The sequence below is a fragment of the Pseudomonas sp. genome, from assembly GCF_050739775.1.
Lineage (GTDB): Bacteria > Pseudomonadota > Gammaproteobacteria > Pseudomonadales > Pseudomonadaceae > Aquipseudomonas.
This window is the reverse complement of the sequence record NZ_JBOICA010000032.1, coordinates 1-50,152: the sequence shown is the minus strand read 5'-3', so window position 1 is coordinate 50,152 and position 50,152 is coordinate 1. Positions and strand designations below refer to the sequence as shown.

Annotated in this window: 78 protein-coding genes, 2 tRNA genes and 1 pseudogene (1 of these 81 cut by a window edge); 24 read left to right on the top strand and 57 right to left on the bottom strand. The window is 59.6% G+C overall.

The window, feature by feature from the left end; translation table 11 throughout:
- The 30 genes from ACRESH_RS17580 to ACRESH_RS17435 all read right to left on the bottom strand — a co-directional run.
- A protein-coding gene (locus ACRESH_RS17580) for a tape measure protein (protein WP_431743173.1) crosses the window boundary here: on the bottom strand, positions 1-300 show its start. The gene continues 3,069 nt to the left of window position 1, outside the view; only the first 300 of its 3,369 coding nucleotides appear in the window; its start codon is at positions 298-300; its stop codon lies beyond the left edge, outside the window.
- 585 nt (positions 301-885) lie between these two features.
- Positions 886-1,158 carry a phage tail assembly protein T gene (locus ACRESH_RS17575; RefSeq protein ID WP_431743172.1) on the bottom strand — a complete coding sequence of 91 codons (273 nt, stop codon included), beginning with the start codon at positions 1,156-1,158 and terminating at the stop codon, positions 886-888.
- 50 nt (positions 1,159-1,208) lie between these two features.
- Positions 1,209-1,676: a phage tail assembly chaperone gene (locus tag ACRESH_RS17570; RefSeq protein ID WP_431743171.1), complete on the bottom strand. Its 468-nt coding sequence runs from the start codon at positions 1,674-1,676 to the stop codon at positions 1,209-1,211.
- Positions 1,676-2,146, bottom strand: a complete 471-nt coding sequence (locus tag ACRESH_RS17565; RefSeq protein WP_431743170.1) for a phage tail tube protein — start codon at positions 2,144-2,146, stop codon at positions 1,676-1,678. Before ACRESH_RS17565 ends, ACRESH_RS17570 begins: the two co-directional genes overlap by 1 nt.
- 8 nt (positions 2,147-2,154) lie before the next feature.
- Positions 2,155-2,502 carry a tail completion protein gp17 gene (gene gp17 / locus ACRESH_RS17560; protein WP_431743169.1) on the bottom strand — a complete coding sequence of 116 codons (348 nt, stop codon included), beginning with the start codon at positions 2,500-2,502 and terminating at the stop codon, positions 2,155-2,157.
- Between the two features lie 5 nt (positions 2,503-2,507).
- The gene (locus tag ACRESH_RS17555; RefSeq protein WP_431743168.1) at positions 2,508-2,978 is read right to left on the bottom strand and encodes an HK97-gp10 family putative phage morphogenesis protein; all 471 of its coding nucleotides are present in this window, start codon (positions 2,976-2,978) and stop codon (positions 2,508-2,510) included.
- Positions 2,975-3,295 carry a phage head closure protein gene (locus tag ACRESH_RS17550; protein ID WP_431743183.1) on the bottom strand — a complete coding sequence of 107 codons (321 nt, stop codon included), beginning with the start codon at positions 3,293-3,295 and terminating at the stop codon, positions 2,975-2,977. Before ACRESH_RS17550 ends, ACRESH_RS17555 begins: the two co-directional genes overlap by 4 nt.
- Entirely contained in the window at positions 3,292-3,609 is a 318-nt protein-coding gene (locus ACRESH_RS17545) for a head-tail connector protein (RefSeq protein WP_431743167.1), read from the bottom strand. Before ACRESH_RS17545 ends, ACRESH_RS17550 begins: the two co-directional genes overlap by 4 nt.
- Positions 3,602-4,027, bottom strand: coding sequence for a hypothetical protein (locus tag ACRESH_RS17540; RefSeq protein ID WP_431743166.1), 426 nt, complete (start codon positions 4,025-4,027; stop codon positions 3,602-3,604). The genes ACRESH_RS17545 and ACRESH_RS17540 overlap by 8 nt, the downstream gene beginning before the upstream one ends.
- A 40-nt stretch (positions 4,028-4,067) precedes the next feature.
- Entirely contained in the window at positions 4,068-5,270 is a 1,203-nt protein-coding gene (locus ACRESH_RS17535) for a phage major capsid protein (protein ID WP_431743165.1), read from the bottom strand.
- Between the two features lie 10 nt (positions 5,271-5,280).
- Positions 5,281-5,928 (bottom strand): HK97 family phage prohead protease, encoded by a 648-nt coding sequence (locus ACRESH_RS17530; RefSeq protein WP_431743164.1) that lies wholly within the window; start codon positions 5,926-5,928, stop codon positions 5,281-5,283.
- Entirely contained in the window at positions 5,921-7,117 is a 1,197-nt protein-coding gene (locus tag ACRESH_RS17525) for a phage portal protein (RefSeq protein ID WP_431743163.1), read from the bottom strand. The genes ACRESH_RS17530 and ACRESH_RS17525 overlap by 8 nt, the downstream gene beginning before the upstream one ends.
- On the bottom strand, positions 7,117-7,326 hold the full coding sequence (locus ACRESH_RS17520; protein WP_431743162.1) for a hypothetical protein: 210 nt from the start codon (positions 7,324-7,326) through the stop codon (positions 7,117-7,119). The genes ACRESH_RS17525 and ACRESH_RS17520 overlap by 1 nt, the downstream gene beginning before the upstream one ends.
- Positions 7,323-9,002, bottom strand: a complete 1,680-nt coding sequence (locus ACRESH_RS17515; protein WP_431743161.1) for a terminase large subunit — start codon at positions 9,000-9,002, stop codon at positions 7,323-7,325. Before ACRESH_RS17515 ends, ACRESH_RS17520 begins: the two co-directional genes overlap by 4 nt.
- Before the next feature lie 5 nt (positions 9,003-9,007).
- On the bottom strand, positions 9,008-9,490 hold the full coding sequence (locus tag ACRESH_RS17510; protein WP_431743160.1) for a terminase small subunit: 483 nt from the start codon (positions 9,488-9,490) through the stop codon (positions 9,008-9,010).
- Between the two features lie 148 nt (positions 9,491-9,638).
- Entirely contained in the window at positions 9,639-9,974 is a 336-nt protein-coding gene (locus tag ACRESH_RS17505) for an HNH endonuclease signature motif containing protein (RefSeq protein WP_431743159.1), read from the bottom strand.
- Positions 9,974-10,297, bottom strand: coding sequence for a phage holin, lambda family (locus ACRESH_RS17500; protein WP_431743158.1), 324 nt, complete (start codon positions 10,295-10,297; stop codon positions 9,974-9,976). Before ACRESH_RS17500 ends, ACRESH_RS17505 begins: the two co-directional genes overlap by 1 nt.
- 31 nt (positions 10,298-10,328) lie before the next feature.
- Positions 10,329-10,844, bottom strand: coding sequence for a hypothetical protein (locus ACRESH_RS17495; RefSeq protein WP_431743157.1), 516 nt, complete (start codon positions 10,842-10,844; stop codon positions 10,329-10,331).
- Between the two features lie 166 nt (positions 10,845-11,010).
- A complete protein-coding gene (locus tag ACRESH_RS17490) occupies positions 11,011-11,379 on the bottom strand; it encodes a hypothetical protein (protein ID WP_431743156.1) in 369 nt (122 codons plus the stop codon).
- Between the two features lie 198 nt (positions 11,380-11,577).
- Positions 11,578-12,156, bottom strand: coding sequence for a hypothetical protein (locus ACRESH_RS17485; RefSeq protein ID WP_431743155.1), 579 nt, complete (start codon positions 12,154-12,156; stop codon positions 11,578-11,580).
- Between the two features lie 10 nt (positions 12,157-12,166).
- On the bottom strand, positions 12,167-12,484 hold the full coding sequence (locus ACRESH_RS17480) for a hypothetical protein (RefSeq protein WP_431743154.1): 318 nt from the start codon (positions 12,482-12,484) through the stop codon (positions 12,167-12,169).
- Between the two features lie 43 nt (positions 12,485-12,527).
- The gene (locus ACRESH_RS17475; RefSeq protein WP_431743153.1) at positions 12,528-12,749 is read right to left on the bottom strand and encodes a hypothetical protein; all 222 of its coding nucleotides are present in this window, start codon (positions 12,747-12,749) and stop codon (positions 12,528-12,530) included.
- Positions 12,750-12,751: 2 nt separating this feature from the next.
- On the bottom strand, positions 12,752-14,047 hold the full coding sequence (locus ACRESH_RS17470; protein ID WP_431743152.1) for a tyrosine-type recombinase/integrase: 1,296 nt from the start codon (positions 14,045-14,047) through the stop codon (positions 12,752-12,754).
- Positions 14,044-14,478: a VRR-NUC domain-containing protein gene (locus ACRESH_RS17465; RefSeq protein WP_431743151.1), complete on the bottom strand. Its 435-nt coding sequence runs from the start codon at positions 14,476-14,478 to the stop codon at positions 14,044-14,046. The genes ACRESH_RS17470 and ACRESH_RS17465 overlap by 4 nt, the downstream gene beginning before the upstream one ends.
- On the bottom strand, positions 14,472-14,771 hold the full coding sequence (locus tag ACRESH_RS17460) for a DUF1364 domain-containing protein (RefSeq protein ID WP_431743150.1): 300 nt from the start codon (positions 14,769-14,771) through the stop codon (positions 14,472-14,474). Before ACRESH_RS17460 ends, ACRESH_RS17465 begins: the two co-directional genes overlap by 7 nt.
- Complete coding sequence (locus tag ACRESH_RS17455) at positions 14,768-14,971, bottom strand: hypothetical protein (RefSeq protein WP_431743149.1); 204 nt, start codon at positions 14,969-14,971, stop codon at positions 14,768-14,770. Before ACRESH_RS17455 ends, ACRESH_RS17460 begins: the two co-directional genes overlap by 4 nt.
- Positions 14,968-15,636, bottom strand: coding sequence for a replication protein P (locus ACRESH_RS17450; protein WP_431743148.1), 669 nt, complete (start codon positions 15,634-15,636; stop codon positions 14,968-14,970). Before ACRESH_RS17450 ends, ACRESH_RS17455 begins: the two co-directional genes overlap by 4 nt.
- The gene (locus tag ACRESH_RS17445; RefSeq protein WP_431743147.1) at positions 15,633-16,397 is read right to left on the bottom strand and encodes a helix-turn-helix domain-containing protein; all 765 of its coding nucleotides are present in this window, start codon (positions 16,395-16,397) and stop codon (positions 15,633-15,635) included. The genes ACRESH_RS17450 and ACRESH_RS17445 overlap by 4 nt, the downstream gene beginning before the upstream one ends.
- Before the next feature lie 11 nt (positions 16,398-16,408).
- Positions 16,409-17,074, bottom strand: a complete 666-nt coding sequence (locus ACRESH_RS17440) for a Rha family transcriptional regulator (protein WP_431743146.1) — start codon at positions 17,072-17,074, stop codon at positions 16,409-16,411.
- Positions 17,075-17,297: 223 nt separating this feature from the next.
- Positions 17,298-17,471: a Cro/CI family transcriptional regulator gene (locus ACRESH_RS17435; protein ID WP_431743145.1), complete on the bottom strand. Its 174-nt coding sequence runs from the start codon at positions 17,469-17,471 to the stop codon at positions 17,298-17,300.
- A gap of 109 nt (positions 17,472-17,580) precedes the next feature.
- On the opposite strand from ACRESH_RS17435, the gene ACRESH_RS17430 reads away from it, so the two are divergent.
- The 7 genes from ACRESH_RS17430 to ACRESH_RS17400 all read left to right on the top strand — a co-directional run bounded on the left by ACRESH_RS17430 (position 17,581) and on the right by ACRESH_RS17400 (position 21,077).
- A complete protein-coding gene (locus ACRESH_RS17430; RefSeq protein ID WP_431743144.1) occupies positions 17,581-18,237 on the top strand; it encodes a LexA family protein in 657 nt (218 codons plus the stop codon).
- Between the two features lie 168 nt (positions 18,238-18,405).
- Positions 18,406-18,657 carry a DUF1654 domain-containing protein gene (locus ACRESH_RS17425; RefSeq protein ID WP_431743143.1) on the top strand — a complete coding sequence of 84 codons (252 nt, stop codon included), beginning with the start codon at positions 18,406-18,408 and terminating at the stop codon, positions 18,655-18,657.
- Positions 18,658-18,981: 324 nt separating this feature from the next.
- Positions 18,982-19,254, top strand: a complete 273-nt coding sequence (locus ACRESH_RS17420) for a hypothetical protein (protein ID WP_431743142.1) — start codon at positions 18,982-18,984, stop codon at positions 19,252-19,254.
- Positions 19,255-19,454: 200 nt separating this feature from the next.
- A complete protein-coding gene (locus ACRESH_RS17415) occupies positions 19,455-19,838 on the top strand; it encodes a response regulator transcription factor (protein ID WP_431743141.1) in 384 nt (127 codons plus the stop codon).
- Between the two features lie 19 nt (positions 19,839-19,857).
- The gene (locus ACRESH_RS17410) at positions 19,858-20,127 is read left to right on the top strand and encodes a hypothetical protein (protein ID WP_431743140.1); all 270 of its coding nucleotides are present in this window, start codon (positions 19,858-19,860) and stop codon (positions 20,125-20,127) included.
- A complete protein-coding gene (locus tag ACRESH_RS17405; protein ID WP_431743139.1) occupies positions 20,124-20,648 on the top strand; it encodes a hypothetical protein in 525 nt (174 codons plus the stop codon). Before ACRESH_RS17410 ends, ACRESH_RS17405 begins: the two co-directional genes overlap by 4 nt.
- Positions 20,649-20,726: 78 nt before the next feature.
- On the top strand, positions 20,727-21,077 hold the full coding sequence (locus tag ACRESH_RS17400) for a hypothetical protein (RefSeq protein WP_431743138.1): 351 nt from the start codon (positions 20,727-20,729) through the stop codon (positions 21,075-21,077).
- On the opposite strand, the gene ACRESH_RS17395 is transcribed toward ACRESH_RS17400, so the two are convergent.
- Positions 21,064-21,354, bottom strand: a complete 291-nt coding sequence (locus ACRESH_RS17395; RefSeq protein WP_431743137.1) for a hypothetical protein — start codon at positions 21,352-21,354, stop codon at positions 21,064-21,066. The genes ACRESH_RS17400 and ACRESH_RS17395 overlap by 14 nt on opposite strands.
- Positions 21,355-21,452: 98 nt before the next feature.
- Between ACRESH_RS17395 and yejK the strand changes: the two genes are divergently transcribed.
- Positions 21,453-22,463 (top strand): nucleoid-associated protein YejK, encoded by a 1,011-nt coding sequence (gene yejK, locus ACRESH_RS17390; RefSeq protein ID WP_431743136.1) that lies wholly within the window; start codon positions 21,453-21,455, stop codon positions 22,461-22,463.
- Between the two features lie 4 nt (positions 22,464-22,467).
- On the opposite strand, the gene ACRESH_RS17385 is transcribed toward yejK, so the two are convergent.
- Positions 22,468-23,193: a hypothetical protein gene (locus ACRESH_RS17385; RefSeq protein WP_431743135.1), complete on the bottom strand. Its 726-nt coding sequence runs from the start codon at positions 23,191-23,193 to the stop codon at positions 22,468-22,470.
- A gap of 95 nt (positions 23,194-23,288) precedes the next feature.
- Positions 23,289-23,567, bottom strand: a complete 279-nt coding sequence (locus tag ACRESH_RS17380; protein WP_431743134.1) for a hypothetical protein — start codon at positions 23,565-23,567, stop codon at positions 23,289-23,291.
- Between the two features lie 192 nt (positions 23,568-23,759).
- Here ACRESH_RS17380 and ACRESH_RS17375 point away from each other — a divergent pair, with 192 nt between their 5' ends.
- Positions 23,760-24,059 carry a hypothetical protein gene (locus ACRESH_RS17375; RefSeq protein WP_431743133.1) on the top strand — a complete coding sequence of 100 codons (300 nt, stop codon included), beginning with the start codon at positions 23,760-23,762 and terminating at the stop codon, positions 24,057-24,059.
- 24 nt (positions 24,060-24,083) lie between these two features.
- Here the strand turns inward: ACRESH_RS17375 and ACRESH_RS17370 are convergent, their stop codons facing one another.
- Entirely contained in the window at positions 24,084-24,545 is a 462-nt protein-coding gene (locus tag ACRESH_RS17370) for a hypothetical protein (RefSeq protein ID WP_431743132.1), read from the bottom strand.
- 39 nt (positions 24,546-24,584) lie between these two features.
- On the opposite strand from ACRESH_RS17370, the gene ACRESH_RS17365 reads away from it, so the two are divergent.
- The gene (locus tag ACRESH_RS17365; protein ID WP_431743131.1) at positions 24,585-25,094 is read left to right on the top strand and encodes a hypothetical protein; all 510 of its coding nucleotides are present in this window, start codon (positions 24,585-24,587) and stop codon (positions 25,092-25,094) included.
- Positions 25,091-25,387, top strand: a complete 297-nt coding sequence (locus ACRESH_RS17360) for a hypothetical protein (RefSeq protein ID WP_431743130.1) — start codon at positions 25,091-25,093, stop codon at positions 25,385-25,387. The genes ACRESH_RS17365 and ACRESH_RS17360 overlap by 4 nt, the downstream gene beginning before the upstream one ends.
- A gap of 92 nt (positions 25,388-25,479) precedes the next feature.
- On the opposite strand, the gene ACRESH_RS17355 is transcribed toward ACRESH_RS17360, so the two are convergent.
- Entirely contained in the window at positions 25,480-25,773 is a 294-nt protein-coding gene (locus ACRESH_RS17355; protein WP_431743129.1) for a hypothetical protein, read from the bottom strand.
- A gap of 190 nt (positions 25,774-25,963) precedes the next feature.
- On the opposite strand from ACRESH_RS17355, the gene ACRESH_RS17350 reads away from it, so the two are divergent.
- Genes ACRESH_RS17350 through ACRESH_RS17320 form a run of 7 tightly spaced genes read left to right on the top strand, consistent with a single transcriptional unit; the run spans position 25,964 to position 29,069 of the window.
- Entirely contained in the window at positions 25,964-26,458 is a 495-nt protein-coding gene (locus ACRESH_RS17350; RefSeq protein WP_431743128.1) for a hypothetical protein, read from the top strand.
- On the top strand, positions 26,455-26,769 hold the full coding sequence (locus tag ACRESH_RS17345; RefSeq protein WP_431743127.1) for a hypothetical protein: 315 nt from the start codon (positions 26,455-26,457) through the stop codon (positions 26,767-26,769). Before ACRESH_RS17350 ends, ACRESH_RS17345 begins: the two co-directional genes overlap by 4 nt.
- Positions 26,766-27,092, top strand: coding sequence for a hypothetical protein (locus ACRESH_RS17340; RefSeq protein ID WP_431743126.1), 327 nt, complete (start codon positions 26,766-26,768; stop codon positions 27,090-27,092). The genes ACRESH_RS17345 and ACRESH_RS17340 overlap by 4 nt, the downstream gene beginning before the upstream one ends.
- Before the next feature lie 43 nt (positions 27,093-27,135).
- On the top strand, positions 27,136-27,327 hold the full coding sequence (locus ACRESH_RS17335) for a hypothetical protein (RefSeq protein WP_431743125.1): 192 nt from the start codon (positions 27,136-27,138) through the stop codon (positions 27,325-27,327).
- Between the two features lie 57 nt (positions 27,328-27,384).
- Complete coding sequence (locus tag ACRESH_RS17330) at positions 27,385-27,708, top strand: hypothetical protein (protein WP_431743124.1); 324 nt, start codon at positions 27,385-27,387, stop codon at positions 27,706-27,708.
- A gap of 42 nt (positions 27,709-27,750) precedes the next feature.
- A complete protein-coding gene (locus ACRESH_RS17325) occupies positions 27,751-27,963 on the top strand; it encodes a hypothetical protein (protein WP_330079499.1) in 213 nt (70 codons plus the stop codon).
- Entirely contained in the window at positions 27,963-29,069 is a 1,107-nt protein-coding gene (locus ACRESH_RS17320; RefSeq protein ID WP_431743123.1) for a phage integrase Arm DNA-binding domain-containing protein, read from the top strand. The genes ACRESH_RS17325 and ACRESH_RS17320 overlap by 1 nt, the downstream gene beginning before the upstream one ends.
- 90 nt (positions 29,070-29,159) lie before the next feature.
- Here the strand turns inward: ACRESH_RS17320 and ACRESH_RS17315 are convergent.
- From ACRESH_RS17315 to thrS, 9 genes are all read right to left on the bottom strand, one after another.
- A tRNA-Pro gene (locus ACRESH_RS17315) sits at positions 29,160-29,236 on the bottom strand.
- Positions 29,237-29,342: 106 nt separating this feature from the next.
- On the bottom strand, positions 29,343-29,699 hold the full coding sequence (locus ACRESH_RS17310; RefSeq protein ID WP_010222411.1) for a MerR family transcriptional regulator: 357 nt from the start codon (positions 29,697-29,699) through the stop codon (positions 29,343-29,345).
- Positions 29,680-29,982, bottom strand: a complete 303-nt coding sequence (ihfA, locus tag ACRESH_RS17305; protein ID WP_002553164.1) for an integration host factor subunit alpha — start codon at positions 29,980-29,982, stop codon at positions 29,680-29,682. Before ihfA ends, ACRESH_RS17310 begins: the two co-directional genes overlap by 20 nt.
- Before the next feature lie 3 nt (positions 29,983-29,985).
- Positions 29,986-32,361: a phenylalanine--tRNA ligase subunit beta gene (gene pheT, locus ACRESH_RS17300; protein ID WP_431743122.1), complete on the bottom strand. Its 2,376-nt coding sequence runs from the start codon at positions 32,359-32,361 to the stop codon at positions 29,986-29,988.
- Between the two features lie 36 nt (positions 32,362-32,397).
- The gene (gene pheS / locus ACRESH_RS17295; RefSeq protein ID WP_028941672.1) at positions 32,398-33,414 is read right to left on the bottom strand and encodes a phenylalanine--tRNA ligase subunit alpha; all 1,017 of its coding nucleotides are present in this window, start codon (positions 33,412-33,414) and stop codon (positions 32,398-32,400) included.
- A gap of 102 nt (positions 33,415-33,516) precedes the next feature.
- Complete coding sequence (gene rplT / locus ACRESH_RS17290; RefSeq protein WP_010222414.1) at positions 33,517-33,873, bottom strand: 50S ribosomal protein L20; 357 nt, start codon at positions 33,871-33,873, stop codon at positions 33,517-33,519.
- Between the two features lie 29 nt (positions 33,874-33,902).
- Positions 33,903-34,097: a 50S ribosomal protein L35 gene (rpmI, locus tag ACRESH_RS17285; RefSeq protein WP_027620572.1), complete on the bottom strand. Its 195-nt coding sequence runs from the start codon at positions 34,095-34,097 to the stop codon at positions 33,903-33,905.
- A gap of 60 nt (positions 34,098-34,157) precedes the next feature.
- Positions 34,158-34,709: a translation initiation factor IF-3 gene (gene infC, locus ACRESH_RS17280; protein ID WP_431743182.1), complete on the bottom strand. Its 552-nt coding sequence runs from the start codon at positions 34,707-34,709 to the stop codon at positions 34,158-34,160.
- A complete protein-coding gene (gene thrS, locus ACRESH_RS17275) occupies positions 34,709-36,631 on the bottom strand; it encodes a threonine--tRNA ligase (RefSeq protein ID WP_431743121.1) in 1,923 nt (640 codons plus the stop codon). The genes infC and thrS overlap by 1 nt, the downstream gene beginning before the upstream one ends.
- A 366-nt stretch (positions 36,632-36,997) precedes the next feature.
- On the opposite strand from thrS, the gene ACRESH_RS17270 reads away from it, so the two are divergent.
- Positions 36,998-37,294: a hypothetical protein gene (locus ACRESH_RS17270; protein WP_431743120.1), complete on the top strand. Its 297-nt coding sequence runs from the start codon at positions 36,998-37,000 to the stop codon at positions 37,292-37,294.
- Between the two features lie 159 nt (positions 37,295-37,453).
- Positions 37,454-37,666, top strand: a complete 213-nt coding sequence (locus tag ACRESH_RS17265; RefSeq protein ID WP_003179963.1) for a cold-shock protein — start codon at positions 37,454-37,456, stop codon at positions 37,664-37,666.
- Between the two features lie 60 nt (positions 37,667-37,726).
- Here the strand turns inward: ACRESH_RS17265 and ACRESH_RS17260 are convergent, their stop codons facing one another.
- Both ACRESH_RS17260 and ACRESH_RS17255 read right to left on the bottom strand, forming a co-directional pair.
- Positions 37,727-38,041 carry an I78 family peptidase inhibitor gene (locus tag ACRESH_RS17260; RefSeq protein WP_431743119.1) on the bottom strand — a complete coding sequence of 105 codons (315 nt, stop codon included), beginning with the start codon at positions 38,039-38,041 and terminating at the stop codon, positions 37,727-37,729.
- Between the two features lie 145 nt (positions 38,042-38,186).
- The gene (locus tag ACRESH_RS17255) at positions 38,187-38,489 is read right to left on the bottom strand and encodes a hypothetical protein (protein WP_431743118.1); all 303 of its coding nucleotides are present in this window, start codon (positions 38,487-38,489) and stop codon (positions 38,187-38,189) included.
- Positions 38,490-38,678: 189 nt separating this feature from the next.
- On the opposite strand from ACRESH_RS17255, the gene ACRESH_RS17250 reads away from it, so the two are divergent.
- Complete coding sequence (locus tag ACRESH_RS17250; RefSeq protein ID WP_431743117.1) at positions 38,679-38,885, top strand: hypothetical protein; 207 nt, start codon at positions 38,679-38,681, stop codon at positions 38,883-38,885.
- On the opposite strand, the gene ACRESH_RS17245 is transcribed toward ACRESH_RS17250, so the two are convergent.
- Genes ACRESH_RS17245 through ACRESH_RS17215 form a run of 7 tightly spaced genes read right to left on the bottom strand, consistent with a single transcriptional unit; the run spans position 38,857 to position 45,799 of the window.
- The gene (locus ACRESH_RS17245) at positions 38,857-39,882 is read right to left on the bottom strand and encodes a nucleoside hydrolase (RefSeq protein WP_431743116.1); all 1,026 of its coding nucleotides are present in this window, start codon (positions 39,880-39,882) and stop codon (positions 38,857-38,859) included. The genes ACRESH_RS17250 and ACRESH_RS17245 overlap by 29 nt on opposite strands.
- A gap of 26 nt (positions 39,883-39,908) precedes the next feature.
- A complete protein-coding gene (gene rbsD / locus ACRESH_RS17240) occupies positions 39,909-40,313 on the bottom strand; it encodes a D-ribose pyranase (protein WP_431743115.1) in 405 nt (134 codons plus the stop codon).
- Complete coding sequence (gene rbsK / locus ACRESH_RS17235; RefSeq protein WP_431743114.1) at positions 40,310-41,218, bottom strand: ribokinase; 909 nt, start codon at positions 41,216-41,218, stop codon at positions 40,310-40,312. The genes rbsD and rbsK overlap by 4 nt, the downstream gene beginning before the upstream one ends.
- A 13-nt stretch (positions 41,219-41,231) precedes the next feature.
- Positions 41,232-42,254, bottom strand: a complete 1,023-nt coding sequence (locus tag ACRESH_RS17230) for a LacI family DNA-binding transcriptional regulator (protein WP_431743113.1) — start codon at positions 42,252-42,254, stop codon at positions 41,232-41,234.
- A gap of 3 nt (positions 42,255-42,257) precedes the next feature.
- Entirely contained in the window at positions 42,258-43,250 is a 993-nt protein-coding gene (locus ACRESH_RS17225) for an ABC transporter permease (protein WP_431743112.1), read from the bottom strand.
- A complete protein-coding gene (locus tag ACRESH_RS17220; RefSeq protein ID WP_431743111.1) occupies positions 43,247-44,797 on the bottom strand; it encodes a sugar ABC transporter ATP-binding protein in 1,551 nt (516 codons plus the stop codon). Before ACRESH_RS17220 ends, ACRESH_RS17225 begins: the two co-directional genes overlap by 4 nt.
- Before the next feature lie 45 nt (positions 44,798-44,842).
- A complete protein-coding gene (locus tag ACRESH_RS17215) occupies positions 44,843-45,799 on the bottom strand; it encodes a sugar ABC transporter substrate-binding protein (protein ID WP_431743110.1) in 957 nt (318 codons plus the stop codon).
- A 334-nt stretch (positions 45,800-46,133) separates the two neighbouring features.
- Here ACRESH_RS17215 and ACRESH_RS17210 point away from each other — a divergent pair, with 334 nt between their 5' ends.
- From ACRESH_RS17210 to ACRESH_RS17200, 3 genes are all read left to right on the top strand, one after another.
- Positions 46,134-47,222, top strand: a complete 1,089-nt coding sequence (locus ACRESH_RS17210) for an asparaginase (protein ID WP_431743109.1) — start codon at positions 46,134-46,136, stop codon at positions 47,220-47,222.
- A 166-nt stretch (positions 47,223-47,388) separates the two neighbouring features.
- Complete coding sequence (locus ACRESH_RS17205) at positions 47,389-47,658, top strand: DUF1654 domain-containing protein (protein ID WP_045184252.1); 270 nt, start codon at positions 47,389-47,391, stop codon at positions 47,656-47,658.
- 6 nt (positions 47,659-47,664) lie between these two features.
- Entirely contained in the window at positions 47,665-48,357 is a 693-nt protein-coding gene (locus ACRESH_RS17200) for an endonuclease (RefSeq protein ID WP_431743108.1), read from the top strand.
- A gap of 3 nt (positions 48,358-48,360) precedes the next feature.
- On the opposite strand, the gene ACRESH_RS17195 is transcribed toward ACRESH_RS17200, so the two are convergent.
- From ACRESH_RS17195 to ACRESH_RS17180, 4 genes and pseudogenes are all read right to left on the bottom strand, one after another.
- Complete coding sequence (locus tag ACRESH_RS17195; RefSeq protein ID WP_431743107.1) at positions 48,361-48,786, bottom strand: GTP pyrophosphokinase; 426 nt, start codon at positions 48,784-48,786, stop codon at positions 48,361-48,363.
- A gap of 13 nt (positions 48,787-48,799) precedes the next feature.
- Positions 48,800-49,012, bottom strand: a pseudogene (locus ACRESH_RS17190) (GNAT family N-acetyltransferase); the annotation flags it as partial.
- A gap of 38 nt (positions 49,013-49,050) precedes the next feature.
- Positions 49,051-49,620, bottom strand: a complete 570-nt coding sequence (locus ACRESH_RS17185) for an SPOR domain-containing protein (RefSeq protein ID WP_431743106.1) — start codon at positions 49,618-49,620, stop codon at positions 49,051-49,053.
- Between the two features lie 235 nt (positions 49,621-49,855).
- Positions 49,856-49,932: transfer RNA gene (locus tag ACRESH_RS17180), tRNA-Val, on the bottom strand.
- Positions 49,933-50,152 lie beyond the last annotated feature (220 nt).

Genomic DNA, 50,152 nt, shown 5'->3' with positions numbered 1-50,152 from the left:
CAGCCGGGCATTGACCTGGTTCCAAGAGTCAGCCTGATGGATGACATTCCCTACTGCCAATGCGCCAGCCATAGCTGCTGCATAGCTTCCAACCGTGGAGGTGAGCGACTGCATCGCGGCGCCTTGGGCGCGCACGGCGGCCTCCTGCGAGCGCCATGAACTGGTCGCGTCCCGGTTGCCAGAAGTTACAGTCCGGAGATAACTCTGCCCCATGCGGCCAGCTCTGGCCATTTCGCGCTGATATGCACTTGTTTCAGCGGAAACACTGACGATCAAGGAGCGAAGTGTTTGACCCGACATGCTTTTCTCCAGGCATTAAAAAACCCGCCGGAGCGGGTTAATTTCTCTTTTCGGTGATCAGGATTCTGTCGTCCTGGTCGACATAGAATCGCCATTTATTCCGACAATCAACAAATACAACAACGCCAAATGGCGGGCTGCTCATGCGATCCGACAGACCAACATAATCGACCTGATCGCATTTCCTCTGCTTGGCGCTTTTCAAGGCAGCGGTTCGTTCAGTCGCCTTAATGCGCTCAACGCCACTTTCCCCCCCAAGCCTGGTAAGTTTTTGGATACTGCTCCTTCGAGTAGGATGAGAACACAGCTTCATCGAGCTTAACCTCGGAGTCGGACCGCTCACCAAACAAGGCATGGCTCCCCCACCACATCCCCCCGACAAACATGCATCCGAGCGCCAAAGTCCATCGCAACAGCCTTTCGGACCCTGGGGTCTTTGCAAACCCACGACAAAGCCCGATCACAAACACGACAACTACAGCCGTCGCAACCCATAGAATAAAAGTCATCCGCAACCTCCTTTTGGACGTCGCGACTCTAACACCTGCTCTAACTGCTGAAAAACTCGAGCACTCCCTGCCCAAACTACTCGCTGTCGACGCTCGCCATGAGGAATGCCTTGAACAGCTCCTCTCCTTCCTCCGGCGCCTCTCCGGCTGGGTGCCCTCTCTCCGGGCTCCATTTCGGCATCATGTCCATCGGTGTGACCTTGGCTCCCTGGGCCTGGAGTGTGGATGCGGCGATGATCGAGGCCTGGATATCACCCCGGGCATCGCTGAGCGGGGATTCCTCGTTGTAGGCCATCCACAGGAACAGCTCTTCAGCGCTCATGCGCTCCCGCAGGTCTTGCAGCGTCATGCCCAGTCGGAGGGCCAGAGTCAGCATGAACGCCAACTCCGGCTCCTCCGTCAGTCGTTTCCCGCTGCTTCCACTGGGTCCTGAGCGCCAGCGCCAGCCTCAACGCCGCTGAGCTCGAAGGCCTTGCCGACCAGGCGGTCGTGTACAGGGCTGAATGCCTTGGCCACGGTCTCCACATCTGCATCCTCGAAGATGCGAGCGTGCGACTCATCCAGCAGGGTGCGCACTAGGACGAAGGCGTACAGCGGCGAGGAATCGATATCAACCAGGCGCGCGGCCGGGGCTTCACCTTCTTCCTCTGCAGGAACTTCGCTCAGCCCAACAGCTGCGCGAGCGGCGGCCACGGCAGCAGCGGCACGGCGGCGATACTCGGCCCAGTCACCAGCGCTCAGCGCCATCACGACGACTTTTGCGCCATCCCACTCCGGCACGTCCAGCAGCTCATGCTTGAAGTTGCGAGCAGGGTCGAGCGCCATGGTGCGCAGGCTTTGTGCGCCTGCAGCCTTTGCGCGCGCCATTATGGGGCCACCGGCGGCACTTTGAAGCCGACCTTACCGGTGATGCGCACGTTGAAGGTACCGTTGACGGTACCGTTGGGTGCAGCGTCCCAGGTGAACTGGGTAACCAGGCCAAGGAACTCAGAGGACGTACCGTCCTTAAACACCGACTTGAATGCCCGCGGCTCGCCATCGTCCCGGGCGGTGCGCAGCACGGTCTGGGCTTCATCGTCAGCTTTCCAGTTGCCGGACATGCTGAAGGTGCCGTTGTCAGCCAGGCCCACGGTGTATTCCTTGGCCTCGCTGGCCAGGGTTGTCACTTCGATCTCGTCCGATTGGCCGCCCTGGAACTGGGGCTGCTTGATGGTAACCGAGAGGTCCGCGAACTCGAGGCCGACCTCGGCTGGGTCGAGGGTGGTGGTCTTGGAAACGCTGAGCTGGGTACCCTGCGTTTTGACGAACTTCGCTTTGGTTGGGTTCTGCGCGGCCATGTGGCCTCCTATGGTTGCAGGGTGTACTCCCAGCTGACGCTGAAGAGCTTGGTGTCATCTTCGAAAACGTCCGGCAGGCGATCTGCGCTGCCGGTGGTGAAGTCATCGCCGTCGGTGGTCATGACCGCGAAAGCCTCGCCGGCCAGGGTCAACGCCTGAAGGAAGCTCTCCCCCCAGGCGTCGAGCTGAATGGTGAGATCCTTGGAGCCATCCCAGCCGGCCAGGGTGAACCCTGTATCACTGCTGATGGTCTGGATCACCAGGCGGGGCTGCTCGGCATCGGCCGGGGCAACGCCGAAGTAAACGCGGCCGCCCACCAAGGGCGATAGCCTGGCGATGAGGGATTGCTCGATCATGGGGATTACCGGGTGATTGCGTTGTCGATGCCTTCAGCGAGCTTGTCGGCGGTGGCCTTCTCGATCTCGGCCAGGTTGGCATCCCAGGTGGGGCGAATGAACGGCGCGGCGGCCATCTTCGAGGTGCCGTGCTCGAGGAATCTCCAGTAGAACGGCGCCTCGTAATCGGTCGTGGTCGATTGCCCTTTCTTGCCCGGGCGTTTCCGCGCCTTACTGGTCTTTCCGGCTGGCGTCTTCACTCGCACACCGGCCGTCGCTGTGCCCGGGGTTCCCCCCTGCTTCACGCGGGTGGCTTCAATGTTCTTCTTCAGCTTCCCGGTTTTGATTGGGGCCGCCTGCCGCGCCTTGTCCCGGGCGACCCGCGCGCCAGCAATGACAGCATCCCGCACGACCTTGTTGCCTACCGACCGAGCCAGGCGCTCGAAGTCGGCCTGCAGGTCGCCCAGGCCGACGACAGTCAATGATCCGTTGCTCATTTGGGCTTCACCGTCTTGCACATGAGTTTGAGCATGTCCCGCTGGTTGGTTGCCAGCGGGGCGATGATTTCGTAGCTGATGCCGTCGTGGACCAGGTGCTGACCAGCGACCACATCCTTGCGGTACCGGATGTTGATCTCAGCGCTGACCTGAACCTGCATCTGCGAGGCTGCCTCATACATGCGGCCCGATGGAATGTTGATCTCAGCCCACAAGTGACCGAGGTCACCCCAAACCTTCGAGGGCTGGCCAAGAGCGTCCTTGCCTTCGACATAGCCGCGGAGAACGCAGGGGTGACACAAAGGACCGGCCCTCATACGTTCACCCAGCGATGCGGGGTCCATAGAGCGTTTGTCGCCATGGGAAGCTCGGCAGTGATCGTCCCGATCACCACAGATTCACGACTTGCGTACCAGTGACCGATCAGCAACAGGGCTCCCTGCCGAATGGGCTTGGTGATGACCAGGGCCTTGCCGACTGGATCTGGCAGCACACCACCTTCTTCGATCAGCTCTCGGTTGGTCCAGAGCTCGAAGGTGCTCAAGGCTGCTTCCGTGTAACCCTGAATCAGATCGTCCTCGGCATCGTGAGTTACGCGCAGATGCGCTTTCACGATGGCCAGGTCAATCATTTTTCGGCACCAGCGCCTGCAGGGCAGGCTTAGTCATCCCAGCCTCGAACGTGATGTTCTTGGCCGCGAGCCACTCCTTAAGCTTCGGCACAGTCATCTTGAGCGGGTCGGTTTCGTCTTCGGCATCCTTCTGCAACTGGATCGCCGTGTCGATCTCCTCCTGCGAGCTGCGCGAGGTGTAACCCTCCGGTGGGTAGTTCACCGCCAGGTAGCCAGCCTCCAGCCACTGGGACACAGTAGGTCCATCTTCACGCAGGCCCGGACCGCGCTGGCGGTCGAGGTACTCCGCTACGCCGAGATGCTCAACCGCCACCACCGCACAACGGTCGGACACGTCTTGCTCGCCGGCCTGAACCTCAACCACCTGATTGCCGTCCGGGGAGAATGGAAACGGCTTTTTCACGAGAATGCTCTGCATAAATCCTCCAGTGAGTGGGCGCCCGCCGGCGCCCACACAATCAGGCCGCGCTCAGGGTGAGAACCTTGATCGCCTGGGAGTCGACGAGCATGCCGCCGACGCGCTTGGTGGTGTAGAAGCCCACAAAAGGCTTGTTGGTGTAGGGGTCGCGCAGAACACGGGTGCCGATGCGGTCGACGATGGTGTAGCCGCGTTTGAAGTCGCCGAACGAGATCGCGTTGGCATCTGCAGCGACATCTGGCATGTCTTCGTTCTCGGTGATGCCGTAGCTCAGCAGCGTCGATGGTTGGCCCAGCTCCAGGCCTGGGCGCCACAGGTAGTTGCCTTCGCTGTCCTTCAGCTTGCGTACATAGGCCAGAGTCAGGTTGGTCATCATGAAACGACCATTGGCGCGATAGCCCGCCTTCAGGGAGTGGATCAGGTCGATCAGGTTGTCACCGGTGAAGCCGCCAGCGGTGCCAGAAATCAGCTTCTGGAGCTTGCCGAAGGCGCGGGTTTTGTCGCTGTCAGTGACCAGTTCGTAGGCCAGGTAACCCTTCGGCTTGTTCACGCCGTTACCGCTGGTAAACGCGCTCCCCTCCTTTTCGGAGAATTCACGCGACACTTCGCTGTTCAGCCAACCTTCGGCATCGAAGAAGATGTCGTCAAGGCTGGTCTGAGTAGCCTGCGGGTTGGCGTAGATCTCACCCATGAACGCCGAGATCTGGCCGAGAGTCGGGTTACCAGTCGCCGGACGGGCGTCGGTTTCACCTACCCAGCCGGAGCCAGCGCCGCCCAGGCTTACCAGACGCTTGTAGTCCGGCGAGCCGACGGTGATCTGGTTGCACACCTGGCGCATCGGGGAAGTGTCTTTCAGCAGCTCAATGATGCTGCGGTCCAGTTCTTCCGGCACCGCGTAGCCGCCATCGGCATCGTTACCGATCTGCAAGGCTTTCGCCTGGAGGTCGCCCAAGCCGGTATCGATGCCCTTGCGGACGAACTGCATGAACGCGGTCTTGTGCTCGCTGGCAGCCTTGGTGCCGGTGCCATCGGGACGCTTAAGGTCGGCCAGCTCCTTTTCCAGCGCCGACTTCAGCGCGTCGAGCTCGGTCAACTTCTCGTTCAGGGTTTCGACCTGGCCCGACAGCTTGCCTTTCTCGGCCTCCAGGCCATCGATGCGCTTGTCGTTTTTTTCCTTGAACTCGTCGAACTTCTTGCCCAGGGCATCGGCAACTTCTTTGATGTCTTTTTCTTCAACAGCCATGAGAGGCTCCTTACATTTTGTCCAAAAGGGATTTCAGGTGTTCCAGTGACTTGCCGGCACCCGCCTCTCGCGGTGTAACTGCGCCGTAGCCCTTGGCCATAAAGGCCTTGGCTTGGGAGCCAGAAAACCCTACCTCTCGCAGGGCTCGCTCCACTTTGCTGGGCGGCGGGGTTTCCCCGCGCTCCAGCAGAGATTTCACATCAGTGACATAAGCCGCCTCGTTCATGGCGAACGTAACCACCGACACTTCCCATAGGGTGATCTTCTTGAGCAGGTAGGCGCCCTTGACGCTGTCCCACTCCCAATCATCGAGCGTGTAGCCGATAGATAAACCGGTCACGCTGCCAGCCTTCATGTGGGCATAGGCCCGGCGAGCGAGCGGATCGTCATCGATCAGTAACTGGCCTTTTACATACAGGCCTTTCTCATCCTCCTTCATGTCGGTGTGAGGGCCGATGGGCTCGTGGGTCTTGTGCTGCCAAAGAACCGGAGGCAACTTGTTCTTGCCCCGCCACTCGATCAGCGAGTCAGTGAAAGCTCCTGGCATGACGATGTCGGAGCCGTGATCCTTGACCCCGAACACGGAGCCATACCCCTCGAACTCGCCGGCCTCGGACAGCGCCTTGAGCTCGAAGGGGACACGCATTTTCTTAAGCACTATTGCCGCCCTCCGGCTTGGTGGTCATGTTCATTGGGGTCAGGTAGATGTCGCCGCCCTCTCGAGGGTTCTCATCTTCCAGCTCGCGGCAATCATTGGGGCTCAGGATTCCCCACTGGATGCCCTTGCCGTAGGAGTTGTAGCGCCCATTTAGGTCTCCCCGCATCAGGGCGCCGGCGTTAAATTTGGCGTAGTGGGTCAGTCGGTCCTTCTCATTGAGCAGGCCAACCTGAATGCGGTGCTCAATTCGCGTGATGATCGGCACCAGTGAGTAGTTCACGAAGTTCATGCCCATCTGTTCAACGTTGTTGAGCGTCATCTTGTCCATGTTCGCAACCAGGTGCGGTGGCACACGAAAGAGGCCGCAGAGCTGCGCTTCGGTCATGCGCTTGGACTCAATGAACTGGGCGTCCTGGGCATTCAGGCTAATCGGCTTCCAGTCCAGCCCCATCTCCAAGATCATCGGCTTATAGGCGTTCGCCACACCCATGTGCTCGCCCTGGAACTCGGTCTTGAGTCGGCCAAAGGCCTCGTCAGTCAGCTGCTGCTCAGTACGCAGAACCCCGCTGGTCACCGCCCCGTTCGTGAAAAGCTTGCCGGCGTGCGCATCCATTGCCTGGCCAAGGCCAAGAGTTTGCCGCGCGTAGGCGATAGGGTTCAGGCCGTTCAAACCGTCCAACGTGAACAGCCGGACGTGCCAGATCTCTTTCTGTGTGAGCGTCTGCGGGCCTGCCTTGAAATTGACTTTGTATTCAACCGACCAATCGTCGTTGAGCTTCGGGTGGACGATGTCGGGGTTGAGCGGCAGAAGCTCAACGACATTGCCGAGAGCCTCGACCTTGTAGGCGTAGAAGTTGCCACGCAAACACAGGCAAGCAACCAGCATCTCCCAGAACTCCTGGGCGGTCATGTAACCGTTCGGCGCCATGGTCAGCAGCGGGTAGAGTCGATGGCTGGTCGCCGGCAAGCGCACTTTATCCGCCTGTTTCATCAGCCGGCACGGCAGCATGCCGATCGACTCGGCCAGCACGCGAACGCAGTTGAACACCACCAGTTGCTGCAGAGCACTGTTGGTAGTAACTCGCTGGCCGGACGTTGTTTCGTAGCCAGTGCCGAGGGCCTGCGCCAGTTTTTCTGGCGTGTCGATAATCAGTGGGTTGCTCTTTCTCCCAAGGAGTGCTCGAAGCATCAGCTGCCCCCTCGAATGATCGCGTAAGCGGCGAGCCCCATCAGGATCACCCCGCATACAGAAAGCGACACGGCTTCACCGAAGCCTACCCACAAACCGCGCGCGAGCAGCCCGAAGCCGGCCAGGCCGACCAAATCCGGCAAGCTTTCGCGCAGGCGCGCGAGGGCCGACACCTCGTCATCACGAGGCGCCTCGTTTTCAGGGGTCATAGGGTTCTGATTCCGTATTTTGAGATGTGAGCCGAGAGCGTCTGCTCGACCTGAGGATTCGTTGCCATCAGCGACACTGCGCAAAACAGCGCCATCAGCGGGTCTATCTTTGCGGAGCCGCTGGCCTGCTTGGTAATCAGGATTGAGTTGCCGCGGGGCTCAACCCGGGCGTTGCCACAGCACCAGTTCATCAATGGCTGTTCTGCGTGAACTAGGCCGCCCTCAGCAAGCTTGCGCTCGGTTGTCTTGATAGCCCCGCCGAGCCGCCAGCCTTGACTGACGCCAACCACCTTCTCTTGATCGACGCCACGCGCATTGATCGCTTCAAGAATCGCGCCGATGCCAGCAGGATCGAGCCCCACCTGGTGCAGAAGTCCTGATGCGTCCACCTCTTCGACGATGTCAGCAACCTCTTCGACGTCATCGCCAATTCGATTGACCAGCACCAGGTCGCCACTACGCGCGTAGTCATGCAGGTTTGCGGCGATATCTTTTCGGCGTTCCAGTACCGACGGGTGAGCCCATGCCCTGCACCAGGCCAACCACTCCCGGGTTTCGCGATCACGCCCCACAACGGCCAACCCCAATAAGTCATCAAGCCCGCCGCCATCGACGCCAATGGTCACCACTTCGCTACGCTCGATGATGTGCTTCAGCGTCACGAACTTGCGAGCCTGAGCTTCCCAGAACTCGGCTCCAGCCCAGCGATTCGAAAGCAGTGCCAGCCCGATCTCGACGTTAAGGAATTTCGACAGGAACCCGCGTAGCGACTCTTCGCCCGACTCCTCAGCCTTGGCCAGCTCGCGCTCAAGGTACTCCCGATCTACCGAGTACCCGAGGTTTGGGTTCACGATGTGGAAGTTCTCAGGCTTGCGGTGCTCCCCCGCTTCAATCATGGAGCGCGGAAACTCGTAGATCACCGCGAGGAACCGGGGATCAACAATCCTTCCGTCTCGCACGCCCCGGGCATACTGCAGCTTCTGCAAGAACAACCCGGCCGGAGGCTTATCGGACTGCGTCGTAAGGTAGATGATGCAGCCCTCAGGGCGAGAGGCCAGGCCGCCTGTGGCCTCGCGCAGCATGTTCTCGGCGTTGTGGTTGCTGCCAAACAGGTGGATCTCGTCCACCAAGATGAAGCTTGCTTTCTTGCCGCCCACAGTATTTGAGTCGGCCGCCACGACCTTGAGTGTCGCCCCGGTCTCGCGATGGGTGATCGTCCTGATGTGCTCTTGCACATGGAGCAAATCAGCCAGGTCCTCATCGTGCTTGACCATATCCCGTGCCGGAGCAAAGGCGTTCTGCGCAACCTCGATGGTTGGCGCCAGGATGATCAGCTCGGCTGACTGGCGCCAGTTGCGGATCAGCAGCGTCAGCATGATCGCTGCGGCGATCGTAGATTTTGAGTTCTTCTTGGGGATGACCAGAGCGAACTCTTTGATTTCACGCCGGCCGGTGTCTGGGTTGTATGACCCAAACACTGATCCTGCGAAGTCCGATACCCACGGCGCGCATGCCTCGCCAATAGTTGGACTGCCCGGGGCGTCCACAATGCGAAGCTGCTGCATTACCTCGAGGCCGGCAGCCGACTCCCCGGGGAACAATGGCGCCATCGGTATCAGTGACTTGCCGGCAACAATCCTCTCTTCCCAGTCAAGGCAAGCAGTGGACCATTCCATTCAAATCACCGTGTGTTATCGACTGCCAACCGTGGCGGCGCGCCTTGCCCGAAACGTCCCGTTGAGGCCTTCTTTGCCGCATCGGCTTTCTGCCCCTTCTTACCCTGCTCGGCGATCTTGCCGTGCACATAGGGCATGAGTGTCTTGGCTGCCTCGACCCGGAGGCGGGGTTCTGCCACGTGTTCATTCATGACCGCCAACAGGAAGTCCCTAGGGTCGTCAAACTCGGCAAGCAGAAACTCTGCATCCTCATCAGCAGCTGGCTGCGGGGAGTTAACTTTTAACTCGGGTTTAACTTCAGCCTTGGCTGCATCCCTGCGCCTCATTTGGCGACCCATCGCGGCAATCACATCGGGGTCTTTGGCAAGCTTGGAGCCCGCTTGCGATGCGGTCTTGGCGGAATAGCCGGCAGCAATCGCCGCCTCTCGGTTTGACGCGCCCGACAGCAAAGCGTCAGCAAACCGTCGCTTCTTGTCGGTTAACGCCATGTTTAACTTTTCCGTGAGAGGGGAAAAAATCTACGAATGGGAGGGGGCGAGGTTTCCGAGCGTGGAAGATCTGGAACTTTTACCCCTCCCCCTCCCTTTGAAGCACGTCACAGCCCCGATTTCGCACCATTTCAGTGCGACCCGGCGATCAGCCCCGGGGCGCCTCGGCCGAGGTCTTGGAGGCGTGGCAGCCTGTCTTGGTCAACTGCCCGTTGATCACCTCGAAGTGCACACAGAGCACCTGACAGTTCTCCTCCACGTCTTCACCGCCCATGAAGAGCGGGACCTTGTGGTCGAGCTCGAAGCCCCGCGGGTAGTCGACCACTCGACCACACGCTGCGCAGGCAGGGTCTCGCTGCCATACGGCCAGGCGACGGGCTTGTAACCGTCGGCCTGTGATTCGCCTGTCGGCCACCACTTGCACCTTGGCGATCTGGCTTGTCGCCATCTTGAGCGGCGACTTGATCGTCTTGAGCCTGGCCATCAACCTTCTACCTTCTTGCTCATGAACCGATCAGAGTATTCACGCAGCTTCTCTACACCGATGAAGCCAACCATGCAGCCAGCGAACACAGCGAGATTGGTGGGCAGCGAGAAGTACTCGAGCACAGGCATCAGGCTGGTGCCGATCAAGCCGCACAGGATCCCTTCAAGGATGACCTTGCGGCGACCACCACCACCGTAGATAACGCGGCACATCGCAACGGCAGCTGCCGTACCACCGGTGTACAGCTGGGGCTGGTGTGCAATCAACCAGGCAAACACTGCGGCCCAAAGGCCGGGATCCTTCTCGGGCATATGTGCCATCTCAATTCCTCCCGTTGCGGGGAGCTTGGTTTTATTGGCTGCCCGTAGCGGCAGCAAGCAGCAGCGCCTGGCCTTTCAGCAGCTCACAGACACCGAAGTTAATCAGCTTGTAGTCTGCCGAGGAGTGCCCGTACAACAGGCTATCCAGCTCTCGAATCTCGGCCTTGAGGGCTTGCACTCGAAGCAGCACCGCGGCGTCATACTCGGCTCGCGCCTGCTCTACGATAGGGAGCACCACATCACGCGCAATCCCAACGCCGGAACGATGCGCGTCCTTCACCATGAAAGCGACGCCATCGGTGTATGCAGCGCCATATACAACTTGGTCTTCGTAATAGAACGGCGGGAGTGAGTTGACGAGACCAACCGACACCATTGTGGACAGGGAGCGCATTTGCTCGGTGTTCAGCAGTTGCTTGGTAACTACCAGGAAAGCGCTCCCGTCGCACTTCGACAGACGACGCAGCGCTGACTCCAGCCGACTGGCATCGCCAGCCACCACCGCATCCAACACCGCTTGCTTGAAACGCTCGGCCTGCTCACTCATGTGCGCTCTCCAGAAACGAAAAAGGCCCACCGACATGGCGAGCCTTCAAATAGATCGGCCCCAACAGCACTCCCAGCTCGGAGCGATGGGTGTGGTGGAGCCGAAAACGAAAAAGCCCCGGCAAATGCCGAGGCTCTAACTAAAGCGGTACTAATGCCGCAACAATTTAGGCTTGGTTCAAGCCCCCCAAGGAAAATCCACTAATGGATTCGAGGCTACCTCGCCAGAGCATTCCACCCCCAACGTTCGGAGCAAAATCTTTGCCGAAGACGTACCTAGCGCCTTTGAGGTGAACAAACTCTTCGTGAATACTCTCCGCCGCAGGCTGCCCCCACGCCTCCAGTCCTGCGCGAACACTCTCGTTCGGACCGCCAGGCCATGCGCTGGAAAAAGAATCAGCGAAACCGTCGATGAAGGACTTTGCAGAGACCAATGTCCCCGAAATCACTCCGCCAGCGACAACAAGCGTGACTCCAAACGAGATGTCGTGCTTATTCACAATTTCATTGAGGGATTTCAGGAAAGGGTCATACATGGCTCACATCCTTTTAGGCTACCGATACTTGGCAACTACCTTGCCAGCACCGAGCCCTACGATCAATCTCGAAGCGCTTTAAATTAAGAGATTTGAAAGCAAAAAGCCCGACGCAATGGCCGGGCTTCTGTGGGTCACTCCTCAACACGCGCAGGAATGACAGGATGGGGAAATAATCGGCCATGCGGCCATATGATGTCAAGCGGCATTTCGCATCGACAACCCCTCGTAGTCCAAGATAACGCCAACTTCGGCCAAAGCCTCCCCAACCATTGCGTCTAGCGTATCTTCAATGCCCTTCTTCCAGCGACGGCGCGTGCGCTCCGGGCGCGCCTCCGGGTCCCAGCGGTTGATGTCGTAGAACTCGGCAGGCAGCACGATCATGTCAGTGGAGCGCTTGCCATCAGCCCCTTTCAGCCGGGGAACCGCCCAAGCAGTGACCGCACTAATGATGAAGAGCTTCGGTGCATGCGAGGCCACCAGCGGATGCAGCCGGCCAATAGACTGGACCTTCCTTGCGCGGTGCGTGCTGTACTTCGCCACCAGGGCGTCCCAGTGCCGCGGCTTGAGCAAACTGTGCAGCCGGGCGAATACCCAGCAATCAGCATCCATACGGGTGATGCCGCCCTCTTCTACCGACCGGCTCAATGTCGCCAGGTCATGACCATCTTCGCTGCCGGGCTGATAGAGCTTCTGCCAAGCCTGCTTACTTGTGTTATCGATCGCCTCCGCTGCGAGGGCCGAAACGACCGCCGCCAGTACGCTGCTATAAACCATGTCCTTCCCCTCAATCCAATGTTCTGTTCGAACCACCAGCCCCGCGGCGGTTGCCTTCCTGATAAATAGCCTCCGGCCCAGTGGCCCGAGGTTGCTTCAATTCGCTGATGTGTCGCTGCGCGGCCTGCAGGCGCAGACTCAATTGGGTGACCAACTCTTCCAGCGGCAGAGCCTCGCCTGTTGCAGCCACTACCCAGCCCGAGGCATTGCACTGCGCGCAGGCCAGGTCATGGAAAACGCCCTTGATGACTGCCTTGCCCTTGCAGGTCGGACACTGAACCAGCTCGATCATCTGCTTGCTGAAAGCGGGTCCATGGCTCTTTCTCATCAAGACACCACCATCTGCTGAAGTCGGTACGCCTTAAAGAGCATCAGCGCTTCTCCCTGGCCTTCAGCATCTCGTCAGCGAATCGATACGCCGCCTCAGAGTGGTCCCGGTAGTTCTCGTGCTTTTTGAACGTGCCGTCCGCTGAAGTCACTCCCCATGTCCCTTTGATAATCATCGCGTTCAAGGCATGCATAGCGATCTCGTCACGAAGACGAACGAGATCTTCGCCGGCTCCCCGGGCCGCTGCGATCATTGGCTTTGCCATTTCTAATCCTCGCTTTTTACGGATTCCGCAATTGCCTTGCAGGCCGCGCCGTTGTTGGGCTCGGCGGCAATATGCGAAATTCCGATTCCTGTCTCTGTCGAGCCGTGAATAGCGGCGAAGCCTTTGCTATCAAGCCAGGCATGCCACTTTTCCAAGGCTTCGCGCTTCAGCTGCTCGGCAGAGGTGTGAATGTAGGTCTGCACGTTGCGGGTCAGGGTGTGGTTCACCAGCATCTCGCCGATCAGATAATCCACCCCGAGGTCGGTCCAGCCAGTGCGGGCCACTTTGCGCAGGTCATGGCTGGTCCACTCGCCCTGCCCCAAGCGGGTGAACACTGCACAGGCCTGGCTCTCGGTCATGGGCCGCCCATTCTTCGACGGGAACAGGAAAGCACCCTGATAGCCTTTGCCCTGCTGCCAAGCCCGGTACCGCTCCAGCAATGCCAGAGCCTGGTGAGTCAGCGGCAGGCGATGCTCGCAGCGTGTCTTGGTGTTCTCGGCCGGGAAGAACCACTCGGCCTGGGCGCCTTGAGTCAGGTGAGCCCAGCGTGCCTGCCGGGTCTCGCCAACCCGGGTACCGTGACACAGCATCAACAGGGCCAGGGTGCAGTCCACTGGCGCGTCGTCGAACCGTGCGCGCAGCTGGTCAATCACCACCCCCATCTGAACAGCACGCAGGCGTGCAGCCTTCGGCACCACCCGGGCGGTGTTGAAGTCAGTGAACTTGAAGCCAGCGATAGGGTTGGTGGTGATAAGCCGAAGCTTGGTCGCCTGCCGGAACGCCACTACCAGTACGCCCCACATCAGGCGCACATAGGACAGTGACACGTCAGCTTGAGCCGGCCACATCAGCAGCTTGTCCAGCGTGGAACGAGAAACCTCGGCCACTGCCAGGTCATTCAAGCGAGGCTTCAGGTGGCAACTGATTGCCGAGGCAGTGGTCGCCTTGCGCTTCACCGACAGGCTACGGTCGCGTGAGTGTCGATCCGCAAACCAGTCAAGTAACTGGCCAACGGTATGGAGGGTGCCAGCGGCAGCCGATGCCTCAGGGTCTACAGCCAGCCGCTCACGGATACCCGGCAGTGCGCTGATCAGGTTCTTCACCGGCAACTCCGGGTACCCGGCGATCTTGTTCCACTTGGAGCCAGACACCAGATACCAGGTGCCGCGATCACGACGCTGACCGAACCGCAGATAGATGCCCGGAAAGCGCGCGTCGCGAAGGTCGCGAACTTTTCCCGCCGCGCCCTGGCGTTTAATTTCAGCATCCGAGAAAGTTGTGAGAAGTGTCTTGCTCATACAGCCACCTTGGTCTGTGGCAGCAGCAGGTAGGAGCGAATCGCTTCGACCGCATCGATGGAGCCGCGGCACACAATGGCCAGGTAACCCTGCCCCAGCAGCGCCTGAAGGCAAGCGTCCTGACTGGCCGACACCGGCGCGTCGAAGGGCGGCTTGGCCTTGAATTCGATGTACAGGCCGAAGTAGCCGCCACGGGCCATGGGCAGCACCAGGTCAGGAATACCCGCCTTCACGCCCTGAGCCTTGAGCTTGGCGGCAACAGCTTTCACCCGATGCCCGCCATTCGGGACGTGGTAGATCAGCTTGGCGGCGACTGGGAAGCGCAGCTGCAGCTCCTGCATCAGCGCGGCCTGCTCCTGCCCTTCCCGGTCGACCCGCTTCTTGCACTGCGGCTTAGCAGCGAACAGCTTCGGCTTAGCAGCTTTCAGCATGCGACAACCACTCCCTCGCTGATCAGTAAGGCCTGGGTGCGCATGACGCCCTCGGCATGGTACTGGCGGGCTTCTTCCCGGCTGATGGCGCTGCCACGGCTGTCGCAAGCGTCATGACAGGCGCTGCACGCCCAAGCGCCCTGCAGGTCGTTCGGCTTCATGCCGACGCCGCAGGTGCCGGACATCCGGTAGTGGGCCAGCACGGTGGTTTCAGGGTTGCCATTGCACACACCCGGGATGCGCACCTGGCATTCCCGGCCGCGCGCGGCCTTGGTCAACTTGGTCTGTCTCATGGGCGGTCGTCCTTGTGGAGGTCAACAACGGTGAAGGTGGCGGGCCACATGCGTTGGCCATGCAGATTTGCCGACTGCTCGTCGCGATACAGGCCTACGGGCGGATATGATTCGGAGGTGAGATCGAGCAGGTGACCGCGCGCGTACAGAGCCCAGTGGTAGTCGACTAGGTCTGGCTTGATCAGCTTCGGGTCGGTCATAGCCGAGCACCTCGAGCGGAGCGGAGCGCTTCAAGGGCGGCGCGGCCAACATCCAGCGAGCGCGGAGCGGCCGGGGCAGCGAGTTCGGCAACTGGCACCGGACCCAGGCTTTCGCCCTTCCAGATCTTTCGGCACTGCACCAGGTAATGCTTCTCGAAGCAGCTCATGCCGAGGTCGCGCGACATCAGCGGCAAGCTGTGGAAGCCCGCTGCAGCGGTTGCATGGTAGACGGCTGGGTGCATCCACTTCGCTGAATCGCGCATCGCTGGGTGGCAATTGCGCAGGCCTTGGGCATAGGCCTTCTCGACGCTGGGCAGGCCCAGGCCTTCCGGCGCAAAGCACCAGCTCACGAACACGCCTGGCGCCGGAACGAATGCGGACTTGCTCGCGCTCAGCACACGCATGCCATGGTCGATCTGCTCCAGACGGGTGATGCCCGAACGCATAAACTCGCCGAGCCATTCCAGCTTGGCCGCATCCATCACAGCAGGCGTCGGCCAGGACTGCCGCCAAGCACCGCAGGCACCGCGCAACCGAAGAAACAGGTCTTCGATCACCTGGCGGGTAGCCGGATCGATTGGCATTGCACCGGGCTCTGCCGGTGGCTGGTAGGACGGATCGGTCCTGCGGTTGGCTAGCAGCTGGCGAACACTGGTTGCGGTCATACTCGAACTCCCTTTTCAGTCCAGTCAACCTGGGTTTCGCCCTGCTCTGCTGCGCCTTTGGCTTTCTCGCTTTTGAGCCACTTGGCCAGCCGGAAGCACCAGCCGCCGTTGCTGTCGAGCAAGCGAGGCTTGGCGACGTAATAACCCAGAAAGCTCTTCAGCGTTTCCTCGGTAAGCGCATCCAAGGTCAGGCCGGCCAAGGTCAGTTGGGCGGTCACGGTTTTGGTCGGAGGGTTCCACTCGGCGAACATTGCGAAGCGCTGCAAGTCATCCTGCGATTCCAGCGCCTGGCGATCCTGAATCCCGATCACATCCGAAATCTCACGCGGCTGCTGCTCTTCGGTTCCTTGATGGTTCACTGACGGATTGGGTGCAGCTGCTGCACCCCGTTCTGCGTTTTCCTGCACCCCGTTCTGCTGTGAGCTGCACCCCGTGCGGTTATCTGCACCCCGCTCTTTACGAGGTGCAGCATTTGCACCCCGCTTCAGCTGGAGGTCATAAACCACCGGGCGGCGGTCACGACGCTCGATGTAGGCTGCGGCAATGGCCTGATTGCCCTCAGCAATCCAGCCCGCCTTCTCAAGCTCATCCAGCTTCAAGCGCACCGTGCGCTCAGACAGGCCGGTGTCTTCTGAAAGGGTCCCGGCGGAAGGGAATGCACCACGGCCATCGCTGCCGGCGTAGTTGGCGAGACACAGAAGTACATGGCGCGCAGCTGGGTTTTCCAATGCGGCCTTGGGAATGGCCAGGGCCCAGGTCATGGCTTGAACACTCACAGCGAACCCTCAGCATGCAGCTCAGCCAAACGACTCAGACCTTTCGGCGTCACCAGTACGTCAAACGCGGCACGGTCTAAGCCGGTTTCCGGGTCTGGTTTCAGATCAGTAACCTTGTGCTTCATCAGGCCGGTGGTGATCCGCGGCTGAAAAGCAATCCAGCGCCGGGAGCCTTTACGGCGGTAGATCCAGCGATGCTGCTCAAGCCAGTCGAACAGCTTCGAAGGCTGAAGCTGCAGGTGCTTGGCGGCATCGGTGATGCAGATCGCACCACCGGCAGCAGCCAGGCGCTTGATAGCGGCCACCTTCGGCGCCTGGTGGTCGATGACCTGCTGCAGCTGCTGATTCTGTTCGGCTTGCTCAGCAGCTAGGCGCAGGGCCTCGGCGAAGTTAGTCGGCACCTGAAGGTGAGCGACCACCCTGCCCTCCAGCTCCTGCCAGCGGTCGATGATCTTGGCGCGCAGCTGGGCGTTGTAACCGGACACCAGCACCAGGGTGTCACGCTGGCTCAGCAAGAATTCCGGATAGGCCTGGCCGTTTTGCGGGTGGGTGTAGGGGGTCTCCTCAGATTTGAGGACACCCTGTTTGACCAGGGCGCGGGCGTCCCGCAGCACGTTGTCGTGGGACTTGCCGGTCAGCTCGGCTATCTCCCGTGACGACATGACCTGACGCGTCAGATTTGGCGTATTACCAAAAACTGACGTTCTCTCCTTAGTGTTGCTAGCATCGAGTGCGGTGTGCATAATCGACCTCGTTGTGTGCAGTGAAGAAGCCGGGGTGCCTCCCGGCTTTTTTGTGTCTGCGATTTGAGTACTGGATGGATCAGCAGGTGTTTTGGTCATCTACTGGCGCAATGCCAGGAGATGGATAATTCGCTTCATCGGCCTAAGAGGGCTTGTGGTCGGCCTGAAAGCGGCCTTTGGAAAGCACCTGGATCTGGTACTGGCGCGACTGAGGGACAAACTCCCCCCACATGGTTACCGCGCTAGGCTGGATCCCCAGGGCATCCGCCAGCTTTTTCTTGCTACCGAAAAAATCGGCTACTTCACGCGTTTTCATTGCGCATCCTCGTTCGTGCGTAAGCCAATTTCAGCATGCTTAAGTTTATGCGTCAACGGAGCACGAAGACAACTGCATACTTAAATTCAGTTAACTTAATATCGGTGCCATGGAAAGACATGAGCGAATAGCCAAAGCCATTGCGGTCAGCGGCAAGAAAAAGGGGGAGATCGCGGCCGAATGTGGCGTCGCGAACTCAGCTGTTACTCAATGGATCTCAGGCGAAAGTAAAAGCCTAAGACCAGAGAACCTCTACGCCCTGGCGAAGGCGACCGGGTTCCGCGCTGAATGGCTTGCCATCGGGGAAGGGCCTGAAATCGATAGCCCCGAGCCGAGTAATGTTGCTCCGGCAATGCAACCGAAAATGTCCTATCGCTATCCAGTCATAAGCTGGGTCGCTGCAGGTGCCTGGGCTGAGGCTGTGGAGCCCTTCCCGCCTGGATTCTCTGACCGCTATGAGATCTCTGACTACAACTCGAAAGGTGTTGCGTTCTGGCTGGAAGTCAAAGGCGACTCGATGACATCGCCGGTCGGCACCAGCATCACTGAAGGAATGATGATCCTGGTCGACACCGAGGCTGAAGCGATCTCCGGAAAGCTCGTTGTAGCAAAGCTTTCTGATAGCAACGAAGCCACGTTCAAGAAGCTGGTGGAGGATGGTGGACGGCGCTTCCTGAAGCCTTTGAACCCGGCATATCCGGTTGAGATGTGCGCAGAAAATTGTCGCATCGTGGGCGTGGTGGTTCGCGCAATGATGAAGCTCTGAAGCCTGTACTCTCACACAAGCCCGGTTAGCCGGGCTTTTTTGTGCCTTATGAAATATGGTCCCGCTCGAAAAACTTACCTGACAAGTAGCTTTACATACCTACCCCTATTGCAAAGCTCCTTGAAATCGAATAACTGTATGTATATACAGTAAATGGAGTTTTCGTACATGCCGCCCCTCGCCTTCTCACAAACGCCTGGCTCTTCCTATGAGCGCCTAGGTCAGAGAATCCAGCGCCTTATCTGTTCACCTCACGTGCAAAAGATTCAGGTTATTGATGTACTGCCTGATCCATTAGAGGCCTCCAGCGATTGGGACCGATTGATCGAAGAGCTCGAGGGAACCCACGGAATCCGCGTCGAGCGTTTGCAGTCCGGCGCGATCCGCATAGGTTGGCGCGAGTTCACCGACGCCATTTGAACGTTAGCCCGCCAATGCGCGGGCTTTTTTACGTCGATTAAATTCAGCAATCTGAAATTATTTGTTCAGCATGCTTGACTCAATAATTTCAGTTTGCTTAAATTTCTCTCAAGCGATGCCGGATCACCACCGGCCCGCAACAAAGGCAGCGATGGACAGGCCTCAACAGTCCAGAGGGTTGGCAACTGACCCAGGCGTGCAGCGTAAAGCGCCAAGAACAGTTATCCGGCGGACCAGGGTCGCGGTCGGAGAGAAAGAAACACCAGATTTCACTGGCTGGCCTTGGTGACAGGGCCAGACGGGAAATCAACCGAGGAACGCAGCATGCAGATCAACCAACAGAAAACGGCTCAGGTCGATGTGACCGAACTTCGCCTTCACATCAAGGTGCGCGACGGATTTGCCGCAGGCCTCCAGGACGCGCAGGGCGACGAGGTGGGTAGCTATGAGGGCTACGTGCCCGACTTCTTCCCGGGCGCCCACTACGGCGACTACCTGATCCTGAACATCGACCTCGAGACAGGCCAGATCAAGAACTGGAACAAGCCCACGGCGGCAGACATCGAGAAGATGTTGAGCCAGGGCGAGGACGACTGAACAACCAGCGCCACGTCGGCCTGACGTTAACTGCCCGATCACCTGGCCCCCCATCACCAGGCTGCATCGGAAGCCAATCTGAACACGGGTTGATCGCCGTGAATTGTGAGCGAGGATCGCGGGCCGCCCTTCGGCAGCCCGTCCCGACACCCAGTTTGCCCTGGAGATTGGCCCCCAATGCAGCCCACCGAGGACACTTCATGGAAACGATCACCTGCGGCTCATGGATTGGTCAGCTCGGAAAGGCGCTGGCACCCCGTGAACTTGAAGCACTGTTGTGGGTGGCCCAAGGCCTCACCACCAAAGAAATCGCCCGACAGATGGCAGTTAGCCCAGGCACCGCGGCCAACCGCATCGAGAACGCGCTTTTCAAGCTTGAAGCCGGGCGCCGTATAGAGGCCGTCACCAAGGCGATGCGCCAACAAATCATCAGCCCGATGTGCTTTGTACTGGCCGCACTGATGGCCATGCACGCAGTCATGGGTGATGCCGATCCGATGCGCCGCGATCGCCGCGTACCTGAACGGAGAATCGCCCAGGTTCGAATCATCCGCAAGGCCGAGTCCTTCGACCTGCACGCTTGATCCTACTGAGGAAGACATTATGCAAACTGCAATGCACCCTGCTTTCCAGCAGAAGATTGCCGTGCTCGCGGCTCTGCTCGAGCGCAGCAAGGCAGTTAGAGCCGAAGCGCACGCCAAGGTCGGACATTCCGCCCCTCTCTTCCAGGCCGTGAGCAATGGCAGCACCTGGGATGTGATCGAGATCGCCACCGGTGCGACCAAGGGCTTCGCCTACAAGTACCCAGCTGCGATGCAGTTCGTCGACGCGATGGAGGCAGCTGCAGCGCGCAAGCTGGTCGGACGGCAATGATCGTCGACCCTATCCCCAATGAGCGCCAGCAGGTGCTGGATCAGCTCAGCGCCAGCATTGACCAGTTCTTTGCCAGCGGCGGCAAGCCAAAGGAGTTGCCCGGCCCTTCGTTCGAGCCGCGCCCTACCCGGCCGATTGCAGCTGACGCAGTGGTCGAGGAAAGCGGCCCACCGAAGCCTGGCAGTCGTGCCGAGATCAACCTGGTGCGCGACCTGGCCAAGACCCACACCTTCACCGAAGCGGTTGAGGCTAGCGGCATCGAGCGCGCCAGGCTTCTCCAGCTATCGAAGGCGCACCTGATCACATTCTTGGTCAGCAGCACCGAGCGTAGAGCCCGGACAGCGGCAAAGAAGAAGCGCCAAGACCAGCGAGCCGCGCACTGCGAGCAGATCAAGACCCTGGCCGGTACCGGCATCACCCGGAACCAGGTGGCGCAGAAACTTGGCATCAGCTACGGCCACTTGGTCCGGCTGATCGATGACCACGGCATCGACTTCCCTTTGCGAGGGAAGCTGAAGTGAAGCGCATGAACCGCGTCCGGCATGGCCGGCGCCAGCAATGGATCAACTTGCCGCCCAGCGGCTTGCGAGGTATCGGCAATGGCCGAGAAGAAGACAGGGGCAGCCAAGCACTCAGCGGACTACCGCGGCAGGAAGAAGGCCGAAGCAGAACGCTTTGGCATCGAGCGGATGCAAGTGGAGATGGCTGCCGGAACGCGGGCGGGAATGGCCGTGGCGATGAAGGTCCACGGCTACACCCAACTGCAGGAGCTACTGCAAAACCTGCACCGGTCGTTCCTGGCCGCTTCCCCAGAAGAACAAGCGCGCCGACTGCAACAAACTGACACGCCAGCTTTTGAGATATCAACGAGGTTAGCGCGTCAGTTCGACAAGGCCAGCCGGGCCGAACTGAGACGCGACCCTGGCGAAGAGATCATCACTCCCGCATGACCTTGTCGATCATGTGAGCGCAGTAGCTGCACCAACCGCCATTATCCAAGGCCTCGAACTTCTCAGACCAAGGTATATCGCACCCGCGCTTGCACGCACCTGGGTCATTCGCTTCGAGCACGTACTTTTCGAAAATCTGCAGTTGCTTAGGGCTCAGCGATTGCTCGCCCTTCTCGAGCCATTGCTTAGCAATACCCTCTGCGGCGCCTTCCAGCATATCGGCGCCCAGCAGTTCCGAAACGAAGTCGCTTTTACCGTCATCATCTTCATGAAGCATAACTTCACCCCCTTGGCCCGGCCCCATGCCGGTCACCCGTAATACCCCATCCCAAACCAAATTGCCACCATGCCGCATCCGGCCACGGAGAAACACCCATGCCCATTCGCCACGCAGTGATTCACCAGATCGACAAGAAGCCCGACGGAAGCCCTGCCGTTCTGCACCTCGCCAGCGAAAACCTGCCAGAGACTCAGGCCATCGAGAACCTGGTGCACGATGTGAACGACACCTACAACGCCAAGACTGGTAAGGCCTGGGGTTTCTTCCATGGCGAATCCGGTGCTTACCCTTTCAGCGGCTGGCTGGCCAAGCTCACCGGTGGTAATACGGAGTTCATCGACTTCACCCGCACCGCAGCAGCACACCTCACCAAGCTAATGGAGGAATCAAACCTGGCCGTTGGCGGGCACATCCTGTTCGCCCTGTACCAGCAAGGCATGACCGAGTACCTGACAATCGCCATCCTGCAGCAGGCCGAAACGGTGGCGGTGGCTGCGGACCTGAGTGTGTCGGTATCGCGGAACTTGGACACCGGAACTCTGCACTTCGTAGCGCGGATAAACCTGAGCGAGTGGAAGCACAATCCAGCATCGCGCCAGTACATCTCCTTCATCAAGAGCAAGAAAGGCCGCAAGGCATCCGACTACTTCCGCGACTTCATCGGCTGCCAAGAAGGGATCGACGCCCCGGGCGAGACCCGAACCCTACTGAAGGCGTTCACCGACTTTGTGAAAGCTGAAGACCTGGCCGCCGACACAGCCAGCGAGAAGAGCCACGAACTGGTGGCCTACGCCCAGGCGCAAGGCAAGATTGGCGAGCCAATAAGCCTGGACCATCTCTCCGAACTGCTGAACGAGGACAGCCCGAAGACCTTCGCCGACTTCATCCGAGCAGGCAGCTACGGGATCTCCGAAAGCTTCGCCGCCGACAAGCGCACTCTCAACCAGTACCGCCGCTACACCGGACGCGCCGAGGGCATGTCGATCAGCTTCGAGGCGCACCTACTGGGCAAGCGCGTTGAGTTCGACCAGGACAATGCCAGCCTGACTATCAAGAATCTGCCAATGAAGCTAATCAGCCAGCTCAGGCGCTCCGCAGCGGCCTGATCAACTAGGCCTTGGTTGAAATCACCTCCCTTACATCGATGGCCAGTCGCTTTGCCTCCAAGTGAGCACGATTTAAAAGCTTATGAATGTCGTATTCGACATCTTCTAGGTTGAACTCAACCCATTCAAACGTTCGAGAAATCGAAAAGTTCTCGTTTATCTGGCTCCGCATGTCTTTGAAACGACTGTCCTTATCAATGACCAACCTCCCATTAACCAAGGGGTGGCCATTAATGGTGATATTTTCCATCACCACGCTGTCGACGCCTTCTAGGTGCATAAAGCCTGGTATTTTAACCGTGCTTTTTCTGGAATTTTTCCGGATCTGCCGACTCAGTCGATTGTGCTTATTAAAGTTAGTCGCCTTACAGAACTCCACTAACCAGTTATCTCCGCATCTGTGAGGCTGAACGCTCTCGACAAGCGTCAAAAGCTCCGGCGCCTGGATTGCCAATCCGGGAATGTTCCGATTTAGGCTGCGATTAAAGCTAGGCTCGTCTTCACCATAAGGAAAGTAAATACGAGAGTTCTTTCTTGAGTAAGACTCGTAAACATCCATTGCAATATATTCGAATACACTCCGGATGTTTTCAAGGCAAGATTTCACTGAGACGCGATGAACATTTAAAATCTCATCACTAGATTTTGCCTCTGAATATTCCTGCTCAAGCTTTGAGATAAATTCCTCAGTAGTTGAAAGTAACTCAAGACAATCTTCATATCGACTCATTTTCACCCCCAGACCAGCCCATTCATTACTACACCATATATACCCCTTATTGCCGCCAGCTCGCCACCATTACGGAGGGCGGCGCATGCATGGAATTACTGCGCAGGAAAATTACTAAGTAGAGTTGCTAGCGCCTGCAGCGATACCGTTACGGCAGCCGCGATCGCGGCCCGACTATTCCACTTGGATTGTAATCGGAGGGTACCGTACAGCTCGCCGCCGTTGACGATGGTCGCATCCCATGAATCGATATCAGGTGAGTTCTCGAGCCCAGGCGGCGGCGGAGCCTTCACCACGGCTGACTTTACCCAGAATGCTGCCGACAGAACGCCGGACACAAGAGAAGCGACGTTCACCATCAATGCACAGTCCATAGACAACTCCTTGATCCGGCTCCATGCCGGGCCGCACACCAATACCCCACTTCAACGAATCACGCCACCCCGGCGAGGCTGGTGGCTGCCTGGAGATAACCATGAGCACATTCGCAGTCTTCGGCATGACCGCCGACGTAGCGCTGGCTGAGGCCAGGAAGATCACCAAGACGACCAAGCCGAGCGGGATAGTTGGCTGCCCCCCCCCTAGAGCTGACGCTGGCTGAATGGGAGCAGGCTGTAGCCGATTGCGCGGCGGCGATCATGGCCGGCGAGAAGGTTAAGCAGCTTAGTCAGATGTTCGATGCGCCGCAGTACGCCCAGCAGTTCATTGAGCTTGCGAGGAAGACCGGTAAGTGCCGCGATCTGCGGATTCGGGCTAAGTGCGTGATCACCGATGCCGCTGGCAAGCCGGTAATAAACAAGAAGACCAAGGCCCCGAAGGTTGGGTGGATGGACTATTCGCCAGAACCACTCGCAAAGGTTGCTTAACTCACACCGACCGCGCCCAGCGCATCAGTAAGGCATAAGTTTTACGGCCTTTTGATACATAGCTTTTAAATAAAGCAGTGCCCTCTCATCTGCAGCATATCTGGTGCGAAAGTCTGCTATCTCCGGCCCTTTCTTAACTTCGAATCCTTGGTGGAATGAGCTGAAGGGGGTCACGAGCACAGCTGGCAAGTCGTACCCACCGAACTGGTCCGCAGTTAAATCGATGATTAGCCCGCCCAATTCCAGCCATACGTGTGATTTGAGCTCACAAGTCCGACCCCCATTCTCGCCGTGGACCCACATTGCCCCTGGATATCCATGGTCAGCTAAATAGGCGGCAAAAAGCATCGAGGCATCATCGCAACACCCATTCGGAAATCGATTGGTAATCGTCTTCCAGAATGCCTCTGGCTCAACGGCTAATTTCTCAAGAGCCGTCCTGAACTTGGACGCCAGTCCAACGATCTCTTTCTGCTCCATTTCCATACCCCCTATCAATTCGAAATATACCAACGAGGTATCCCCATGCCCACAGAAAACCTATCCAGCAACACCGAACAGATGGTCAGAGTGCCACGCGACCTGATTGACGCGGCCTTAACAGATATGCCAAGTGATAGTCAGCTTGGGTTTGAGTTGCGCGCCGTTCTTGTCCAGCCAGCCGCCCAGCACCAGCGCGACCCAAGGGATGTGCGCCTGCGACCAAACGGAACGCTCTCCAATGACATTCCACCGGGGCAGCCAGGCCACATCAGCATTGGCCTGCTCGACGCCAACCCACCAACCTCCGACGGCTACAGCGCCGGTGACAGGGCCGACCAGGGCGCAAAGGCGTTCAGGGCACGTGATGGTGAAGTTGAGGAGCTGCGTGCCGCCCTGAAGTTCTACGCAGATCGAGATCACTTCTCGGAAGACATGCGCGGTGACTGGGATAACGTTAGCGGCGAGCCAGCGAACATACTCTGGCATGAGGATGAGGCCTGGTTTGTCGAAGACGGCTCGATTGCCCGGGCGGCTTTGGAGCGCCAGCCATGACGCATACCTGCTACCGCCGCGACCCGAACATCAACGCTATCACCGATCTTGTGACCGACGAGCAAATGCAGGCCTGCTTCAATGGCACCAACTTCGGCCACACGGATTACCGTGGCTTGCTGGCTCAAGGCTGCATCAAGGCGCTGGCCAACTGGCACCAAGGCCATACCATCACCTGCGTCCTTGAAGAGCTGCGCCTGATCAGTTGGAACCGACAGGCCGACAAGATCAAGGTCACCGCCAAGGGTCGCCACTACATCTGGCTTGCCTTCAAGTGCCGGCCTGGCACTTAAGAGAACATTTGTACTCTTTTCGCTTTAACCCCTCTCCCCTCTATGGCGCGGACGTAAAGAGGCCGAAGCATTAGAGCTTCGGCCTCCAGTGATTACGCCGTTTGGATGCATTTAATGGGAGTCGCGCCAACGGCAAACGACCTGGCCCGGCCAACGCCCCAGACTAAAGCGCGACTCATCGATTCCTGTGGGCGGGAGTAGTAAGACTCCTCAACGATTAGAGCTCCTTGCTCCGCATAAACACCGATGAACAATTGAGTTTCGCCGATCCGTGACAGACGGACTTGAACGTCAATTTTCGTTCCATCATCAAGCACTTCATCGTGACAGCGGTGGTGAAGAGTCGGGTCTGCCCATGCCCAGAACTGCTCTCCTCTGTGTCTCATAACCGCCTCCTGCTCGGGTTTTGCTTGAAATTCAAGCGTAATAAATAGAGCGGCAATGGCAACTCGAGGTTCTGGTTTTTGGACTTAAACCAGACAACCGGCGCCTAAAGCTATACAGCTTCGATACAAGAAAACTTATCCGTACAACTATCAATTCACACAGCCGCGATATGGCGGCCAAGGACTTCCTGTGCTCGACGTAAACATCCACGAATCCCTCAACACCCTCACCGCAAGCCAGCTCGCCATGCTGCTCGTTATGCGAAAGGGCCTCGAGTTCGGCTACACCTATACGGTCACCAACGACGAAGGACAGTCCGCCGATGTCGACTTCGCCTTCCTCGCCGCGGCGCCGGGTGATCTGCTGGAGGTAGTCTTCGAAGAAAACGAGCATGACGATGCCATCAATGAGGTGCGCTACGAGGCCGAAGCCGTGAGTGGCATTCCGGAATGGTGCCATTACAGCTGGGGTAGGAACTACGAGGTAGACGTGAAGGCCTTCATCCTGCCCGATGGTCGCGCCCTCGCCTTCTGCCAAATGAGCGGAGGCGGAAAGCACGGCGACCCAGACGCCTACCCTTGGGTGGATGAGGCCAAGTTCATCAATGTTTCCGGAAAGACTGAGCGCGTCATCATTGAGTATCAGTTCGAGGAGATCCAAGAATCCCCCGAGCCTCAGCCATGAACCGCCTCGCCCTCTGCCTCCTGCTGCTGACCACCTTGGTCGGTTGCGAGCCAACGACCCCAGAGCAAGCAGCTCAGCAAAAGCGGGACAGGCCATTTGCCGGCGCCACTGCCAAGCATGACGACGCCCGGGGCGTGACTTGCTGGGTGTCAGACGACTCGCGCGCCGGTCTTTCTTGCCTACCCGACTGGATGCTGCAGAAGCCTGAGTTGGTCGGCAACGAGCGCCAGCTCTCCCCGCACGAAACTGAATCTGAACCTACACCCGTACTGGCGCCTGGGCGCTGGATTGATGAGAGGTATGAGCTGTGAGCGAGAAAGCGAAGTTGAAGGTGCTGGCAGAGGCTGGCGCAGCCAATGGTAACTGGATGGAGCTTGAGGCTACTTCTGTTCTGGCCCTGCTCGCGGAGATCGAGCGACTTAGCAAGATCGTAGAGTCGATCGATAAGAAACTGCGAGGCAATGTAGTCGACCCTGATCCTCTTCCGCCGATACTGCCGGGAGCACTTTCGATTTCAACGACCTATGGCTTGGTCGCTGGAATCATCCGGGAACGCGATCAGCTCAAGATCGAGCGCGATCGCCTTCGGGAAGACCGAGACGGCCTGCTGGAAGCCGGAGCACACCTTTTATGATCGCCCTCGCCTACATGGCCTACCTGATCTACAGGGGGCCGCGATGATCCCGCACAAAGGTTGGCTTCGGCGCCAACTCGAATCTTCGCTCATCCTGCTGGCCGCCTGGATCCTGGGTGGACGCAACGTCACAAGGTCGCCAGTCGTCTCGCGCAAGGACAACAACGAGATGTTCGAGATGGACTTCGAGCTCCGCGCCATCGCCCGCCGCATCCGCAAGCAGTACAGCGAGTAACCCCTCCCCCTACAACAACTCAAGCCTGCCGGTAGGTGGGCATGGAGAGCTATTGCCATGACGAAAGAAGAGCTGGCCAGCCTGCCGGAGAAGGTCCAGGTCGCCATCGAGGCAGGCAAGGCTGCGGCAGCGGCCTGCAGCAACGATGGTGGCAGCGCGAATCTCGATCGCGTTGTAATCCCGGTGCCGGGACTGCGCGCAAGCCAGCTGCCCACCCTGCCCGGTTATGTGCAGAAGAAAAGCCGCTATCACCAGCAAGGTATTCACCTTGACACCCCGTGGCCTGGGATCGGCAATCGGCACAGCGCCGGGGTGCAGGCCATGCACCAGTCGCTCAAGGCCCAGGGCGTCAACTGCTACGTCTACTACCAGGTCGACTAACCCCTCCCCACCTCTGCCGCCATGCGCGGCGTGGAGACAATCATGAAAAAAGAACTGATCAAGATCAGCGTGTTTCAGCGCCGAAAATGGGGCGAAAACGGCACCCCTCTGTGTGCGCAAGCCATCCGCAATTACCTTCGCGACCGCAAGCTACCCGGCGAGCGCATCGGCAATATCTGGTACGTTGACTGGGCCGCCTACCAGCGGACCACTGGCAATGCACTGGTCGACATGGTGCTGAAAGGAGCTGCGTAATGGTTCCTCGACCAAGGAACAAGGCCAACAAAGGCCTGCCCCAGAACCTCTACTTCGATGCGCGCCGGGGAACTTACCGTTACCGGCGCCCAACGGATGGCAAGTGGTTTCAGTTCGGTGCCGATCGCGGCAATGCTATCGACGCCGCATCGCAACTGAACACCACCTTCCTGCGCGGCGGCGACCTCGTGGCTGCCGTCCTGGGCGAAACATCGATCACCATCGCGGAGTTTCTCGACACCTACGAGCGGGACGTTCTCCCGCCCCGGGAGCTGGCAAAGGCAACGCTCGATCTGTACGCAGTCAGGTTCAAGCAAGTCAGGGCCGCCCTCGGCGAGCGGCCGGTGGACCAAATCACCATCCGCATGGTTGCCGAGTTTCTGGAGCCACTGACCGCCCGCGCCAGCAACCAGGCCCGGGCAATCCTAATTGACGTATTCAACCACGCTGCGGCGAAGGGCCTTTGCCCGGACAACCCCGCGGCCAGCACCATCCCCAAGATCGAGAAGAAGCAGCGCAAGCGCCACACCGTCGAGGGCCTCAAGGCCATCCGCGAGAAATCCCCGCGCTGGCTGCAGAACGCGATCGACCTGGCATTGATCACCGCACAGCGACGCGGCGACATCCTCAACATGAAGTTTGAAGATGCGAGGGACGGATTTCTGTACGTGGTCCAGAGCAAGACCGAGAAGGCATCTGACGCCGGTTGGCTGAAAATCAAGATCACCGACCAACTGGGCGAAGTGCTGACCAGATGCCGGGACGACATCCTGTCGCCGTATCTGGTGCATCGCCGGCCGGAACGAAAGAAGAAGCGCGAAGGAAAGGACCACTGGACGAAGGTGGATGAGAGGTTTCTCACCCGAGCCTTCAAGGATGCGAGGGATGCCGCCGGCTGTTACAACGACCTCAAAGAGGAAGAGATGCCGGGGTTTCATGAAGTGCGCGCCCTATCCCTTCACCTGTACAAGCGAGCAGGCAAAGACGGCCAGAAGATCGCCGGACATGCTACCGAAGGCATGACCAGGAACTACCAGAAAGGGCACGAAGATGTGGTGTGGTCCGAGGTCGAAGCTGACCTGGATATCGGCGATTTCGCCGGGTAGTTTTGCGCGAGTTTTGCGCATGTTTTGCGCGGGCACAAAAAAGCCGGTTCAGATAACCGGCTTAACTGCCTGATTTTACTCAGTAAATAATGGTCGGGACGGAGTGATTCGAACACTCGACCCCTTGCACCCCATGCAAGTGCGCTACCGGGCTGCGCTACGCCCCGACTGGGCTTGAAGCATGTTCTCCTAGTTGCTAAGAACGTTGAAGAATGTACCCTAACCTTTTGAATTATGGAAGCATTTTTTCCAAAATTCCCGGCCCGATAAGGGCTACTTCTTCAGCACCACCAACACATCTTCCAACTCGACAATCATCTGCCGAATCAGCTGTTTGTACTGGGTGGTGTCGTCCTTGGCTTCATCGCCAGAGAGGCGCAAACGCGCCCCGCCGATGGTGAAGCCCTGGTCGTACAGCAATGCGCGGATCTGACGGATCATCAGCACGTCCTGGCGCTGATAGTACCGCCGGTTACCGCGGCGCTTCACCGGGTTGAGTTGCGGGAATTCCTGCTCCCAGTAGCGGAGCACGTGCGGTTTTACCGCACAAAGCTCGCTCACTTCACCAATGGTGAAGTAGCGTTTGCCTGGAATCGGCGGAAGCTCGTCGTTATGACTTGGTTCCAGCATAGGCCTCAACTCGGGCTTTCAACTTCTGCCCTGGACGAAAGGTGACGACTCGACGCGCCGTGATCGGGATCTCTTCCCCGGTCTTGGGGTTGCGGCCCGGCCGCTGGCGTTTGTCACGCAGGTCAAAATTGCCGAATCCGGACAATTTGACCTGCTCGTTGTCTTCCAGAGCGTGCCTGATTTCCTCAAAGAACAGTTCAACCAATTCCTTGGCTTCACGTTTGTTCAGGCCCAGCTCCTCGTACAGCCGTTCGGCCATCTCAGCTTTCGTCAGAGCACCCATACGCTATTTCCTTAACGTGGTGTTCAACCTTTGTTCGAGCGAGGTGAGGATGTTTTGTGTCGCGGTGTTCACCTCTTCATCATTAAGAGTGCGCGACGGATGCTGCCAGGTCAAGCCTACGGCGAGGCTTTTTCTATCAGGATCAATGCCTTTACCCTGATAAACATCAAACAGCCTGAGGTCCGTGAGCCATTCGCCTGCATTGTCACGAATTACTTCAAGCACCGAGCTCGAAGCAACATCACGTCCTGCGACCAAGGCCAGGTCACGACGGACTTCCGGGAATTTCGACAGCTCGCTGAACTTCGGCAGGCGGCCATCGGCCACTTCGCCCAGGACCAGCTCGAAGACGAACACCGGACGATCGAGGCCGAGGGTCTTGGCCAGCTCCGGGTGGATGGCACCCAGGTAGCCGACTTCTCGACCATTACGCTCGATGCGTGCCGTCTGGCCCGGGTGCAGCGCCGGGTGTTGGCCCGGTACGAAGCTGAACTCGGCGAGCGAACCGGAGAAGCCCAGCACCGCTTCTACGTCTGCTTTCACGTCGAAGAAGTCGATGCTGTCACGACCGTTGGCCCAACCTTCCGGCAGGCGGCTGCCGCAGACGACACCGGCGAGCATTGGCTCTTGCTTGAGGTCGCCCAGCTGGCCGACGAAGCGCAGGCCGCTTTCGAACATGCGTACGCGGTCTTGCTGACGGTTGAGGTTGTGCTGCAGCGACTTGACCAGGCCCGGCCACAGGGAGGCACGCATGGCCGCCATGTCGCTGGAGATCGGGTTGGCCAGCAGCAGCGGCTCGACGCCCGGGCTGAACAGCTCGAACAGTTTCGGGTCGATGAAGCTGTAGGTGATCGCTTCCTGATAGCCACGGGCAACCAGCAGACGGCGCAGGGCCGGCAGTTCGCCACGGGCTTCGGCCTTGGCCTGCGGGGCCAGGCGCGCTTGCGGGTAACGCACCGGCAGGCGGTTGTAGCCGTACAGGCGGGCCAGTTCTTCGATCAGGTCGACTTCCAGGCTGATGTCGAAGCGATGGCTTGGTACTTCGACCTGCCACTGCCCTTCGCCGACGGTGGTTTTCAGGCCCAGGCCGTTGAGCAACTGCTCGACGTCGGCGCTGGCCATTTCCATGCCCAGCATCTGGGTCAGACGCTCGGCACGCAGGGTGATCGGCGCAACCTTCGGCAGGTGTGCTTCGCTGGTGACGTCGACCACAGGGCCGGCTTCGCCGCCGACGATTTCCAGCAGCAGGCCAGTGGCACGCTCGATGGCTTCGCGGGCCAGCTGCGAGTCGACGCCGCGCTCGTAGCGGTGCGAGGCATCGGTGTGCAGGCCGTAGGAACGCGCCTTGCCAGCGACGGAGATCGGCTCGAAGAAGGCGCTTTCGAGGAAGATGTCGCGGGTGGTGGCGGAAACACCGCTGTGCTCGCCACCCATGACGCCGGCGATGGCCAGGGCGCGGGAGTGGTCGGCGATGACTAGGGTATCGCTACGCAGCGCCACTTCCTGACCGTCGAGCAGCACCAGCTTCTCGCCCTCCTCGGCCATGCGCACGCGGATGCCGCCGTTGATCTCGGCGAGATCGAAGGCGTGCATCGGCTGGCCCAGTTCGAGCATCACGTAGTTGGTGATGTCGACGGCAGCGTCGATGCTGCGCACGTCGGAACGACGCAGGCGCTCGACCATCCACAGCGGGGTCGGGCGCGACAGGTCGACGTTACGGATAACGCGGCCCAGGTAGCGTGGGCAGGCTGCTGGAGCCAGCACTTCAACCGGGCGCACTTCGTCGTGGGCGGCAGCAACGGCCGGCACTTCCAGCGGGGTGACCGCGACGTCGTACAAGGCGCCGACATCACGCGCCAGGCCGGCGATGGACAGGCAGTCGCCACGGTTCGGGGTCAGGCCGATCTCGATGCTGGCGTCGTCCAGATCCAGGAACACGCGAATGTCTTCGCCCACCGGCGCGTCGGCAGCCAGTTCCAGCAGGCCGTCGTTCTCTTCGCTGATCTGCAGCTCGGCCGCCGAGCACAGCATGCCGTTGGACTCAACGCCACGCAGCTTGGCTTTCTTGATCTTGAAGTCGCCCGGCAGTTCGGCGCCGATCATCGCGAACGGGATCTTCAGGCCAGGGCGCACGTTTGGCGCGCCGCACACTACCTGGAAGGTCTCGCTGCCGCTGCTGACCTGGCATACACGCAGTTTGTCGGCGTCGGGGTGTGGTTCGGTGCTCAGCACCTCACCGACGACGATGCCGCTGAACTGACCGGCAGCCGGGGTTACGCTGTCGACTTCAAGACCGGCCATCGAAAGACGGGCAACCAGCTCGTCTCGGGATACCTGCGGGTTGACCCAACCGCGCAGCCATTTTTCACTGAATTTCATCCTGCTCTCCTGAAAGATTCGTTACGGGTGCGCGACCTAGCGAAATTGCGCAAGGAACCGCAAGTCGTTGTCGAAGAACAGGCGCAAATCGTTGACGCCGTAACGCAGCATGGCCAGGCGCTCGGCGCCCATGCCGAAGGCAAAGCCCTGGAACTCTTCAGGGTCGATGCCAGACATGCGCAGCACGTTCGGGTGAACCATGCCGCAACCCATGACTTCCAGCCAGCCGGTCTGTTTGCACACACGGCAACCTTTGCCGCTGCACATCACGCACTGGATGTCGACTTCAGCCGATGGCTCGGTGAAGGGGAAGAAGGACGGACGGAAACGCACCGCCAGTTCCTTTTCGAAGAACACCCGCAGGAATTCTTCGATGGTGCCTTTGAGGTCGGCGAAATTGATGTCGCGATCGATCAGCAGGCCTTCGACCTGGTGAAACATCGGCGAGTGGGTCAGGTCCGAGTCGCAGCGGTAGACGCGGCCCGGGCAGACAATGCGGATCGGCGGCTGGCTGGACTCCATGGTCCGCACCTGCACCGGCGAGGTGTGGGTACGCAGCAGCATGTTGGCATTGAAATAGAAGGTGTCATGCATTGCCCGGGCCGGGTGGTGGCCGGGAATGTTGAGTGCTTCGAAGTTGTGGTAGTCGTCTTCGACCTCAGGGCCTTCGGCGATGCCGTAGCCGATGTGGGTGAAGAACTGCTCGATGCGCTCCAGGGTGCGGGTGATCGGATGCAGACCACCGGAGGTCTGGCCACGGCCCGGCAGGGTCACATCAATGCACTCGGCAGCCAGACGGGCGCTGAGCTCGGCTTCTTCGAAAGCCGCTTTGCGCGCGTTGAGCACCTCGGTGACGCGTTCCTTGGCGTCGTTGATCAGCGCGCCAACTTTTGGCCGCTCTTCGGCAGGCATGTTGCCCAGGGTCTTCATCACCTGGGTCAGTTCGCCTTTCTTGCCAAGGAATTGAACCCGGATCTGTTCCAGGGCATTGATGTCTTCAGCGCGTTCCACGGCCTCCAGGGCTTGGGAGACCAGCGCGTCCAGGTTTTCCATGTACAGACTCCAGATACAAAATAGGGGAAGAGCGCAGGCTCTTCCCCTATTAAGACGTTAACACCTGGCGCCGGAAATGACGCCGGGTGATTGTCGGGGTACTTAAGCCAGCGAGGCTTTAGCTTTCTCGACAATCGCAGCAAACGCCGCTTTTTCGTTCACTGCCAGATCAGCCAGAACCTTACGGTCGATTTCGATCGACGCTTTTTTCAGGCCAGCGATCAGGCGGCTGTAGGACAGACCGTTGATACGCGCACCAGCGTTGATACGAGCGATCCACAGAGCGCGGAACTGACGTTTTTTCTGACGACGGTCGCGGTAGGCGTATTGGCCTGCCTTGATGACCGCTTGCTTGGCAACACGGAATACGCGCGAGCGTGCGCCGTAGTAACCTTTAGCCAGTTTCAGAATTTTCTTGTGACGCTTACGAGCGATGACGCCACGCTTTACACGAGCCATGAGTAACTTCCTCTATCTAGAACCAAAAATTAACGAAGGCGCAGCATGCGCTCGACTTTTGCCACGTCCGACGCGTGCAGCAGGCTGCTACCGCGAAGTTGACGCTTACGCTTGGTCGACATTTTGGTCAGGATGTGGCTCTTGAAAGCGTGCTTGTGCTTGATGCCGTTAGCGGTTTTCAAAAAACGCTTGGCTGCACCGCTTTTGGTTTTCATCTTTGGCATGTTCGGATACTCCGCATTCAGTTGATAAACATAACCGCAAGGCCTGCCGTGCCCTGGTGGTTATTTCTTTTTCTTGGGGGCGATGACCATCAAAAGCTGGCGTCCTTCCATCTTAGGATGCTGTTCGACGGTCCCGTATTCGGCGAGATCAGCTTCGATCCGCTTCAACAGTTCCATACCCAGCTCCTGGTGGGCCATCTCACGACCACGGAATCTCAGAGAGATCTTGGTCTTGTCCCCATCACTAAGGAAACGTACCAGGTTGCGTAGTTTTACCTGGTAATCCCCTTCCTCCGTCCCTGGACGAAACTTGATTTCTTTGATCTGGATGATCTTCTGGTTCTTCTTCGCTGCGGCCTGTTGCTTCTTCTTTTCGAACAGGCTCTTGCCGTAGTCCATGACTTTGCAGACAGGAGGTACGGCATCAGCAGAGATTTCTACCAGATCCAGCTTCGCTTCTTCAGCGATACGAAGCGCTTCATCAATCGAGACGATGCCCAACTGCTCGCCGTCAACGCCAATTAACCGAACCTCGCGTGCCGAGATATTCTCGTTGATCGGGGCTTTCGGTACAGCTCGTTTGTCTTGTCTCATATCACGCTTAATAGTAATTACTCCGAATCTTGGCGACCACGCCGGGAAACCGCTTGCGCGAGCAAGTCCGCGAACTGGGCGACGGGCATCGAGCCCAGGTCTGCACCTTCACGGGTACGCACAGCGACAGTTTGCGTTTCGACTTCCCGATCCCCGATAACCAGGAGATAAGGAACCTTGAGCAAGGTATGCTCGCGGATCTTAAAGCCAATTTTCTCATTTCTCAAGTCGGACTTGGCACGGAAACCGCTTTCGGCCAGAGTTTTTTCCACTTGTTGAGCAAATTCAGCCTGTTTGTCGGTGATATTCATGACCACCGCCTGGGTTGGCGCAAGCCAGGCCGGGAACGCACCTTCGTAGTGCTCGATGAGAATTCCGACGAAGCGCTCGAACGATCCGAGGATGGCGCGGTGCAGCATTACTGGATGCTTGCGGCCGTTGTCTTCGGACACAAATTCTGCGCCCAGACGGATCGGCAGGTTGAAGTCGAGCTGCAGGGTACCACACTGCCAGACGCGGCCCAGGCAGTCCTTGAGCGAGAACTCGATCTTCGGACCGTAGAAGGCGCCCTCGCCCGGCTGCAGGTCGTACGGCAGCCCGGCGCTGTCCAGTGCGGCAGCCAGTGCGGCTTCGGCGCGATCCCACAGCTCATCGGAACCCACGCGCTTTTCAGGGCGGGTGGACAGCTTCATTTCGATGTCTTTAAAGCCGAAGTCGGCGTAGACATCCATGGTCAGCTTGATGAACGCAGCGGATTCGGACTGCATCTGCTCTTCGGTGCAGAAGATGTGCGCATCGTCTTGAGTGAAGCCACGCACACGCATGATCCCATGCAGGGCACCGGACGGCTCGTTACGGTGGCAGGCACCGAACTCGGCCAGACGCAGCGGCAGCTCGCGGTAGCTCTTCAGGCCCTGGTTGAACACCTGCACGTGGCAAGGGCAGTTCATTGGCTTGATGGCGTAGTCGCGGTTTTCCGACTGGGTGGTGAACATGTTGTCGGCGTAGTTGGCCCAGTGGCCAGACTTTTCCCACAGCGAACGGTCAACAACCTGCGGCGTCTTGATCTCCAGGTAGCCGTTCTCGCGCTGGACCTTGCGCATGTACTGTTCCAGTACCTGGTACAGGGTCCAGCCGTTAGGGTGCCAGAACACCATGCCCGGCGCTTCTTCCTGGAGGTGGAACAGGCCCAGGCGCTTGCCGATTTTACGGTGATCGCGTTTTTCCGCTTCTTCGATGCGCTGAATGTAGGCAGCCAGCTGCTTCTTGTCGGCCCAGGCGGTGCCGTAGACGCGCTGCAGCTGCTCGTTCTTGGCATCACCGCGCCAGTAGGCGCCGGACAGCTTGGTCAGCTTGAACGATTTCAGGAAACGCGTGTTCGGCACGTGCGGACCGCGGCACATGTCGACGTATTCTTCGTGGTAGTACAGGCCCATGGCCTGTTCATCCGGCATGTCTTCGACCAGGCGCAGCTTGTAGTCTTCGCCACGGGCCTTGAACACTTCGATCACCTCGGCGCGCGGGGTGACCTTTTTGATGACGTCGTAATCGGTGTCGATCAGCTGCTGCATACGCTGCTCGATGGCAGCCATGTCGTCAGGCGTGAAAGGACGCTCGTAGGCGATGTCGTAATAGAAGCCTTCGTCGATGACCGGACCGATGACCATTTTCGCGGTCGGATACAGCTGCTTGACCGCGTGGCCGACCAGGTGGGCGCACGAGTGACGGATAATCTCCAGCCCCTCTTCGTCCTTGGGCGTGATGATTTGCAGACGGGCGTCGTGTTCGATCAGGTCGCAAGCATCGACCAGCTGGCCGTCGATTTTACCGGCGACGGTGGCCTTGGCCAGGCCGGCACCAATGGATGCGGCGACTTCGGCTACGGATACAGCCTTGTCGAAGGAACGTTGACTGCCATCGGGAAGAGTAATAATGGGCATGGCGCCTCCTCTCCTAGTGGTGACCCCTACCAAAGGTCACGTGGGTTGGGATGAGCCAGTACGCGATCCGCCCCTGTCTTTGCACAAGCAAAGCCTGCCTCACAGTGGCAGAAGCCCGAAAGCCTGCCAGGGAACGAACCAGAGTGACTGGAGTAAAACGAACAAAGGATCCGGGGCGGCAAAAGGCCGAACATCCCGAGCCGGACATGCTAGCACAAAGCTTTTGCACGATTGACCGCAGATTGACCGCCCAGGCAGAAATATTCGGAATTTACGCCGAAGCGGTGAACTTGAACGGATTTTTTCCGCTCAGAGTTTGTGAATCGACCTACTCTTGTGAGACTCGACCCCAAGGAGTGCTTGGCTATGCGACTTCAGTCTTTTCTCGCCCTGGCGGCTTCTGCCCTGTTGCTGCCGCTGGGCGCCAATGCCGGCAAGCTGCCCGCCGACTACCAGACGTCCTGCGTGGCTCAGGCGCAGAAGCAGCAAGGCGTGACCAAGGACAAAGCCGAAGCGCACTGCAGCTGCGCCGCAAAGGTGCTCGAAAAAAACCTCACCGATGAGCAGATCAAGGACCTGGACACCCTGCAGGATGGCGTAAATGCGACACTAATGGAGAACACGCGAAAACAGGTCGCAGCTGCCTGCACCCCGAAAAAATAGGCCTTTGGCCAGGTAATCCATCGCTAATTTGCTCCAGATCAGCAATCTGCGAAGGTAAAAGGGGCTACAAGCCCATAATTAGACTATGATGTCTTGGTGCACCCTGTTGGCCTCGGCAACACCGCACTACTGAAAATCATGTTTCTTGGAGATACACCCATGTCTAATCGCCAAACCGGCACCGTAAAATGGTTCAACGATGAGAAAGGCTTCGGCTTCATCACTCCACAAGGTGGCGGCGACGACCTGTTCGTTCACTTCAAGGCTATCGAATCCGACGGTTTCAAAAGCCTGAAGGAAGGCCAGACTGTCTCCTTCGTTGCCGAAAAAGGCCAGAAGGGCATGCAGGCTGCACAAGTTCGTCCAGAGTAAGATCTGACCGAATAAAAAACCCGTCCATGTGACGGGTTTTTTTGTGCCTGTTTTTTGGGATCAGCCGCAGTTGACGCGAACAACCACGCCTTGCGCATCAGTGTGCAGGTTCAGGCGCTCGGAGCGGTAATCCATGGTCATGGCATCATGCGGTCCAAGGGCATGGGCCAGTTGCGAGCCGCTGGCCTTGCGCGCCTGCTCGATCAACACCGGGGTAGCCTGCTTGCCGACGGCGAACTCAGCGCCGCTGGCCTGGCAACGGCCGTCATTGTTCGCCGCCCCAGCCTCAGGCGCCTTCGACGACGAACCGCCAGTGCTGCTGCAACCCGCCAGAACGGTGACCGCCAACAGGCTCATCAATGATGCACGGAACATGAATCCTCCTTTGAATACGGGAATACTGCTGTCTATCTGACAGCTTCGCTGGTTTTTCGTTGCAAAACCCGCCAAGTCTGCCTGAGCCAGCGCACTCAGGTAAAAATGCAATCGTCACGGGATTTTGCACAAACCTCGTCGACACTCAGTACAGGTCAATGTAGTCGCTCGAGGGTTTCGGCCAGTTGCGCTTCAACACGTTGAACACCTGCAACACCCAACGCTCGTCCGCCGCCGCCTGTTCGCCAACGCAACCAGAACCGGCCGCCCAGGTTTCCAGGCGAAAGGCCAACCCCTCCAGCTCACGGCCACCGACCACTTGCGACAGCCAAGCGATACCGCCACGGTTGACCCGCAACTGGTTATGCAGCGCATTGCTGCCTGCGGCAAGCAGGCTACGCACGGATTCAAGGGTGAACTGTTCGGGGTTGTTCAAATCGATCTGCACAGCACTGTTCCGACACGCTGGAAACCGTTAGTTTGCCACGCCCCTGCGCTTATGCCTAAGTCGCAGTGCATTGGCAGGCTTGGGCATGATTTACTGAAGGCTTGGGCGGAGCGCAATGAGGCCTCCCTCTTCAAACGCCAGGACCCGGTATTTGAACCCACAGCGCACGCAGTTTTTTCGGAATGACTCATGACAAGCCATATCATCGATGCCGACATCAAGGTCAGATGGGCCGAGGGCCAGAGCGCCTACAGCCCCGCCAGCGCCGAAGAGTTGATGCTGATTGCCGTCGACCTGCTGGTCAAAGACCTGGGCAACGAAGCTGCGCGCAGCTTCGTCGATCAGGTCTTTGAACGCTATACGCCCCCTACTTCAGACGCGCAAGCCGCGTACTGAGCAGGTCGAAAAAGCCCTGGGCATCGCCACTGTCGACCCACATCACGTTACTCGGCTGCTCAAGGGTGTTGTACCAGTCAGCTATGGTCTGGCCGTAGGTCGGGCCTTCGCGGCTATCCACCTGCAGGTGAATCTGCCGCCCCTTGAACAGCTCGGGCTTGAGCAGATAGGCGATCACGCTGGCGTCATGCACCGGGCCTCCCGGCATGCCGTAGTGCGCCATGTCGGCCTTGACGTAGGCATTGAGAATATCCACCACCAGCTTGCTGGCCTGGTTGTTCACCGCTGCCAATTGTGAGAGCCGCGCTTCGCTGGTCAGCACCTTGTGGGTGACATCCAGGGGCAGGTAGGTCAGTTTGACCCCGCTGCTGAGCACCACTTCGGCGGCCTCCGGGTCGGCGAACAGGTTGAACTCGGCCACCGGGGTGATGTTGCCGCCGTTGAAGTGAGCACCGCCCATCACCACCACTTCCTTGATGCCCCTGGTGATCTCCGGCGCCTGGATCAGCGCCAGGGCCAGGTTGGTCTGCGGGCCGAGCATGGCCAGGGTGATGCTGTGCGGCTCGGCCTTGCCCAGGGTGTCGATCAGGTACTGCACAGCGTTGCCCTTGGCCAGGCCTAGCCTGGGCTCATGCACCGACACACCGGGCAAGCCCTCCTCGCCGTGAATGTTCGCCGCATAGATGGGCGTACGCAGCAACGGCTTGGGCGCACCGGCATACACCGCAATGTCCTCGCGCCCGCCCCATTCCCTGGCCAGCCGCGCATTGCGCGAGGTCTTGTCCAGACGCACGTTGCCGGCCACCGTGGTAATGGCGCGAATCTTCAGTTCATCCGGCGAGGCCATGGCCAACAGCAAGGCCACCACGTCGTCGGCACCGGGGTCGGTGTCGATGATCAGATCGATCGGTGCAGCCTGGGCGGCACCCGCCGACAGCAGGGACATCAGCAGTACTCCTTGGAGCAAACGTTTGGCAGGTTGGATCAGTTCAATCATTGGACACGTCCTTGTAAGGTAAGAATCTAGAAAGTGACGCCAGCGATCAAGGCGATATTGCTGTAGGGCTGACACTCACCGCTGCGCACCACGGCGCGGGCGCTGCGGCTGAGCTGCTTGAACTCGGCATGACTGAGCAGATTGCGGGCGCCGAGCTGACCATGGGCATGGCATTGCTCGATGGCGGTCAGGCCTGGGGGATTGGCCTTGAACATCTCGCTGGCGAGCACATGGCTTTCCACCTGCATCTCGCTCAGCACCGTGCGCAGGACACTGGCGAAGTCGGGTATCCCAGGCGTCAGTGCCAGGTCGATCAGCTCGACACCAGACGGCACCGGCAAACCGGCGTCGCCGATGACCAGGATGTCACCATGGCCTAGCGAGGCAATGAGCCGTGACAGGGCGATATTGAGCAAAGGCGTCTTTTTCATGGTTGCAGCTCGGCCAGGTAAGGGATCGAAGGCTGGGCTCCGGCGCGAGTGACCGAGAGGGCCGCGGCGCGCTGGCCGAAGGCAATCGCTTCGCCCTCCTCCATGCCCCGCGCCAGAGCGGCGGCAAAACCACCGACAAAAGTGTCGCCCGCCGCAGTGGTGTCCAGCGGTTGCACCACTGACGCCGGAAAGTGCTTGAAACCCTGGGCATTGGCGAATAACGCACCCTGGGCGCCAAGGGTGACGATGACGTTTTTCACCCCGAGGCTGCACAAGTGACTGGCCACGGCCTCGGCGCTGGCCAGGTCGGTCACCGGCAGCCCGGTCAGCGCCTGCGCTTCGCTTTCGTTGGGTATCAGATAGTCGATGGCGCTGTACCAGTTGAGCGGCAACGGGCCCGTGCACGGCGCCGGATTAAGGATCACAGTCTTGCCCAGGGCACGGCCACGCTCCAGGGTGTAGGCCACCGTCTGCGGCGGTACTTCCAGCTGGCAGATGATGACTTCGGCACCTTGCAGCAAGGCGTCGAAAGCCTGTACCGATTCAGGCAGCAACTGGCCGTTGCCACCGGGAATAATGACGATGGAGTTCTGGCTGCTGGCATCCACCACGATCAGCGCCAGGCCGCTCGATACCCCCGGACACACCGCTACGCCCTGACAGTCGATCTGCTCGTCGAGCAACGCCTGGCGCAGCTGTTGACCGTAGGCATCGTCGCCGACGTTGCCAATCATCGCCACCGCGGCACCCAAACGCGCCACGGCCACGGCCTGGTTGGCGCCCTTGCCGCCCGGCACGGTGGCAAAGGACTCGCCCGCCAGGGTCTCGCCGGCGCGCGGCAGGCGCTGGGCGCGGGCCACCAGGTCCATATTGAGGCTACCTACCACTACTACCTTGGCGTGCATGGGTGTTCTGTTCTCAGCGGTAATCATTGAAAAGATCCGGGCGTGGCGCGGTGGACTCACGCAGCACGATCTTCGGTGCAACGATGCGCTGCTCCGGCGCGCCGCGCAGAGGCTGGGCGATACGTGACAGCAACAGGGCCGCGGCGCTCTCACCCAGCTCGCGAATCGATTGACCGACCGTGGTCAGCGCCGGGAACACGTAGCGACTGAGCTGGATGTCGTCGAAACCGATCACCGACAGCTCGCCGGGCACGCAGATGTTGCGCTCGGCCGCAGCGCGCAACACGCCGATGCCGATCATGTCGTTACCGGCGAAGATCGCCGTCGGCCGCTGCCCATCGAGCAATTGCGCGGCAGCGGCATAACCGCCCAGGCTGGTGAAGTCGCTGTTGACGATGTGGTCTTCGCCCACCGTGACTCCAGCTTCGGCCAGGGCACGCTGGAACCCGGCCAGGCGCATTTGCGCCGTGCTGGTGCTGGCCGGGCCGCCGATGCAGGCGATATCACGATGCCCCAGGTCCAGCAGATGACGGGTGGCCAGGTAGGCGCCCAGCTCGTGATCGATGCGCACCAGATCGGCCTCAACCCCTTCCAGGGCGCGGTCAACGATAACCATCGGCGTGCGCACATTGGCCAGACTCCCCTGCAGGTCGCTGTCTTCACCCACCGAAGCGACGATCAAACCGTCGATGCGTTTTTCCAGCAGCACGCGCAGGTAGCTGCGCTGCTTTTGCGGGTTGTCGTCGGAGTTGCACAGGATCACGCAGTAGCCGTTGCGCTCGCAGGCATCCTCGATGCCCCGGGCCAGCTCGGCGAAGTACGGGTTGACGCTGTTGGGCACCAGCAGACCAATGGTGGCGGTGCTGCGCGCCTTGAGTGAACGGGCCACAGCGCTGGGCACGTAGTCGAGCTCGGCAATGGCCGCCTCGACTTTCAGGCGCACCGGTTCGCTGACCGGTCGGGTCTTGTTCAGTACATGGGACACGGTGGTGTAGGAAATCCCCGCCAGTGCCGCGACATCTTTGATGGTTGCCATGGGTCAGTTCCGCCGACTTGCACGTCGGCTACGGTAGGTGTCGAGGACCACGGCGATGACAATGACCGCCCCGGTGATAATGCGTTTGGTCGGCTCCGATGCGCCGATCTGGGCCAGGCCTGCAGCCAGCACGGAGATGATCAGCACGCCGAAGAAGGTGCTGATCACCGAACCGCGTCCGCCCATCAGGCTGGTGCCGCCGATGACCACGGCGGCGATGACCTGCAGCTCAAGGCCGGAGCCGGCATTGGGGTCGGCGGCCTCCAGACGGGAAATCTGGAACAGCGCGGCAAGGCCGGCCAACAACCCCATCAGTGAGAACACCAGGATCTTGTACGGACGCGGGTCGATACCGGCCAGGCGCACCGCTTCTTCGTTGGTGCCGATGCCGATCAGGTAGCGGCCGAACACCGTGCGAGTCAGCACCAACTGGGCGAGGATGATCACCAGTAGGGCGATGATGAACGACGGTGATATACCGAAAGCCAGTGGATTGGAAAGCCAGGCAAAGGCGTCGCCGATGTAGGCGGTGCGCGAGTTGGTCAGCTGATAGGCCACGCCCCGGGCCATTTCCAGCACACCCAGGGAAACGATGAAGGACGGAATCCGCCAGGCCACGGTAATCGAACCGGTGATGCTCCCGGCCAGCGCCGCCACACCCATGCCAAGCAAGGCGGCCGGCAGCACACTCCAACCCCAGCCGAGAATTGCCACGCTGACTGCCGAGGCCGCCAGGGCCAGCACCGAGCCTACCGAGAGATCGATGCCGCCGATGATCAGGACGAAGGTCATGCCCACCGCCAACACCATCAGGTCGGGGATCTGGTTGGCCAGGGTGCTGAAGGTGCCGTAAGACAGGAAATGACTACTGAGAAAGGAAAACAGCACGATCATTGCCAGCAAGGCGCCGGCCAGGCCCAGGTAAGTACCCAGGCCGTAATAGCTGCTGTTGCGCTTGGCGCTCGGAGCAGCAGTGTCCACTGGAGTGGTTTTCATGAAGTTGTCCTGGGTGCTGCTTCATGCAGCAACGCATCACGTTTCTGATAGCCGGCGAAGGCCGCGGCCAGTAATTGATCCTGGGTCCAATGTTCGCGCTCGAAGGTGTCAATCAGGCGCCCGGCACTGAGCACGCCAATGCGGTCACAGATCAGCATCAGTTCGCGCAGGTCACTGGACACCACCACCAGCGCCTTGCCCTGGCGCGCCAGCTCGGCGAGCAAGCCGTAGATGTCGAATTTGGCACCGACGTCGATGCCACGAGTCGGTTCGTCGAACAGCAGCACCGTGCAGTCACGTTCTAGCCAGCGGCCAATCACCACCTTTTGCTGGTTGCCGCCAGACAGCTCGCCGACCACCTGCTCGGGGCTGGAACTGCGAATGCGCATGGCACTGATCTGGCGCTGGGCCAGCTCACGTTCGGCTTTACTGTCGAGCACGCCGGCACGGGAAATCGCCGGCAGGTTACCCAAGGCGATGTTGGCGCTGATCGATTGCGACAGCAGCAAGCCTTCGCCCTTGCGGTCCTCGGTGATCAGGGCAATGCCCTCGCGCACGGCAGCCACCGGCGAGTCGACCTGCACTGCACGCAAAGGATTACCCAGCTCGATACTGCCGCTGTCGGCGCGGTCGGCGCCGTAGATCAGGCGCAGCAATTCGGTACGGCCGGCGCCGATCAGCCCGGAGATGCCGAAGATTTCACCACTGCGGACCTCGAAGGACACTTCACGGACCTTGTCGGCGCGGCTCAGGCCATTGACCTTGAGGATCGGTGCGCCGATCTGGCGTTGACCCAGGTCGATGTGCTCGGCCAGTTCGCGGCCGACCATCAGGTTGACCAGCTCTGCGCTGCTGTAGCGCGCCATGGGTTCGACACACACCAGCTTGCCGTCGCGCAGCACGGCGATGCGCTGGGCGATGCGCTTGAGCTCTTCCAAGCGGTGAGAGATGTAGACGATGGCCACGCCGCGCTGCTGCAGGCGCTCGATCTGGGTGAACAGCAACTCGACCTCGCGCGCGGTGAGCATGGCCGTGGGCTCATCGAAGATCAGCACATGACAGTCGCCGATCAGGTTGCGGGCAATTTCCACCATCTGTTGGTGGCCGATGCCCAGCTCGCCGACCGGGGTGTCCGGGTCGATGGCATCCAGGCCGACCTGGGCCATGGCCGCCTGGGCCAGTTGGCGCAGGCGCTTGCGGCTGATCCAGCCGCCACGGCTGGGCAGGTTGTCGAGAAACAGGTTCTCGGCCACCGTCAGGGTCGGTAGCAGGTTGAGCTCCTGCATGACCATGCGCACGCCAAGGCGCTCGGCGGCGGCACGGCTGCCGGGCTGATAAGACTGACCCTGATAGTGCATCTGCCCGGTGGTGGCCGTTTCAAGGCCGCCGATGATTTTCGACAAGGTACTCTTGCCCGCCCCGTTCTCACCGGTAAGGGCCAGCACCTCGCCACGGTACAAACTCAGATCGATATCGCCCAGCACCGGCTGGGCGTAGGTCTTGCCGATTGCGCTGACTGAAAGTACGACATCCGCAGTCGCTGACATTGCCTGTTCTCCTGGCGCCTGCCGTCGGGCAGGCGCACCGTGCGACTACTTGTTGGTAACCAGCTCGACCGGTGTCTGGATGACATTGTCGGCATCCACTTCAGGCTTTTCGCCTTTGAGCATCTTCAGCGCTGCCTCGATGCCGAACACCGCCTGTTTGGCGGCGTACTGGTCGGCGGTGGCAAGCACGCGACCGTCCTTGAGCATCGGCTTGATGGCGTTGATGTTGTCGTAACCGACCACCTGGACCTGACCGGCCTTGCCCGCCGCGCGTACCGCCGAGACCGCGCCCAGGGCCATGCTGTCGTTACCGGCCAGCAGCGCCTTGAGTCCGGGGTGGGCATTGAGCATGGCGGCGGCGACCGCATTGCCCTTGGCAATTTCCCAGTCGCCCGACTGCACCGAGACGATCTTGATCTGCGCTGCTTCCATCGCATCCTTGAAGCCGGCCGTACGCTGCTGGGCGTTAGTGGTGGTCGATACGCCTTCGATGATGCCGACCTCGTCACCAGCCTTGAGCTTCTCCTTGGCCAGGTACTCACCCACCAGGCGCGCGCCCTTGCGGTTGTCAGGGCCCACGAACGGCACGCTGAGGTTCTTGCTCTTGAGCACCTCGGGATCCAGGCGGTTGTCGATGTTGACCACAGTGATGCCGGCATCCATGGCTTTTTTCACCACCGGCACCAGGGCCTTGGAGTCGGCCGGCGCAATGACCAGGGCGTTGACCCCGGAAACGATCATCTGCTCGACAATGCGAATCTGATTGCCGGAATCGGTCTCGTCCTTGATGCCGTTGGAGACCAGGTCGAAGTCGGCGGCGTGCTCTTTCTGGTAGGCCTTGGCACCGTCTTCCATGGTCAGGAAGAACTCGTTGGCGAGGGATTTCATTACCAGGGCGACCTTGGGCTTTTCATCCGCCTGGACCTGGGACAGGGGCGTTGCGAGGGAGAGCGAGGACAGTACGGCGACCGCCAAAAGGCGTCCTGCGAACGGCAGCTTCATGGGATTACTCCGAATCTTATGATTTTTATCGGCTCGCAAACGTTTGCGTTAGCTCACTATGCGAACGCAACCAGCCTTTGTCAAATTCGCCGCCGCAAACGCACTGGAAGTTGCATGTCGGAATTATCGTCAAATTAACCGGAAAACCGAACCCCAAAGCAGTAATTATTCGGATTTCCGAACAGCAAGACACCCAGCCAGTCCTTCTCAGACCATTTAAAATTCATATAAATCAATAGATTGAACATGAAATACGACGAGCGGCAGAGCTGGCCCGTTTTCTGCTCCCTCCTGCCAGCTACACAGCGAACTCCATTCATAAGAGAGATCAACGATGAAAGCTGCGCTTAACTCCTTCGTTCCGGGCGCTTTGGCCCTGCTGCTGTTACTGCCCGCAGGCGTCAACGCCAAGGAAGTGGAGAATCAACAGAAACTGGCCAACGTGGTGATCCTCGCCACCGGCGGCACCATCGCAGGCGCCGGCGCCAGCGCCGCCAACAGCGCGACCTACCAGGCCGCCAAGCTGGGGGTGGACAAGCTGATCGCTGGCGTTCCGGAACTGGCAAACCTTGCCAATGTGCGCGGCGAACAGGTGATGCAGATCGCCTCCGAAAGCATCAACAACGACAACCTGCTGCAACTGGGCAAGCGCGTTGCCGAGCTTGCCGACAGCAAGGACGTTGACGGTATCGTCATCACCCACGGTACCGACACCCTGGAAGAGACCGCCTACTTCCTCAACCTGGTAGAGAAGACCGACAAGCCGATCGTGGTCGTGGGCTCGATGCGTCCGGGCACCGCGATGTCCGCCGATGGCATGCTCAACCTGTACAACGCCGTGGCGGTTGCCAGCAACAAGCAATCGCGCGGCAAAGGCGTACTGGTGACCATGAACGACGAGATCCAGTCGGGTCGTGACGTCAGCAAAACCGTCAACATCAAGACCGAAGCCTTCAAGAGCCCATGGGGCCCGCTGGGCATGGTGGTCGAGGGTAAATCCTACTGGTTCCGCCTGCCTGCCAAGCGTCACACCATGGATTCGGAATTCGACATCAAGAACATCAGCAGCCTGCCTGCCGTGGACATCGCCTACGGCTACGGCAACGTCACCGATACCGCCTACAAAGCCCTGGTTCAGGGCGGCGCCAAGGCGATCATCCACGCCGGTACCGGCAATGGTTCGGTGTCGTCGCGCGTGGTGCCTGCCCTGCAGGAACTGCGCAAGGAAGGCGTGCAGATCATTCGTTCCTCCCACGTCAACGCCGGCGGCTTCGTGCTGCGCAACGCCGAGCAGCCTGACGACAAGAACGACTGGGTCGTGGCCCACGACCTGAACCCGCAAAAAGCCCGGATCCTGGCCATGGTCGCCCTGACCAAGACCCAGGACAGCAAAGAGCTGCAGCGGATCTTCTGGGAATACTGAGTCAAGTACCCCTCCGGCACTTGCCCGTCTTGTAGGACGGGCAAGCATGCCTCACCTATCCTCGGCAAAAAAACTTTAAACAGACCGCAGCAAACTGCGCGGTTTGCGGTCGAATGCGCTCTTTCACCGACGAGCTGTTGCGAAATTGCTTACAGTAAAATACTGTATGCGCATACAGCTAAATAAGGAACGTTTCGTGGCCACCACTTCCGCCCCTGCCAGCAGTTACGAGCAACTGGGCATTCGCATCCAGAAAATCATCAATTCACCGACCGCACAAAAGGCCCGGGCCGCACTGATCTTCCGCCTCGAGCATGAATCCCCCGACGATTGGGCGACCTTGCTTGAGGAAATCGCCGAGAACGACAACGTCACCCTCGCCTACCGCGATGACGGTGGCGTGCAGATTTTCTGGGTTGTGCCAAAGGAAGATTGAACCCGCATGAGAGTTTCGTTTTTTGCAGTCGCTTGCCTGCTGTTCAGTGTCACCACCGCCCACGCCGATGCACCCCGTACCTTCAGCGAAGCCAAGAAAGTCGCCTGGCGCCTGTATGCACCGCAGTCCACCGAGTTTTACTGTGGCTGCAAGTACAACGGCAACAAGGTTGATCTCGCCGCGTGCGGCTACATCCCGCGCAAAAACGCCAACCGCGCTTCGCGTATTGAATGGGAGCACATCGTTCCGGCCTGGCAGATCGGCCATCAGCGCCAGTGCTGGCAAGACGGCGGGCGCAAGAACTGCACGCGCAACGACAAGGTCTACCAGCGCGCCGAAGCCGACCTGCACAACCTGGTGCCGAGCATTGGCGAGGTCAACGGTGACCGCAGCAACTTCAGTTTCGGCTGGCTGCCCGAGCAGCGTGGGCAGTACGGTTCATGCCTGACCCAGGTCGACTTCAAGGCCAAGAAGGTCATGCCGCGCCCATCGATCCGCGGGATGATTGCGCGCACCTACTTCTATATGAGCAAGCAGTACAGCCTCAAGCTGTCCAAGCAGGACCGCCAGCTCTATGAAGCCTGGAACAAGACCTACCCGCCGCAGCCCTGGGAGCGCCAGCGCAATCAGCGAGTGGCCTGCGTGATGGGGCACGGCAATGAGTTTGTCGGCCCGGTGAACCTCAGTACCTGCGGCTGAGGATCAAGCCAGCGCCTGCAGGTAGGCGCTGGCCTGCTGGTAACGGGCCAGGCGGGCCATGTCTTCCGGGCCGGGAATGGCGATGCGCGAGAGGTCGCTGTTGTCGGCAAGGTCGGCAAGCTTCACCACCCGCGCCAACGGGTCGCCGCCCAGGCGAATGACAAACGCCTCATAACTTTCCTCATCGCGGCGGCTCAGCGCCTGCACCGCCGCCAGGATCTTCAGGGCAAAGCCCTCACGGGCCAGGCCCGACAAGGTCATGGGCGAGTCTTCGAGCACATCGTGCAACACGGCGACGATGCGCTGCTCGACCGTCGAGACCCGCAGCATCACCCGCAGCGGGTGCAGGATATAGGCTGCGCCACCTTTGTCCTGTTGCCCTTCATGCGCCCTGGCCGCCACCGCAATGGCCCGTTCAAGCGTAGACATAAGGCCCTCCTGCTCAACGTTCGCGTCGCTTCAGACGCGCCATGCTGTAGACGTCGGTCAACCTGCCGTCTCGCAAAGCATAGTCAAGCAATTGTCCTTCGACATCAAAGCCATGGCGCTTATAAAGGGCCAATGCCGGTTGATTGTCGGTGTATACGGTCAGCTCGACGCGCTGCAGCCCCATCCAGTTGTCTGCCACCTCGAGCACGGCCGCCAGCAAGCGACTGTCGAGCCGTGAGCGCACGAGGCCGGGAAAGGCGCTGGCTAGCGCGTTGCGCCGTGCTGGATGACCACCGAGTCGGTACCCAGGCGCGCCATCACATCGGCCTGCTTCGCTTCGGCGTCAGCCTTGCTCTGGAACGGGCCGAGCAGCACCACTGGCTTGCCGTCACGGTAGGCCACCGACGAGGGGATCTGCTTCTCGATCAGGCGTGCGGTCATGTCGCTGAGGGCGCCCATATTCGGGCCCTGGACGATTTCGACGTCCCAGCCTTCAGGCGCTGGCTGGTCGGCCAGGGCGTCGGCGCGGCGCTGCAGGTCGGCACCACCGCAGATTTCCCGAATCTGCAGGTTGCTGTCCTTGTCGGCGAGGACAATCTCGTAGCCGTCGGCCTGCTTGATGGCCACGTAGCTGCGGTAAGGCAAGAAGACCCCGGCGTCATCCTTGCTGCGTACCTGGCCGCAGATGGCGCCCTGCTTGTCGATTCGTACGTTGCCGAACTTGGCCGTCTTGGGGTTGGGCAACTGCTCGGCAATCTGCTTGTGCACGCCTTCGACTTCATTTTCGCAACCGGCCAGAGCCAGCACCGCCATTACCACCGCCACTTTGCGCACGCGTCTATCTCCTGAATGCAAGCGGCGGATTTTAGCATTCCTGGCTGGATTTTAGGGCGCTATCGCGGAACGGGTGTGGTGCGGGCTTGCCCCGCGATAAGACTGTACAGACAACAGATTAGGTGCTGGCTGGATTACGATCGCGGGGCGAGTCCATTTAATTACAGCCAACACGCAAAAAGGGCGACCCTTGCGGATCGCCATTTTTGTTACCACACAGCAGTGTGGATTTGTTTGGTAGGCACAATTGGACTCGAACCAACGACCCCCACCATGTCAAGGTGGTGCTCTAACCAACTGAGCTATGTGCCTGCTGTGGGGCGCATAATACGCAGGTATGTACCTGTCGTAAAGCGAAATTTCATAAAAAAATCAGCAGCTTTAGCCTTCCGCTAAAAACGCCGGAAATCGGCATAGGGGGCGGCCTTCATAGGCCGCGCCCCTGCCACACCACCCGGCATGCGGGTCCGCACCGGGCGGTTCGAGAGATTGAGGTTATGAGAGACGCACCAGACCCATCCTGTCGAACCAC

Excerpts from the sequence above, each read along its gene's own strand:
- ihfA (WP_002553164.1), bottom strand. The coding sequence starts at position 29,982 with ATGGGTGCTCTGACGAAAGCTGAGATGGCCGAACGGCTGTACGAGGAG.
- ACRESH_RS17345 (WP_431743127.1), top strand. The coding sequence starts at position 26,455 with ATGAACCGCCTCGCCCTCTGCCTCCTGCTGCTGACCACCTTGGTCGGT.
- ACRESH_RS17320 (WP_431743123.1), top strand. The coding sequence starts at position 27,963 with ATGGTTCCTCGACCAAGGAACAAGGCCAACAAAGGCCTGCCCCAGAAC.
- ACRESH_RS17520 (WP_431743162.1), bottom strand. The coding sequence starts at position 7,326 with ATGACCCCTGAAAACGAGGCGCCTCGTGATGACGAGGTGTCGGCCCTC.
- ACRESH_RS17575 (WP_431743172.1), bottom strand. The coding sequence starts at position 1,158 with ATGACGCTGCAAGACCTGCGGGAGCGCATGAGCGCTGAAGAGCTGTTC.
- ACRESH_RS17570 (WP_431743171.1), bottom strand. The coding sequence starts at position 1,676 with ATGGCGCGCGCAAAGGCTGCAGGCGCACAAAGCCTGCGCACCATGGCG.
- rbsD (WP_431743115.1), bottom strand. The coding sequence starts at position 40,313 with ATGAAAAAGACGCCTTTGCTCAATATCGCCCTGTCACGGCTCATTGCC.
- rplT (WP_010222414.1), bottom strand. The coding sequence starts at position 33,873 with ATGGCTCGTGTAAAGCGTGGCGTCATCGCTCGTAAGCGTCACAAGAAA.
- ACRESH_RS17310 (WP_010222411.1), bottom strand. The coding sequence starts at position 29,699 with ATGCTGGAACCAAGTCATAACGACGAGCTTCCGCCGATTCCAGGCAAA.
- ACRESH_RS17200 (WP_431743108.1), top strand. The coding sequence starts at position 47,665 with ATGAGAGTTTCGTTTTTTGCAGTCGCTTGCCTGCTGTTCAGTGTCACC.
- ACRESH_RS17210 (WP_431743109.1), top strand. The coding sequence starts at position 46,134 with ATGAAAGCTGCGCTTAACTCCTTCGTTCCGGGCGCTTTGGCCCTGCTG.
- ACRESH_RS17450 (WP_431743148.1), bottom strand. The coding sequence starts at position 15,636 with ATGACCGCAACCAGTGTTCGCCAGCTGCTAGCCAACCGCAGGACCGAT.
- ACRESH_RS17400 (WP_431743138.1), top strand. The coding sequence starts at position 20,727 with ATGGCCGAGAAGAAGACAGGGGCAGCCAAGCACTCAGCGGACTACCGC.
- ACRESH_RS17385 (WP_431743135.1), bottom strand. The coding sequence starts at position 23,193 with ATGAGTCGATATGAAGATTGTCTTGAGTTACTTTCAACTACTGAGGAA.
- ACRESH_RS17405 (WP_431743139.1), top strand. The coding sequence starts at position 20,124 with ATGATCGTCGACCCTATCCCCAATGAGCGCCAGCAGGTGCTGGATCAG.
- ACRESH_RS17505 (WP_431743159.1), bottom strand. The coding sequence starts at position 9,974 with ATGGCCAGGCTCAAGACGATCAAGTCGCCGCTCAAGATGGCGACAAGC.
- ACRESH_RS17470 (WP_431743152.1), bottom strand. The coding sequence starts at position 14,047 with ATGAGCAAGACACTTCTCACAACTTTCTCGGATGCTGAAATTAAACGC.
- ACRESH_RS17260 (WP_431743119.1), bottom strand. The coding sequence starts at position 38,041 with ATGTTCCGTGCATCATTGATGAGCCTGTTGGCGGTCACCGTTCTGGCG.
- ACRESH_RS17535 (WP_431743165.1), bottom strand. The coding sequence starts at position 5,270 with ATGGCTGTTGAAGAAAAAGACATCAAAGAAGTTGCCGATGCCCTGGGC.
- ACRESH_RS17265 (WP_003179963.1), top strand. The coding sequence starts at position 37,454 with ATGTCTAATCGCCAAACCGGCACCGTAAAATGGTTCAACGATGAGAAA.
- ACRESH_RS17225 (WP_431743112.1), bottom strand. The coding sequence starts at position 43,250 with ATGAAAACCACTCCAGTGGACACTGCTGCTCCGAGCGCCAAGCGCAAC.
- ACRESH_RS17445 (WP_431743147.1), bottom strand. The coding sequence starts at position 16,397 with ATGACCTGGGCCCTGGCCATTCCCAAGGCCGCATTGGAAAACCCAGCT.
- ACRESH_RS17565 (WP_431743170.1), bottom strand. The coding sequence starts at position 2,146 with ATGGCCGCGCAGAACCCAACCAAAGCGAAGTTCGTCAAAACGCAGGGT.
- pheT (WP_431743122.1), bottom strand. The coding sequence starts at position 32,361 with ATGAAATTCAGTGAAAAATGGCTGCGCGGTTGGGTCAACCCGCAGGTA.
- ACRESH_RS17465 (WP_431743151.1), bottom strand. The coding sequence starts at position 14,478 with ATGCTGAAAGCTGCTAAGCCGAAGCTGTTCGCTGCTAAGCCGCAGTGC.
- ACRESH_RS17250 (WP_431743117.1), top strand. The coding sequence starts at position 38,679 with ATGACAAGCCATATCATCGATGCCGACATCAAGGTCAGATGGGCCGAG.
- ACRESH_RS17510 (WP_431743160.1), bottom strand. The coding sequence starts at position 9,490 with ATGGCGTTAACCGACAAGAAGCGACGGTTTGCTGACGCTTTGCTGTCG.
- ACRESH_RS17205 (WP_045184252.1), top strand. The coding sequence starts at position 47,389 with ATGCGCATACAGCTAAATAAGGAACGTTTCGTGGCCACCACTTCCGCC.
- ACRESH_RS17330 (WP_431743124.1), top strand. The coding sequence starts at position 27,385 with ATGACGAAAGAAGAGCTGGCCAGCCTGCCGGAGAAGGTCCAGGTCGCC.
- pheS (WP_028941672.1), bottom strand. The coding sequence starts at position 33,414 with ATGGAAAACCTGGACGCGCTGGTCTCCCAAGCCCTGGAGGCCGTGGAA.
- ACRESH_RS17495 (WP_431743157.1), bottom strand. The coding sequence starts at position 10,844 with ATGAGTGAGCAGGCCGAGCGTTTCAAGCAAGCGGTGTTGGATGCGGTG.
- ACRESH_RS17540 (WP_431743166.1), bottom strand. The coding sequence starts at position 4,027 with ATGCAGAGCATTCTCGTGAAAAAGCCGTTTCCATTCTCCCCGGACGGC.
- ACRESH_RS17420 (WP_431743142.1), top strand. The coding sequence starts at position 18,982 with ATGCAGATCAACCAACAGAAAACGGCTCAGGTCGATGTGACCGAACTT.
- ACRESH_RS17380 (WP_431743134.1), bottom strand. The coding sequence starts at position 23,567 with ATGGACTGTGCATTGATGGTGAACGTCGCTTCTCTTGTGTCCGGCGTT.
- ACRESH_RS17365 (WP_431743131.1), top strand. The coding sequence starts at position 24,585 with ATGCCCACAGAAAACCTATCCAGCAACACCGAACAGATGGTCAGAGTG.
- ACRESH_RS17515 (WP_431743161.1), bottom strand. The coding sequence starts at position 9,002 with ATGGAATGGTCCACTGCTTGCCTTGACTGGGAAGAGAGGATTGTTGCC.
- ACRESH_RS17550 (WP_431743183.1), bottom strand. The coding sequence starts at position 3,295 with ATGAGGGCCGGTCCTTTGTGTCACCCCTGCGTTCTCCGCGGCTATGTC.
- ACRESH_RS17245 (WP_431743116.1), bottom strand. The coding sequence starts at position 39,882 with ATGATTGAACTGATCCAACCTGCCAAACGTTTGCTCCAAGGAGTACTG.
- yejK (WP_431743136.1), top strand. The coding sequence starts at position 21,453 with ATGCCCATTCGCCACGCAGTGATTCACCAGATCGACAAGAAGCCCGAC.
- ACRESH_RS17475 (WP_431743153.1), bottom strand. The coding sequence starts at position 12,749 with ATGGCAAAGCCAATGATCGCAGCGGCCCGGGGAGCCGGCGAAGATCTC.
- ACRESH_RS17230 (WP_431743113.1), bottom strand. The coding sequence starts at position 42,254 with ATGGCAACCATCAAAGATGTCGCGGCACTGGCGGGGATTTCCTACACC.
- ACRESH_RS17425 (WP_431743143.1), top strand. The coding sequence starts at position 18,406 with ATGCCGCCCCTCGCCTTCTCACAAACGCCTGGCTCTTCCTATGAGCGC.
- ACRESH_RS17435 (WP_431743145.1), bottom strand. The coding sequence starts at position 17,471 with ATGAAAACGCGTGAAGTAGCCGATTTTTTCGGTAGCAAGAAAAAGCTG.
- rpmI (WP_027620572.1), bottom strand. The coding sequence starts at position 34,097 with ATGCCAAAGATGAAAACCAAAAGCGGTGCAGCCAAGCGTTTTTTGAAA.
- ACRESH_RS17410 (WP_431743140.1), top strand. The coding sequence starts at position 19,858 with ATGCAAACTGCAATGCACCCTGCTTTCCAGCAGAAGATTGCCGTGCTC.
- ACRESH_RS17440 (WP_431743146.1), bottom strand. The coding sequence starts at position 17,074 with ATGTCGTCACGGGAGATAGCCGAGCTGACCGGCAAGTCCCACGACAAC.
- ACRESH_RS17395 (WP_431743137.1), bottom strand. The coding sequence starts at position 21,354 with ATGCTTCATGAAGATGATGACGGTAAAAGCGACTTCGTTTCGGAACTG.
- rbsK (WP_431743114.1), bottom strand. The coding sequence starts at position 41,218 with ATGCACGCCAAGGTAGTAGTGGTAGGTAGCCTCAATATGGACCTGGTG.
- ACRESH_RS17430 (WP_431743144.1), top strand. The coding sequence starts at position 17,581 with ATGGAAAGACATGAGCGAATAGCCAAAGCCATTGCGGTCAGCGGCAAG.
- ACRESH_RS17415 (WP_431743141.1), top strand. The coding sequence starts at position 19,455 with ATGGAAACGATCACCTGCGGCTCATGGATTGGTCAGCTCGGAAAGGCG.
- ACRESH_RS17270 (WP_431743120.1), top strand. The coding sequence starts at position 36,998 with ATGCGACTTCAGTCTTTTCTCGCCCTGGCGGCTTCTGCCCTGTTGCTG.
- ACRESH_RS17480 (WP_431743154.1), bottom strand. The coding sequence starts at position 12,484 with ATGAGAAAGAGCCATGGACCCGCTTTCAGCAAGCAGATGATCGAGCTG.
- ACRESH_RS17485 (WP_431743155.1), bottom strand. The coding sequence starts at position 12,156 with ATGGTTTATAGCAGCGTACTGGCGGCGGTCGTTTCGGCCCTCGCAGCG.
- ACRESH_RS17525 (WP_431743163.1), bottom strand. The coding sequence starts at position 7,117 with ATGCTTCGAGCACTCCTTGGGAGAAAGAGCAACCCACTGATTATCGAC.
- thrS (WP_431743121.1), bottom strand. The coding sequence starts at position 36,631 with ATGCCCATTATTACTCTTCCCGATGGCAGTCAACGTTCCTTCGACAAG.
- ACRESH_RS17555 (WP_431743168.1), bottom strand. The coding sequence starts at position 2,978 with ATGAGCAACGGATCATTGACTGTCGTCGGCCTGGGCGACCTGCAGGCC.
- ACRESH_RS17325 (WP_330079499.1), top strand. The coding sequence starts at position 27,751 with ATGAAAAAAGAACTGATCAAGATCAGCGTGTTTCAGCGCCGAAAATGG.
- ACRESH_RS17455 (WP_431743149.1), bottom strand. The coding sequence starts at position 14,971 with ATGACCGACCCGAAGCTGATCAAGCCAGACCTAGTCGACTACCACTGG.
- ACRESH_RS17370 (WP_431743132.1), bottom strand. The coding sequence starts at position 24,545 with ATGGAAATGGAGCAGAAAGAGATCGTTGGACTGGCGTCCAAGTTCAGG.
- ACRESH_RS17545 (WP_431743167.1), bottom strand. The coding sequence starts at position 3,609 with ATGATTGACCTGGCCATCGTGAAAGCGCATCTGCGCGTAACTCACGAT.
- ACRESH_RS17195 (WP_431743107.1), bottom strand. The coding sequence starts at position 48,786 with ATGTCTACGCTTGAACGGGCCATTGCGGTGGCGGCCAGGGCGCATGAA.
- ACRESH_RS17490 (WP_431743156.1), bottom strand. The coding sequence starts at position 11,379 with ATGTATGACCCTTTCCTGAAATCCCTCAATGAAATTGTGAATAAGCAC.
- ACRESH_RS17355 (WP_431743129.1), bottom strand. The coding sequence starts at position 25,773 with ATGAGACACAGAGGAGAGCAGTTCTGGGCATGGGCAGACCCGACTCTT.
- ACRESH_RS17335 (WP_431743125.1), top strand. The coding sequence starts at position 27,136 with ATGATCCCGCACAAAGGTTGGCTTCGGCGCCAACTCGAATCTTCGCTC.
- ACRESH_RS17220 (WP_431743111.1), bottom strand. The coding sequence starts at position 44,797 with ATGTCAGCGACTGCGGATGTCGTACTTTCAGTCAGCGCAATCGGCAAG.
- gp17 (WP_431743169.1), bottom strand. The coding sequence starts at position 2,502 with ATGATCGAGCAATCCCTCATCGCCAGGCTATCGCCCTTGGTGGGCGGC.
- ACRESH_RS17500 (WP_431743158.1), bottom strand. The coding sequence starts at position 10,297 with ATGGCACATATGCCCGAGAAGGATCCCGGCCTTTGGGCCGCAGTGTTT.
- ACRESH_RS17215 (WP_431743110.1), bottom strand. The coding sequence starts at position 45,799 with ATGAAGCTGCCGTTCGCAGGACGCCTTTTGGCGGTCGCCGTACTGTCC.
- ACRESH_RS17360 (WP_431743130.1), top strand. The coding sequence starts at position 25,091 with ATGACGCATACCTGCTACCGCCGCGACCCGAACATCAACGCTATCACC.
- ACRESH_RS17460 (WP_431743150.1), bottom strand. The coding sequence starts at position 14,771 with ATGAGACAGACCAAGTTGACCAAGGCCGCGCGCGGCCGGGAATGCCAG.